Source organism: Neobacillus niacini (assembly GCF_031456445.1).
Lineage (GTDB): Bacteria > Bacillota > Bacilli > Bacillales > Cytobacillaceae > Neobacillus > Neobacillus niacini_I.
Genome location: NZ_JAVDUQ010000006.1, coordinates 115,344 through 161,009 on the forward strand (window position 1 = coordinate 115,344; position 45,666 = coordinate 161,009).

General features: G+C 41.4%; 40 protein-coding genes, 6 pseudogenes and 1 riboswitch. Of the genes and pseudogenes, 15 read left to right on the forward strand and 31 right to left on the reverse strand.

From position 1 onward, the window contains the following. Positions 1-48: 48 nt before the first annotated feature. Positions 49-150, forward strand: a riboswitch (purine riboswitch). Positions 151-231: 81 nt separating this feature from the next. After that, positions 232-1,965 carry an adenine deaminase gene (gene ade / locus J2Y67_RS08300; protein ID WP_310172757.1) on the forward strand — a complete coding sequence of 578 codons (1,734 nt, stop codon included), beginning with the start codon at positions 232-234 and terminating at the stop codon, positions 1,963-1,965. A 41-nt stretch (positions 1,966-2,006) separates the two neighbouring features. Here the strand turns inward: ade and J2Y67_RS08305 are convergent, their stop codons facing one another. Both J2Y67_RS08305 and J2Y67_RS08310 read right to left on the reverse strand, forming a co-directional pair. Further along, complete coding sequence (locus J2Y67_RS08305; RefSeq protein WP_310172758.1) at positions 2,007-2,990, reverse strand: proline dehydrogenase family protein; 984 nt, start codon at positions 2,988-2,990, stop codon at positions 2,007-2,009. A 243-nt stretch (positions 2,991-3,233) separates the two neighbouring features. Beyond that, positions 3,234-4,325 (reverse strand): CotH kinase family protein, encoded by a 1,092-nt coding sequence (locus J2Y67_RS08310; protein WP_310172761.1) that lies wholly within the window; start codon positions 4,323-4,325, stop codon positions 3,234-3,236. A 186-nt stretch (positions 4,326-4,511) separates the two neighbouring features. Between J2Y67_RS08310 and J2Y67_RS08315 the strand changes: the two genes are divergently transcribed. Next, positions 4,512-4,847 (forward strand): CotG/ExsB N-terminal domain-containing protein, encoded by a 336-nt coding sequence (locus J2Y67_RS08315; RefSeq protein WP_310172763.1) that lies wholly within the window; start codon positions 4,512-4,514, stop codon positions 4,845-4,847. A 119-nt stretch (positions 4,848-4,966) separates the two neighbouring features. On the opposite strand, the gene J2Y67_RS08320 is transcribed toward J2Y67_RS08315, so the two are convergent. The 19 genes and pseudogenes from J2Y67_RS08320 to J2Y67_RS08410 form a co-directional block, all read right to left on the reverse strand. Continuing rightward, positions 4,967-5,698 carry a DsbA family oxidoreductase gene (locus tag J2Y67_RS08320; protein ID WP_310172765.1) on the reverse strand — a complete coding sequence of 244 codons (732 nt, stop codon included), beginning with the start codon at positions 5,696-5,698 and terminating at the stop codon, positions 4,967-4,969. Between the two features lie 103 nt (positions 5,699-5,801). Then, on the reverse strand, positions 5,802-7,163 hold the full coding sequence (locus tag J2Y67_RS08325; RefSeq protein WP_310172767.1) for an FAD-binding oxidoreductase: 1,362 nt from the start codon (positions 7,161-7,163) through the stop codon (positions 5,802-5,804). 136 nt (positions 7,164-7,299) lie between these two features. Continuing rightward, complete coding sequence (locus J2Y67_RS08330) at positions 7,300-8,835, reverse strand: amino acid permease (RefSeq protein ID WP_310172768.1); 1,536 nt, start codon at positions 8,833-8,835, stop codon at positions 7,300-7,302. A 21-nt stretch (positions 8,836-8,856) separates the two neighbouring features. Further along, complete coding sequence (locus J2Y67_RS08335; protein ID WP_310172770.1) at positions 8,857-8,997, reverse strand: hypothetical protein; 141 nt, start codon at positions 8,995-8,997, stop codon at positions 8,857-8,859. Between the two features lie 509 nt (positions 8,998-9,506). Continuing rightward, the gene (gene eat, locus J2Y67_RS08340; protein WP_310172774.1) at positions 9,507-10,910 is read right to left on the reverse strand and encodes an ethanolamine permease; all 1,404 of its coding nucleotides are present in this window, start codon (positions 10,908-10,910) and stop codon (positions 9,507-9,509) included. A 141-nt stretch (positions 10,911-11,051) separates the two neighbouring features. Further along, entirely contained in the window at positions 11,052-11,996 is a 945-nt protein-coding gene (gene mdh, locus J2Y67_RS08345) for a malate dehydrogenase (RefSeq protein ID WP_310172776.1), read from the reverse strand. Positions 11,997-12,021: 25 nt separating this feature from the next. Beyond that, the gene (locus J2Y67_RS08350; protein ID WP_310172778.1) at positions 12,022-12,375 is read right to left on the reverse strand and encodes a BMC domain-containing protein; all 354 of its coding nucleotides are present in this window, start codon (positions 12,373-12,375) and stop codon (positions 12,022-12,024) included. Positions 12,376-12,379: 4 nt separating this feature from the next. Then, positions 12,380-12,655, reverse strand: a complete 276-nt coding sequence (locus tag J2Y67_RS08355; protein ID WP_198313376.1) for a EutN/CcmL family microcompartment protein — start codon at positions 12,653-12,655, stop codon at positions 12,380-12,382. Positions 12,656-12,893: 238 nt separating this feature from the next. Beyond that, a pseudogene (locus J2Y67_RS08360) lies at positions 12,894-13,523 on the reverse strand (phosphate propanoyltransferase); the annotation flags it as partial. Between the two features lie 19 nt (positions 13,524-13,542). Continuing rightward, entirely contained in the window at positions 13,543-13,836 is a 294-nt protein-coding gene (locus J2Y67_RS08365; protein WP_310172782.1) for a BMC domain-containing protein, read from the reverse strand. Between the two features lie 20 nt (positions 13,837-13,856). After that, positions 13,857-15,371 (reverse strand): aldehyde dehydrogenase family protein, encoded by a 1,515-nt coding sequence (locus tag J2Y67_RS08370; RefSeq protein WP_310172784.1) that lies wholly within the window; start codon positions 15,369-15,371, stop codon positions 13,857-13,859. Between the two features lie 156 nt (positions 15,372-15,527). Then, positions 15,528-16,181 (reverse strand): ethanolamine utilization microcompartment protein EutL, encoded by a 654-nt coding sequence (gene eutL / locus J2Y67_RS08375; protein ID WP_310172786.1) that lies wholly within the window; start codon positions 16,179-16,181, stop codon positions 15,528-15,530. Positions 16,182-16,196: 15 nt separating this feature from the next. Next, positions 16,197-17,165 carry an ethanolamine ammonia-lyase subunit EutC gene (eutC, locus tag J2Y67_RS08380; RefSeq protein ID WP_310172789.1) on the reverse strand — a complete coding sequence of 323 codons (969 nt, stop codon included), beginning with the start codon at positions 17,163-17,165 and terminating at the stop codon, positions 16,197-16,199. Positions 17,166-17,178: 13 nt separating this feature from the next. Beyond that, positions 17,179-18,543 (reverse strand): ethanolamine ammonia-lyase subunit EutB, encoded by a 1,365-nt coding sequence (locus J2Y67_RS08385; RefSeq protein ID WP_310172791.1) that lies wholly within the window; start codon positions 18,541-18,543, stop codon positions 17,179-17,181. An 18-nt stretch (positions 18,544-18,561) separates the two neighbouring features. Continuing rightward, a complete protein-coding gene (locus J2Y67_RS08390; protein ID WP_310172848.1) occupies positions 18,562-19,998 on the reverse strand; it encodes an ethanolamine ammonia-lyase reactivating factor EutA in 1,437 nt (478 codons plus the stop codon). Between the two features lie 136 nt (positions 19,999-20,134). Next, complete coding sequence (locus tag J2Y67_RS08395) at positions 20,135-20,635, reverse strand: EutP/PduV family microcompartment system protein (RefSeq protein WP_310172792.1); 501 nt, start codon at positions 20,633-20,635, stop codon at positions 20,135-20,137. 200 nt (positions 20,636-20,835) lie between these two features. Then, the gene (locus tag J2Y67_RS08400; RefSeq protein WP_310172796.1) at positions 20,836-21,177 is read right to left on the reverse strand and encodes a BMC domain-containing protein; all 342 of its coding nucleotides are present in this window, start codon (positions 21,175-21,177) and stop codon (positions 20,836-20,838) included. Positions 21,178-21,288: 111 nt separating this feature from the next. After that, complete coding sequence (locus J2Y67_RS08405) at positions 21,289-21,861, reverse strand: ANTAR domain-containing response regulator (RefSeq protein WP_310172798.1); 573 nt, start codon at positions 21,859-21,861, stop codon at positions 21,289-21,291. Between the two features lie 3 nt (positions 21,862-21,864). Beyond that, positions 21,865-23,298 carry a sensor histidine kinase gene (locus J2Y67_RS08410; RefSeq protein ID WP_310172801.1) on the reverse strand — a complete coding sequence of 478 codons (1,434 nt, stop codon included), beginning with the start codon at positions 23,296-23,298 and terminating at the stop codon, positions 21,865-21,867. Positions 23,299-23,439: 141 nt separating this feature from the next. Here J2Y67_RS08410 and J2Y67_RS08415 point away from each other — a divergent pair. After that, positions 23,440-23,679: pseudogene (locus J2Y67_RS08415) on the forward strand (GNAT family N-acetyltransferase); the annotation flags it as partial. A 42-nt stretch (positions 23,680-23,721) separates the two neighbouring features. On the opposite strand, the gene J2Y67_RS08420 reads toward J2Y67_RS08415, so the two are convergent. Together J2Y67_RS08420 and J2Y67_RS08425 are read right to left on the reverse strand one after the other, a co-directional pair. Continuing rightward, on the reverse strand, positions 23,722-24,612 hold the full coding sequence (locus J2Y67_RS08420; protein WP_310172803.1) for a GNAT family N-acetyltransferase: 891 nt from the start codon (positions 24,610-24,612) through the stop codon (positions 23,722-23,724). Between the two features lie 27 nt (positions 24,613-24,639). After that, entirely contained in the window at positions 24,640-25,362 is a 723-nt protein-coding gene (locus tag J2Y67_RS08425) for an NAD-dependent protein deacylase (RefSeq protein WP_310172806.1), read from the reverse strand. Positions 25,363-25,504: 142 nt separating this feature from the next. On the opposite strand from J2Y67_RS08425, the pseudogene J2Y67_RS08430 reads away from it, so the two are divergent. The 5 genes and pseudogenes from J2Y67_RS08430 to J2Y67_RS08450 all read left to right on the forward strand — a co-directional run. Beyond that, positions 25,505-25,702 (forward strand): annotated as a pseudogene (locus tag J2Y67_RS08430) (GNAT family N-acetyltransferase); the annotation flags it as partial. A gap of 928 nt (positions 25,703-26,630) precedes the next feature. Further along, entirely contained in the window at positions 26,631-26,993 is a 363-nt protein-coding gene (locus J2Y67_RS08435; protein ID WP_310172808.1) for a hypothetical protein, read from the forward strand. A 112-nt stretch (positions 26,994-27,105) separates the two neighbouring features. Next, positions 27,106-27,423 (forward strand): spermine/spermidine synthase domain-containing protein, encoded by a 318-nt coding sequence (locus tag J2Y67_RS08440; protein WP_310172810.1) that lies wholly within the window; start codon positions 27,106-27,108, stop codon positions 27,421-27,423. Positions 27,424-27,759: 336 nt separating this feature from the next. Further along, complete coding sequence (locus tag J2Y67_RS08445) at positions 27,760-28,068, forward strand: hypothetical protein (protein ID WP_310172812.1); 309 nt, start codon at positions 27,760-27,762, stop codon at positions 28,066-28,068. 248 nt (positions 28,069-28,316) lie between these two features. After that, positions 28,317-28,583: a hypothetical protein gene (locus J2Y67_RS08450; protein ID WP_310172815.1), complete on the forward strand. Its 267-nt coding sequence runs from the start codon at positions 28,317-28,319 to the stop codon at positions 28,581-28,583. Between the two features lie 232 nt (positions 28,584-28,815). Here J2Y67_RS08450 and J2Y67_RS08455 read toward each other — a convergent pair. From J2Y67_RS08455 to J2Y67_RS08470, 4 genes and pseudogenes are all read right to left on the reverse strand, one after another. Then, positions 28,816-28,987: pseudogene (locus J2Y67_RS08455) on the reverse strand (IS256 family transposase); the annotation flags it as partial. A 1,387-nt stretch (positions 28,988-30,374) separates the two neighbouring features. Continuing rightward, entirely contained in the window at positions 30,375-32,450 is a 2,076-nt protein-coding gene (locus tag J2Y67_RS08460; RefSeq protein ID WP_310172816.1) for a BMQ_0737 family morphogenetic spore coat protein, read from the reverse strand. A gap of 359 nt (positions 32,451-32,809) precedes the next feature. Further along, positions 32,810-33,418: pseudogene (wecB, locus tag J2Y67_RS08465) on the reverse strand (non-hydrolyzing UDP-N-acetylglucosamine 2-epimerase); the annotation flags it as partial. Positions 33,419-33,751: 333 nt separating this feature from the next. Next, positions 33,752-34,381 carry a hypothetical protein gene (locus J2Y67_RS08470; RefSeq protein ID WP_310172819.1) on the reverse strand — a complete coding sequence of 210 codons (630 nt, stop codon included), beginning with the start codon at positions 34,379-34,381 and terminating at the stop codon, positions 33,752-33,754. Between J2Y67_RS08470 and J2Y67_RS08475 the strand changes: the two genes are divergently transcribed. The 4 genes from J2Y67_RS08475 (at position 34,365) to J2Y67_RS08490 (ending at position 40,323) form a co-directional block, all read left to right on the forward strand. Then, positions 34,365-34,745: a DUF6385 domain-containing protein gene (locus tag J2Y67_RS08475; RefSeq protein WP_310172821.1), complete on the forward strand. Its 381-nt coding sequence runs from the start codon at positions 34,365-34,367 to the stop codon at positions 34,743-34,745. The genes J2Y67_RS08470 and J2Y67_RS08475 overlap by 17 nt on opposite strands. A 76-nt stretch (positions 34,746-34,821) precedes the next feature. After that, entirely contained in the window at positions 34,822-36,852 is a 2,031-nt protein-coding gene (locus J2Y67_RS08480; protein ID WP_310172823.1) for a glycosyltransferase, read from the forward strand. Next, a complete protein-coding gene (locus J2Y67_RS08485) occupies positions 36,815-38,377 on the forward strand; it encodes a glycosyltransferase family 2 protein (protein WP_310172825.1) in 1,563 nt (520 codons plus the stop codon). Before J2Y67_RS08480 ends, J2Y67_RS08485 begins: the two co-directional genes overlap by 38 nt. An 11-nt stretch (positions 38,378-38,388) precedes the next feature. Then, entirely contained in the window at positions 38,389-40,323 is a 1,935-nt protein-coding gene (locus tag J2Y67_RS08490) for a glycosyltransferase (RefSeq protein ID WP_310172827.1), read from the forward strand. Here the strand turns inward: J2Y67_RS08490 and J2Y67_RS08495 are convergent. From J2Y67_RS08495 to J2Y67_RS08505, 3 genes are read right to left on the reverse strand one after another with little or no spacing between them, the layout of a single operon-like run. Next, the gene (locus tag J2Y67_RS08495) at positions 40,320-41,435 is read right to left on the reverse strand and encodes a glycosyltransferase family 4 protein (protein ID WP_310172829.1); all 1,116 of its coding nucleotides are present in this window, start codon (positions 41,433-41,435) and stop codon (positions 40,320-40,322) included. The genes J2Y67_RS08490 and J2Y67_RS08495 overlap by 4 nt on opposite strands. Positions 41,436-41,439: 4 nt before the next feature. Then, the gene (locus J2Y67_RS08500; RefSeq protein ID WP_310172831.1) at positions 41,440-42,168 is read right to left on the reverse strand and encodes a glycosyltransferase; all 729 of its coding nucleotides are present in this window, start codon (positions 42,166-42,168) and stop codon (positions 41,440-41,442) included. Beyond that, the gene (locus tag J2Y67_RS08505) at positions 42,158-42,997 is read right to left on the reverse strand and encodes a hypothetical protein (RefSeq protein WP_310172833.1); all 840 of its coding nucleotides are present in this window, start codon (positions 42,995-42,997) and stop codon (positions 42,158-42,160) included. Before J2Y67_RS08505 ends, J2Y67_RS08500 begins: the two co-directional genes overlap by 11 nt. Positions 42,998-43,661: 664 nt before the next feature. Between J2Y67_RS08505 and J2Y67_RS08510 the strand changes: the two genes are divergently transcribed. Both J2Y67_RS08510 and J2Y67_RS08515 read left to right on the forward strand, forming a co-directional pair. Continuing rightward, positions 43,662-44,414 (forward strand): FkbM family methyltransferase, encoded by a 753-nt coding sequence (locus tag J2Y67_RS08510; protein ID WP_310172836.1) that lies wholly within the window; start codon positions 43,662-43,664, stop codon positions 44,412-44,414. Between the two features lie 236 nt (positions 44,415-44,650). Continuing rightward, positions 44,651-44,809, forward strand: a pseudogene (locus J2Y67_RS08515) (transposase); the annotation flags it as partial. On the opposite strand, the gene J2Y67_RS08520 reads toward J2Y67_RS08515, so the two are convergent. Further along, the gene (locus tag J2Y67_RS08520; protein WP_310172838.1) at positions 44,807-45,067 is read right to left on the reverse strand and encodes a hypothetical protein; all 261 of its coding nucleotides are present in this window, start codon (positions 45,065-45,067) and stop codon (positions 44,807-44,809) included. The pseudogene J2Y67_RS08515 and the gene J2Y67_RS08520 sit on opposite strands and share 3 nt — an antisense overlap. A gap of 183 nt (positions 45,068-45,250) precedes the next feature. Between J2Y67_RS08520 and J2Y67_RS08525 the strand changes: the two genes are divergently transcribed. Beyond that, the gene (locus tag J2Y67_RS08525; protein ID WP_310172840.1) at positions 45,251-45,505 is read left to right on the forward strand and encodes a GNAT family N-acetyltransferase; all 255 of its coding nucleotides are present in this window, start codon (positions 45,251-45,253) and stop codon (positions 45,503-45,505) included. Positions 45,506-45,666 lie beyond the last annotated feature (161 nt).

Consider the following 45,666-nt stretch of genomic DNA (forward strand, 5'->3'; position numbering starts at 1 on the left):
TTGACACCTTCAGTTTCTTAACGGTAAAATTTGTCCTATTATTTAAGAGAATTTAATACTACGTCCACTCGTATAATATTGGAGATAGGGTCCAAAAGTTTCTACCAAACCGCCGTAAATAGTTTGACTACGAGAGGGATAGGGGTTTTTGGACCCTATATATCTCTCTTAGTCAGCCTCCAGAATTTTCTGGAGGTTTTTTTCAAATATAACTGAGAGGGTCTGAGAACCATGAATAAAACAATATTAAAAAATAAAATCGCAGCTGCAGGCGGCAAACTCCCCGCCGATCTCGTTATCAAAAATGGAAAAATTGTGGATGTGTTTAACCAGGAAATCCTATCTGGTGATATCGCGATAAAAGACGGAATGTTTGTCGGAATCGGCGATTATGAAGGAAATGAAGTCATCGATGCTAAAAACCGTTTCGTTTGTCCCGGGTTTATTGATGCCCATGTTCATATCGAGTCCTCAATGGTCACCCCAACAGAATTCGCAAAAGCAGTCCTTCCACATGGAGTTACCACGGTCATCGCGGACCCTCACGAAATTGCCAATGTTTCGGGCGCCAAAGGAATTCAGTTTATGCTGGATGATTCTAATCATCTTCCTCTAGATGTAAAAATCATGCTTCCTTCCTGTGTACCGGCAACACCGTTTGAAAATAGTGGAGCGAGGCTGTTGGCCCATGACCTGAAGGAGTTTTATCAACAAGAACGGGTACTTGGACTGGCTGAGGTGATGGATTACCCGTCCTTACAAAATGCCGATGATCCTATTATTGACAAAATCCTGTTAACAGATGAACATAACCTACCGATTGACGGGCACTTAGCTGGTCTGGATACAACTGCAATCAATATCTATCGAACTGCAGGAATTCGTACTGATCATGAATGTACGACAGCATCGGAAGCGATGGAACGGGTGCGCCGGGGGATGTATGTGATGATTCGTGAAGGGTCTGCGGCTAAAAACCTCAACGCCCTAATTCCGGCTGTAAACTCCAATAATGCACGCCGTTTCTTGTTTTGCACGGATGATAAGCACCTTGATGAAATTGTCGAGGAAGGCACGATCGACCAAAATATCCGAATGGCCATTCGTGAAGGACTGTCCCCTTTATTAGCCATTCAAATCGCTACCTTAAATGCGGCAGAATGCTATGATCTTCATCAAAAAGGGGCGATTGCACCAGGATATAAGGCTGACTTTATTCTGGTAGACGACCTAGCAACGATGAGGATTTCTGAGGTTTACGTATCAGGTAAACTTACTGCAAAGGATGGAATTTATGTTGGAGAACCGCTTCAAGCTAAAGAACCGGGAGAAACTTTGACCAAAACGGTACACATTCCTGACATTTTGGAAAAAGATTTGCAGATTTCAATCCGTGAAACGGAATGTGCGAATGTAATTGGAATCATCCCGAATAGCATTGTGACAAAAAGGCTTGAAGAAAAGGTTCAAACAGCAGAAGGCTTTTTCGTCCCATCACTTGAACAGGACCAATTAAAGATCACCGTTCTTGAACGTCACAAAAACACTGGAAATATCGGGCTTGGAATTGTAAAGGGGTTTGGCTTTAAAACTGGCGCCATCGCGACAACGATTGCTCATGATTCCCATAATATCGTCGCAGCCGGGACAAATGATCGGGATTTATTAGCTGCAATCCAAGCCATCAAAAAATTGAACGGAGGCTGTGTGGTAATGAAAGATGGAGAAATTTTAGCAGCCCTTTCCCTGCCAATCGGTGGTTTAATGTCAGAGAAAAGCTTCCTGGCCATTCACCAGGAATTGAAAAAAATCAATGAAGCACTCGTGCAAATTGGTTTTAGCGGTAACTTTAATCCCTTTTTGACTTTGTCCTTTTTAACCCTGCCGGTTATCCCTGAACTAAAACTAACCGATTTGGGACTTTTTGATGTAGGAAAATTTCAGCATATCAAGGTAGGGATCTAGTAAAAAGACCTGTACATCCGTGATGTACAGGTCTTTTTCAATTATTTACGTTTTTTCTTGCCGTTTTTGGTCATTCTTCCTAATACGAATGCACCAGCTGCCAACCCAAGCATGGTGTTGGTTTTCTTATTAAATACTTGTTTGGCGACAAGATTTAAGTTTTGTGGTCTTTCCGCCAAACGGCGCATGAAATAGCCGTACCAGTCACTTCCGAATGGAACATACGTACAGAAATTGTAGCCTTCGCTAGCAAGCTTTAATTGAAGGTCTTTTCTGAACCCGTATAACATTTGGAATTCAAATTTATCATTTGGAATGTCATTCTTTTTCACAAATTCCTTCACATGGTTAATGACACGGTGGTCATGTGTCGCAATCGAAGTGAATTTTCCATTTAATAAATGCCATTCAATTAGCTTGATGTAATTTTTATCGATATCTGTTTTATCTTGGTACGCGTATTCTTCCGGCTCTTTGTAAGCACCTTTTACGATACGCAGACGATAATTTTTATATTTTTCAAGGTTTTCTTGAGCATTATAGAAATAAGCTTGGATTACGGTTCCAACATTATCATATTCCCTTGAAAGCTCATCTAAAAGATCAAAAGAAGGCTGTAAATGGCCATAATCTTCCATATCAAAATTGATAAAGATTCCATATTCATTTGCTCTGTGTACGATTTCTCTCAAATTGCTTAAGCAGAAATCATATTCAATGTCCAAACCAAGTTGTGTCGGCTTTAAAGAAATGTGTGCATCCACTTTATTCTCATGAATCGCTTCGATTACTTGAAGAATTTGCTCCTTCGCTTCCGTAGCTTCTTCTTTTTTAAAAACAAATTCTCCTAAGTTGTCAACCGTACAAGAAATCCCATGAGCATTTAATTCTTTAATGCTTTTGATTACTTCTGGAATATTTGTACCGGCAACGACGCTTTGAGCACCCATTTTTAAGCCATACTTTTTAGCTGCACTATTCAAGAATTGATTTTGGGATAAGCCGATAAAAAAGTCTCTTAACATAGCAATTACTCCTTGCGCTTTTGGATTTGATTATAGCATTGTTTTTTAATACAAATTATTATACAAATTTTCGTAAAATAATTTTTTTACTGCAAATTGGTAGCGTTTTAGTTTTTTTGCGTATCAAACATACTTATCTTAATACATAAAAATTCGAACATCAACCTCCGGTTTAACAGAAAGAATTTTCAATCAATTATTATTAGGAAAATAAGTACAGGTACTTCAAATTAGTTGAAGTACCTAATCAAACATCGTTAATTTCTTTTTCAAATAGTTTTTTCTTTCTTCCATATATAAAGTGATTACGGCCAATTCTTGATCAAATTGATCCAATTGTTGTTTTTTATAGGGGTCAAGTAAGACAGAGGGGCGTAGAGACTGGAGAAGCTTCTCCACTTTTGGTGCCATATATTCTACCGTAAATTGGTGATTCATGATCTCCTCCAGCAGCTTGCGATATTGCTTGCGAAAATGGTTTTCGTCTAAGATTCGGGCTGTTAATGTATTAAATCCGTGGATAGGGACATAATCGGATTCCATTCTCTTTCCATTCACATCCCTTCCCCAGGTCGCGTCGTAATCCCATGGTATTACCTCAAACAAACCGGTAGCCCCATTGCGGTAGAGGGCGTAATTATGAACAAACCCGTCATAATTCGAGGTGAAGATCACTCCTGCAACCCAGCGAAGATAGCTTTCTACATTCACATATCTTTGGATTTCTTTTTGGAATTCAGCCTTGGGCAGGGTATTAATTTGATAGATCAATTCCTGTAAATAGAGCTCCTCCTTGGCACTTCCCCATTTCCGCTCATATCCTAACTTTAACGATTTTTTCGTTTCCTTATCCAAATCACTCATGAGTGAAAAATTGGCATCGCCATCAACCGCATAAAAGATGGAACCGTTGGGAAGGTCCCTTCGGTTGATAAAATTTTCATCAACCGACTCTATTTCCAGATAAACACCTTCTGCTTTACCATTGATCGTCAGAAATACATGGCGGGACTGGGGAGCAAGACAGCCGATTTCTTTAAAAAAATCAAAGGATAATTTATTGCGAATGAAGGAAGGGTCTTTAAATTCAGCATTAAGATGGACCAATGAGGAGCCTTTAAATTTCTTTGGTTTGTAGTACACAATTTGATAGGATTTTTTTTCAAAATCACGAATATGGGATCCCCGGTAACTGAGATCAATTTCGAGTTTCTTCCCATCGATAGCAAGCTGAGCCGGGACGGGATCATCTATCCAGATGTCCCTTTTTAATTCCCGGAAATCAATTGGGTTAATGAAGATTTTGTACTGAGGTAATTTGAAAGTCTCGTCCATGATTCCTCCTCCTATTTTATTCGTATTCATGAAAAAATTTTAGGTCACCAGCGGACAACAATTTACGCGTGATTGGGCGGATGCCCCAAACAAATACAAGCCGAATTACGTAAATTGATAAAAGAAGAGAGAGGTTATGGCTTTTTCGTTTTAAATCCCTCTTTCGTGAAATAAGGAGGTGCAATTATGAACGAATATTCATCAGAAGATATTCAGAGAGCAGCAGAGGAAGTACAAAGAGGCGGATTTGGTGATTTCATGTTCAGGGATCCTGGATTTGGCCGTACTTCACGGAGACAAACTTCTTCGAGACGCAATACTTCCAGGAAGCGAACGACAACCAGAAGAAAAACTTCACGTAAACAAACTTCTAGAAAAGTAACTTCTAGAAGACATACAACCAGACATCGCAATCATTGCGGACACCGTTCCAACTGGCGGACCATGGTTCGCGGCAACCAAGAAATCAGTACCTGCTGGGACGACGGCAACATGTGGGAACTAAGAATCCGAAACCGTTAACCGTTATAGGTTGATAGGCACGCCCAAGGACCTCTTTACTATTTTGTCCGTCCTGGGTGGACAGTTTAAATATAAAACAGGCACCTTCTCAAATCGGGCGGTGCCTGTTGTTTTTTAGGTTATTTTTTTTCCGGGATTCCGCAGCTGCCATCTGTGCAGGTTGCGTCCTCTGAGCTTTCAGTTGATAGATCTTTTAACACTACGGGTGCGTAAGATTCCTCTTGCCATACTTGCTGGAGTGCTCCTGAGAAGGTTGCCGTTGGTTGTGCACCGGAAATAGCGTATTTCTGGTTAATGACAAAATACGGTACGCCGCTGATTCCGTATTGCTGGGCAATGGCTTCATCGATGCGGACATCATTGGTGTAGGGCGTTTGGTCTTGGAGCGCATTTAATGCTCCTTGACGGTCCAGACCTGCTGCTTCAGCAATATCAGCCAAAGTTTCGTAATCCCCAATATTCTTTCCTTCTGTAAAGTAAGCATGAAGTAGCTTTTCGGTTACCTCTGCTTCTTTTCCATGTTCTTTCGCATATTTTGCAAGGCGGTGTGCGTCAAAGGTGTTGGTTGGCTTCATTGTATCAAAATGATACGTTAGACCTACACCTGCAGCCTGCTGACCGACCCCTTGATTGGCTTGCTTTGCTTGTTCAAGGCTCATGCGATATTTGGCAGCGAGTACCTCATGAATGGATTCACCACTGTATTTTGGCGAGTTTGGATCAAGTTCAAAACTTTTAAATTCAACCTCTATCTGATCCCGATGCGGGAATTGAGACAACGCCTCTTCCAATCTGCGCTTTCCTATATAACAAAATGGGCAAACAAAATCTGACCATACCTCTATTTTCATGTGAACACCTCATTTTTTTTGATGATTAAAGATAGTGTATCACAAGAAGAGACAATGCCCATGCAAGTTGCTCATTCTCATTGGGAAAGGAAGGACAAGTTTTTTAACCAAATATTTTCCCCGGATTAAAAATCCCCTTCGGATCAAGCGCAAATTTAATGGCTTTCATTACTTCCAATGACTCCCCATGTTCCTTGCGCTGGTATTTCACCTTTCCAACCCCTACCCCATGCTCTCCAGTACAGGAACCGCCACGGCTAAGGGCATATCCGACCAAATGAGCATTCAGTTCAGCCGCTTTTTTCATTTCTTCCGGATCATCGACATCAATCATAATGATGGAATGATAGTTCCCATCTCCTACATGTCCTAATAGAGCACCATCCAAGCCAATCCGATCAATCGCCTCCCGGGCATCGTGAATGGCACCGCCCAATTCAGACATCGGAACGCACACATCAGTAACCATCATTTTTTTTCCGGGAGACTTATGTACAAAAGCATAGGCCAAATTATGGCGCACCTCCCAAAGCTGTGCACGCGCCTTAGAATCTGTCTCAAACAAGAACTCCTCACAGCCATGATCCAGGGCGATTTTTTCAGCAAAATCCGCATCATATTCGAGGCCTGCCTCATTGCCATGGAATTCCATAAATAGTGTTGGTTTAACTGGATATTCAGTTCTGTTGTAAATATTTACCTGTTGAATCGAGCGGGCGTCGACTAGTTCAATCCTTGCCATTTGAATCCCCGCAGACAGGATTTCTGTAACCGTAGCGACCGCCTCCTCTACACTTGGAAAAATAGCCCTTGCAGCACTAATCACTTCCGGTATCCCATAAACCCTTAAGGTTAACTCTGTAAATGCCCCCAGAGTGCCCTCAGAGCCGACAAACAATCCTGTTATATGATAGCCAGATGACGATTTCGCCGTCATGCTGCCAGTATGAATGATACGGCCGTCTGCTAAAACCACCTCTAAATCACGTACCTGATCCCGCATCACCCCATAGCGGACAGAGGTCGTTCCGCTCGCATTCGTCGCCGCCATACCGCCAACCGTGGCATCTGCACCTGGATCAACTGGAAAAAATAAACCATATTTTTTTAATTCTTTATTTAATTGCGTCCGGGTAACTCCAGGCTGTACTTGCACTAAAAAATCGTTCGGTCGAACCTCAAGGACTCGATTCATCAGCTGAAAATCAAGAGAAATCCCCCCATGGTAAGGAATCACATGCCCCTCCAAGCTAGAACCAAATCCGAAGGGAGTTACCGGAATTTCGTGATCATTCGCAAACTTGAGGACCTTGCTGACTTCTTCTTTATTTTTCGGAAAAACCACTACATCCGGTAAATGCGGTGTATGATAGGACTCATCTCTACTATGTTGTTCCAGAACCGTCGGGTTTACCGTAACCTGTTCTTCAGGAAGAATTTTTCTTAACTCGTCTAATAATGCCATTTTCAGCCAGCCCTCTCTCGAATATTCGGAAAAGTAATACTAATATAGTAATTATAGAACAACACAGAATGATTTCAAACTTTGAAGATTAATAGAATGCTAAAAAGGTGCCAAAAAACGGCACCTTTTTACCTATTTATTCTTTCTTATGCTCAAATTCATCTTCCAGCCTTCTGATTTCATCCACTGATTTTTCAAGAGCCGCCTGCGGACCTTTGAAACGCTTCTTGTAATAGGCAAGATCCATGATGACCAACACCACAAACATCCCAATCAGGGCGTATGCTGCCATTTGATTTGGCGGTATGACCATGATGATGCAGATGAATACAATCCAGATTAAGCTGATCACATTGATGGGTTTGCTCCATTTTCCGAGTGCCCAAGGACCGTAATGCTTTGGTAAAAATAAACCTTTTGATTCGGCTCTTAATTTTAGGTAAATCGGGATCCCATATGCCACATACAAGCCTACAACACTTACCGCGGTTAAAAAAGCAATGGTCGAATAGCCTGCATTGGGATTGACCAGTTTCGTAATGTAATCGATCAACGCCAAAATAAAGGAAAGAATAACCGCAAGCCAGATCGCTTTTGCTGGTGTCCTGTATTTTCGGCTGATTTCTGCCCAATGACGGCTGAGCGGCATTCCATTATCTCTTGAAAACGCATACATCATTCGAGAAAATGAAGTAATCGATGAAAGACCGCAGAAGAACATGGCAAAGGTTACAAGCCATAAAACAATGTTTCCAAATGTACCGCCTAATGCCTTACTGATAACAAAGATAAAGGCATTATCAGAATTCACCGCACCGTTGGCATCATGAATGGAAAGCGTGACAAACGCGAGCATGATAAAGCCAAATACAAACGAGAAAGCGACCGAGTTGAAAATCCCCCATGGGGCGCGCACACGTGGATGAACCGTTTCTTCAATGGTATGGGCCGAGGCATCGTATCCGGTAAAGGTCCATTGTGCCTGTAATAATCCAATTAAAAAGGCTAGAAAATACGGTTTATCGGAAAAGGTTTGACCGACATGGAACAAGTAATCAATTGGCTGCAAGCCATGCTTTGTGAAAAAGGCTAGACTGACGACTAAAATTGCCACAACGACCATATGATACCAGGCTGAAAAATCATTTAATTTTGCGACAATTTTGATACCAATATGATTGAGAATTCCGTGTAATAGGAGGACGACGCCAAAGACGATTAAGGTGGTTGTATCAGTAGATTGATAGTTGAAGATTCCTGCTAGAAGTGGGTCGGCGAATAGGGCAACAGAGTAATCAATTCCGGCAACGATTCCAATTTGGCCAATTAGGTTAATCCAAGCGGTGTACCAGCCGATACGTGTTCCTTTTAAAGCAGCAGCCCAGTGATAAAGCGCCCCGGCTGTTGGGATGGCTGAAGCCAATTCCGAAAGTGAGGCTGCGATTAGCATGACAAAAAAGGCTACAACGGTCCAGCCAAATCCCATCATTCCCGGACCGCCGTAGGTTAATCCATGACCATAAAGGGAAACAGCACCGGTTAAAATAGAAATAATTGAAAATGAGATCGCAAAGTTCGAAAAGCCGCCCATGTCACGCAAGAGTTCCTGGGCATAGCCATAACGATTGAGGTGTTTTTTATCCTCGAGCAATTGTTGGTCCCTGCTCTTCATTCGTTTCTCCCCTTTCCTCCATTACTTTTCAGCTTCATTGCCGACAAAAATTTCATGTTCTTCATCATTAAAGGATCTTACATTTTTATTTGCCTTCATCCCAATGGCTGTACCGACAACAAGCGTAATGATAATCATCGCAAAACCGATTACAACCCCCATTCGCTTCCCTCCCTTCGGTTTCACTAAATAGACCTAAATTGGTCAAGTTATCATTATATTATTCTCGCAAATCATTAAATATACATTGTGAAATTTTCACATGGTGTCACCTTTGTTCATTGTTTTACAAGTTGATGAGGTTCCTTTTACCCTTGAAAAGAAAAATGGAGCTTATTTGGGTAATAAGAGGGTTTTCCTTTTCCCTTTTGTAAGGGAATCAGCCCTTCTTGGGCAATGAAACACCTTTTCTTTTACCTTTTGCATGATAATCTACCTTCTTCAGGAAATGAAACACCTTTTCTTTTACCTTTTGCATGATAATCTACCTCCCTCGGGCAATGAAACGCCTTTTCTTTTACCCTCCACACGAAATTCTACCTCCCATGAGCAATGAAACGCCTTTTCTTTTACCCCCCACTTGAAATTCTCCCTCCTTCGGGCAATGCAAATTCATGACATCCCCCAAAATAGAAAAAGATGCCCCCAAAGGACATCTTTTTCTAAATCTATTAACCAATCTTTTCCTCATTCGCTGTATCCCCAGAATTTACATCCTCAATCGACACAAACTCTTCTGACATCGGACGCAAATTCTTTGAGCCTACTAAGAAATAGTAGACAATCGCTACGGCAAAAATCGTCAGAATCACACCCGCCAATGGAAGCTGAACCCCAAACAATGGCAGAGTTGTCGTTAACACACTATATTTGACTACACAGAAGAAGGAGAATACACCCAACACCAACGCAATCGCCGGCACCACTGGATAACTTACTTTAAACGGTCTTTCCAAGTTTGGTTCCTTTTTCCTTAAAACAAACAGCGAAATCATGCTTAGGCAGTACATCGTGATCGCACCAAACACTGAAAGAATAATCAAGGCATTCGCAAAGTTTGCTGAACCCGCCGCAATCACTCCAATCGCTCCTGGAACTATCAATCCCCAGTGCGGAACGCCGCGCTTCGATAGATTGGATAAGAACTTAGGAAGGTATCCTGCACGAGCTAACGCAAACGTTTGACGAGAATACCCAATGATAATTCCGTGTAAGCTGGCGATGAGACCAAAGAGACCGATAATCGCAACCGATTTTGGAATAAAGCTGCCTTCACCATAAATACTTGCCAATGCCTGCGGAAGAGGATAATCCGCAGGTTTCCCGGTACCGCCGCCAAGTCCTGCCGTTACCACTAAGGTTAAAATCGTTGCCACTCCAAGTGTTAAAATCCCGGAAATAAACCCTTTTGGGATATCCTTCTTCGGGTCGCGCACCTCTTCCGCCGCCATCGCTCCCCCTTCAATAGCCAGGAAGAACCAAATCGCAAATGGAATCGCTGCCAAAACGCCGGACCAGCCATGACTAAAAGCCATATCATTAAAGATATTTGACGCTTGAACGTGAGGCAAACCGGCAACATAATAAATTGCGAGGCCAATCAATGCCATAACTGTTGCCACTAACTCAATCACTGCCGCGCCTTTTACACCAATGAGGTTGACCAAAATAAATAAGATAAACATTCCGACGGTTGCATAAACAGCATTAATACTTGGAATCAAGAAGTTAATATACGCCCCTACTGAAACAGCAATCGCAGGGGGTGCAAACACGAACTCGAGTAAACAGGCTAACCCTGTAACATAGCCCATAAATGGCCCCATCGCTTTTCTGGCATAGGCAGAAGGGCCGCCCGCATGAGGGATGGAAGTTGAAAGTTCAGAGTAACTGAAAATAAAGGTCGTATAAAAAACAATAATAATCAGTGCTGCAATGCCGAGGCCAATGGTGCCGCCTGATTCAAAACCATAGTTCCAGCCAAAGTATTGGCCGGAAATAACCATGCCGACCGCAATACCCCATAGATGAATCGGCTTAAGTGCTTTTTGCAAATGGTTGTTTCCCTGCTCCATAAACCCTTCCCCTTTCAAAAATGAATCTACAGGTAAAATTAAACTACAAACATTTCCCAAACCCGACTATGTAATTAAACTAGATTGCTCCTAGTTTAATATAAAATAGTAGAAGGATTACACAGGATAATTTTTCTAAAATTAAAGCGTCTTCAAAATCGACATCACCTTCTGAACCGATTGGGCAGATTGATCAAGGGCTGCTTTTTCATCCGACGTCAACGCAATTTCAATCACCGTTTCAATTCCATCTCCGCCAAGGATGGTAGGAACCCCCAAGTATAAATCCTGATAACCATATTCCCCTTCTAAATAAGCAATACATGGTAAAATTCTCTTTTTGTCCTTTAAAATCGCTTCTGTCATTTGCACCATCGAAGCTGCAGGTGCATAGTAGGCACTTCCTTGACCTAGCAAGCTGACAATCTCGCCCCCGCCTTTACGCGTTCTTTCCACAATCGCTTCGATGCGGTGCGGCGGTAGAATTTTATCCAGCGGAATTCCGCCGGCATAAGAGAACCGGACCAATGGGACCATGTCATCGCCATGCCCGCCCAAAACAAATCCGGAAATATCTTCCACCGACACATTCAATTCCTGGGCCACAAAGGTGTTAAAACGGGCAGTATCTAAGACGCCAGACTGACCAATGACACGATTTTTCGGAAAACCGGTCGTTTTATAACAAATATAAGTCATGGCATCGACCGGATTACTTAAGACGATAATATAGCTATTTGGCGCATATTTTTTAATATTTTCCGAGACTTCCTCGATAATTTTTGCATTTGTGGAAACCAAATCATCGCGGCTCATCCCCGGCTTCCTCGGCAGACCGGCCGTGATTAAAACCAAATCAGCATCCTGAATATCACCATAGTCCGAGGTCCCCGTGATGTTTGCATTAAATCCTTGAATCGGGCTGGCTTCGAGCATATCAAGGGCTTTCCCTTTAGTAGGATCGCTTTGGGCTGGAATATCAACGATCACAACATCCCCTAATTCTTTTTGCGCAATCATCAACGCCGCTGTTGCACCGGTAAATCCGGCACCTATCACGGCGATTTTTTTACGTTTGAATGCCATACCTTCTCCTCCATTCTTTTAAAAACTATTCCGTTGTTGCTGGAGGCTCTTCCTGTTTTACTTTTGGTCCCCTTTTTGCAGGCTTTGGTTTTTCCTCCACCTTTTTCGGCGCCTTCACCAACATTTGCCCTACACCGTCATCGGGACGTGGGATAACATGCGCGGTTACCAGCACCCCGACACTTTGTGCCGCATACTTGCCGGCATCGACCGCCGCCTGAACAGCCCCGACATCCCCTTCTACTAAAATCGAAACGAGTCCGGCGTCTACTTTTTCCTTTTTAATTAAACGTACATCCGCTGCTTTAACCATCGCATCAGCCGCAACAATCGAGGCAATCAGTCCTCTAGTTTCAATCATTCCTAATGCTTTTGACATTAGTCTACGCACCTCCTTCAACATCAATTGAATCGATAATTCCGATAATGACCGCATCAATCGGAAGCTTTTGATCCCCGATAATATTTGCAGCCGCACTTCCTGTTGTGACCATTACTTTATCCCCGACACCGGCACCAATCCGGTCCACCGCAATAAACGGTGAAAGGATTGGCACCCCTGTTGGAAGCTCCGGCTGGACAAATAAATATTTTAATCCCGTCAGGTTGTCTTCCTTCCTTGTCGCCCAAACATTTCCAATCACCGTTCCTACCTGCAAAAAATCATCCCCTAACTTAGTCCATAACCCGGATGGTTTTTTTCAACTCTCTTGCGGCATCCCGTGCCAACGGGGTAACAATCGTTCCTTTTCGAACGGAAATCGAGTCGCCCTTACAGGCTTGCACATCTCTCTTGGTTAAGAGATTTTTTTGAAAAATAACGACCTCTGGTTCCGTCGGTTGGACTGGCTCCTTCAAAAAGGGTTCGGGTCTAACTGCCATCTCCCCATCCCTAACAAGAATACCCGACTGACCGCTTGTAATCAGTCCCGCATTCGCTTCATCGGTATCAATATGCATTTCTAGCCGATATCTCGGCGAAACCCGAATAAGTACTTTTTCAAACGAAACCGGCCGCTCGCCCTCTGTTCGGATTCGAACATATTCCCCATTTTCCACCCTAAAATGCGCAGCATCATCTGGATGCATGTGGATATGGGCCTGGGCAATGATCAGTCCTTTATTTTTAAAAATACTTCCTTTCGGTCCTACCAGCGTGATCGGAGCGGAATCTTCAATATTGCCCGATTCCCTTATCGGCGGATTCACTCCGAGCTTCACCGCATCCGTTTTGCTGACCTCTACTTGCGTTAAGGAACGAGCCGGGCCAAGGATACGTACTTTTTCAATGCTTCCCCTTAGTCCGACAATGACCACCGTTTCATTCGCCGCAAATTGACCAGGCTGTGACAAATCCGCTTTTTTCGTTAATTCATACCCTTTTCCAAAAAGCGTTTCCAAATCAGCTTGACTTAAATGACAGTGGCGGGCCGAAACAGCCATCGGGATTGTACTTGGCCTTGTGTCCTTTTTTAACAATTGCTGAATCACCTCTTCAACAACCGTTCGAATGGCTTGTTCATTCATCGAATTGGCTCCTTACTTTTTACACTTCCACATCTAATTTTGGTAAAATGCTTTCCAATTCATTGTGTGGACGTGGGATAACATGAACGGATAATAATTCGCCGACACGTTCTGCTGCCGCCGCACCTGCTTCAGTTGCCGCTTTAACTGCACCTACATCCCCGCGTACAAGAACCGTTACAAGTCCTCCACCTACATGCACCTTTCCTACTAAATGAACGTTTGCTGCCTTTACCATTGCGTCCGCTGCTTCCACTGATGCTACCAAACCTTTTGTCTCCACCATACCTAATGCTGTTAATTCTCTAGCCATTGTAAATTCCTCCTATTAGTTCATTTGATATTTTTTAATAATTCGTTTACCATTTCAGAAATTACTTTTGGATCGACTGGACCCGATAGCGTCGCTTGGCTTAAAACCTGATTCACAATCTCTTCGATACTGTAGGAATCTGATTTTGCAGCTATACTTTGGTTCGATGGCTTCGGAACTGAAACTTCTTTTGTTCCATAAGCCATTCTTTTGATATTGATTAAATGGCGGGCCGATAAATTATCGGAAGTAATATTCCCTCCAAACGAACCGCAGCCAAGTGTGAGTGATGGCATTAATTCAGTCGTGGCTCCGACTGCTCCAATCGAAGAAAGTGTATTCACCATTAAACGTGAAACCGGCATTTCTATCGCAAATTCCCGTGCCACCTTGTCATCATGGGTGTGGAGAGATAAGCTATGCCCCATGCCGCCTAAATTCAAGATTTTCACACAAAGCTCTTTCGCGTTTTCATAGCTTTCTGCCGTAAAAATCGGGAAAATCGGCGACAATTTTTCGATGGAAAAAGGTACGTCCTTCCCAATTCGAGTTTCCTCCGCAATTAAGATAGTTGTATCGGTTGGAACCAATATTCCCGCCAATTCCGCAATCTTGACTGCGCTTTGACCAACAATGGCCGGATTGAGCTTTCCCGGAAACGGCGAGATCACTTTTTCTAATTGGGCTTTTTCCTGCTCATTTAAGAAGTAGGCTCCGTTATTTTTGAACTCCCTCACGGCTATTTCTTTTACATTTCGGTCAACGACAATCGCCTGCTCTGTTGCGCAAATCGTGCCATAGTCAAAGGTTTTACTCTCGACAATCATTTTGACGGCTTTTTGAATATTAGCTGTTTTTTCAATATAGACCGGCACGTTTCCAGGTCCAACACCATAGGCAGGTTTTCCAGAGCTATACGCCGCACGGACTAAATCCTTTCCACCCGTCGCTAAAATTAAATCAATATCGCGATGGTGCATTAATTCGGTGGTTGCCGCCATCGTTGGCTTCGAGATCCAGCCGATAATTCCCTCCGGAGCCCCCGCTTGCACCGCAGCATCCAAGCAAATTTTTAATGCAGCGACTGAACATTTAACAGCCCTGGGATGCGGGCTAAAAACAATTCCATTTCTTGTTTTTAAAGCAATTAATGCTTTAAAAATCGCACTCGACGTCGGATTCGTCGTAGGGATGATCCCGGCGATGACCCCAAAAGGATAGGCAACCTCCATGATTTTTTTTGTACGGTCCTCTTTGATGATTCCGACAGTTTTTTCATTTTTAATGGATTCATAGACTGACAGCGAACCCACGTCGTTTTTCATTTTTTTATGTTCGACAACACCCATTCCGGTTTCTTCCACCGCCATCCGGGCCAATTCAAGTGATTTTGCGGCAGCAGCTTCTGCGACCCTTTTGACGATTTTATCGACTTGTTCCTGGGAATACGCCAAGTATTTTTGCTGCGCTTCTTTTGCTTTCTGAACTGCATCCCGCATTTCCTGGATGGATTGAAGATCTAAATCAAATTGCAACAGGGACACTCCTTTCTCTTTTCATTGAAAAATCATATTTTCGGTGTAAAATTACACTTTTTTTAGGATAATTTGCATTTTTTTTGCGAATTCGAGCCATTTATTTGCGAATCAACGAGTTTTATTTGCGAATCTGCGCAGTTTATTTGCGAATCATCAGTAATGCCTCGGATTTCTCGCAATCTCGCTAATCACATCGCGAAAAGCATCCGCCGCCGCTTGGCATGCTGATTGTGACCCAGTCAACAACCCTCCGCCAAAGTTTGTTTCTGAAGGCGGTCCAAAAAACTTGACCAGTTCCACATCCGCTGCCTTCAACGCCGCATCAATTCCATATACTGCTTCAAGTGGAGGTGCAATCAAATAGGCAAGTGCCTCTCCTTGATTAATCCCTGCCTCAGACGATAAATAGGAACCAGTCCTTGCCACGACATGGGCGTACAAAGCGTGACTCTTTTCATCATCTAAAGCTTCAAAATACGCATCATTTTCCGCAGTTTGAATGACCGCATCCATACCGCTCTTTACTTCATCCGGACTCGGACCGGCTAATACGCCAATCATCTCCCCTGACAAAGGTCCTGAGGCATGGGCGGAACCCGCGTAGAAGGAACGTGCATAGACAACATCAACATCCGCTCGTTTGGTTGCTTCATCGAGAGCCGTATAGCCGACATCATCAATCGTCGAAGTAAAAATCGCTAAACTCCGTTGATGGGGTTTTAACTCAAACTGTGCAGCTAAGGCAGGGTCAACATTTGGGATAATCCGAACAGCTAAAATTTCTGCATGAATTCGTTCTAAAGCCACTTTTCAACCCTCCCCCTATTGCTCTTTTTGAACCAGCGAAACGCCGCTAGCTTCATATTTTAAGATTTTTTGAACAACCGTTCCGATATAGGCACCAGCTTCAACCGGCGGAATGCCGCCCTTATGAATATTAGAAATGACCATCCGATCGGCTTCAATCGTGCCGTGACGTGGTTCATAGCATAAATACGCACTTAACGACTCCGCACTTACTAGACCAGGGCGTTCACCGATTAAATACACAATTACTTTTGGCGCAAGCAGCTCCCCGACATCATCCATCGCCGCAACCCGGCCTTTTTCGATAAAGAATGGTGTGCCCGTATCGAGCCCTAAACTTTGAAGCGATTGATTCAGAGATAAGTACACATCCTCTACATTTTCCTCAACCGCTTTTGAACTTAAGCCGTCTGAAACAATAATTTGGACCGTCGGTGACTTTTTACATTTCTGACTAATTAATTGCTTGGCTTCATCCGAAAGCTTTCTCCCAAAGTCAGGGCGGCGGACATATACCTCTTTGTCTGCAACCTTTGTGCTGACCTTAAATAAGGACAAGCTTTCCAAAATCTTCGGATCGACATTACCATAGACCGCATCGACCGCGGCCGCATGGTCAAAGCGAAATTTCAACCACGTGTCCGTTTTGGGTCTTAAGCCCGAACGGCCGACACCAATTCTTGCCGGTGTCTTGCTAATGAGAAGATCGAGTTCTTCTTGGTTAAACGGATTTTCGAGACCAACCGTCAGTCTTGGTTCCACTGCTATTTCCTTTTCCGGCTCAGACTCGGTACAAACAGGATTGCAATTCCCTTCAACCTTATTTCCACGGTGATTCCAAAACTTCACTTCCACTTTTTCCGAAGTTTTGTCACTCACCTTTGGAGGAACCTCTTCCACCGCCGACTCATCGCCAACCGCGGCCTTTGTTTGTAATTTTTCAACTACCATTTTCGTGATTTGTTCCACTAATTCAGGATTCATTCCTTCACACCTCCTATCGCGAAAAAATCGTTGGATCACCAGCATATTTGCTTAATTTACCGTTCTCAAAAATGCCCATTTTTTCAAGCCATGCTTCAAATAATGGCGCCGGCCGTTTATTAAGGGTCTGTCTTAATGTCGCAACATCGTGATAGCTTAAGGACTGGTAATTCAACATACAATCATCCCCCATTGGAGCAGCGATGATAAAATTCACGCCAGCCGCTGTCAAGAGCACCCCAAGATCCTCAATGTCATTTTGGTCCGCTTTAATATGGTTTGTGTAGCAAATATCGACACCCATTGGGATTCCATGCATTTTTCCCATAAAATGATCCTCAAGTCCGGCACGAATGACCTGCTTGTTATTGTACAAATACTCGGGACCGATAAAGCCGACTACCGTATTGACGATATACGGATCATAGTAGCGGGCAAAGCCGTAATTCCGCGATTCCAAGGTCATTTGATCGATATCAAAATGAGCTTCAGCCGATAATTCAGAGCCTTGACCGGTCTCAAAATACAAACGCTGCGGACCGGTTCCAGTCCCATAAACTTTCGCCATTTCATTTGCTTCCTCTAACAGCGAAGCGGTGATCCCGAAGGAGCGATTGGCTGCCTCGGTTCCGGCAATACTTTGAAAAATCATATCAGCAGGGGCCCCCTGCTGAACCGCTTTCATTTGCGCCGTCACATGGGCGAGTACACAGTTCTGCGTTGGAATTTCCCATTTCTGAATGAAATCGTGAGTAGCATGCAGTAAGCGTTTTACACTTTCAACAGAATCATCCACCGGGTTGATCCCGATAACCGCATCGCCGATTCCATAGGCAAGACCCTCTTTCATGGATGCCATCATCCCCTCCACACTATCCGTCGGATGATTGGGCTGGAGCCTCGAAGCTAGGACACCCTTTTGACCAATGGTTATATTACACTTGGATAAAACTTCAATTTTATTCGCGGCATGGACTAAATCGAGGTTTGACATGATTTTCGCCGCCGCCGCAATCATTTCACTGTTTAACCCTCTGCTGAGGCGCTTCAAATCTTCCCCCGTAGTCGTATCATTCAGGATATATTCACGTAGCTCAGAAACGGACCAATTTTTTATAGATTGATAGATTGGCTCGTTGATTTGCCCTTCAATAATCCTTGAAACCTCATCCTCTTCAGGGGATAACAATGGATTTCCCCTAATATCCTGAAGCGTCAAATAGCTCAATACTTGCTTGGCCGCAATTCTTTCTTGGACTGTTTCAGCAGCAATGCCGGCTAAGCGGTCGCCCGATTTTTCTTCATTTGCTTTTGCAAATAAATCCTTCAGTGAGGAAAATTGATAGACTGTACCTAAATAGGTGGTCTTTAATCTCACAAGAAAATCCCCCTTTCGTCATTTCTGGAATGTTAACGTTTTTATAATGACAGGAACAACATCGGTTTCAAGCACTTGGCCTATATCCAAATAGTCCCCATTTTCAACTTTAATTTGATCAATGCAAATGACGGATTGTGATGAGTCCTTCCGCTTGAGCGTTTGCCCGAGAACTTTTGCATAGTCGCGGTCGAGCACAAGGACCAACGGCTGCGTTCGATTTGGTTTTTGTTTCATTGCGGTCAGAATGGAGTCAGCAAACACATCAATTTCACGAAACCTTAAGTAAGGCAGTTCTGAAAAATAAACAGCAAAATTTTGCCCTTCCCGTTGCGGATCATAGAGTTCAATCGCTTCCTCAATCAATTTGAAAAATTGACTCATCACTATTTTAAAATCAGCCTCGAACCGGACTTGGAAAACTGGCAAGTTTTTTATTGGTAATTTTCCATTATCAGCCTCAATGGTCGCTCCGCTAATCTCCGTCGTTTGCATTCCGGCCCCTAGCACCGTGGCCCGGACAGTTTCCTGTGGCTTTACCCAAGTCCAATGCGCTAAACTTGTGCTCTCCTTTATGGAGTCCGCTAGCATCAGACCAATATCATCGTATTGAGAAGAACCTTTTTCATATTGATACAGGCATTCACTGATCCCGCCAGAAAACATGATGGCTTCAATGTGATCTACCCAATTTGGTTCATGACCCAGCAACAGTGCGTGGTCCTCAAGGCTGAGTTCTCTTTTTAACATTTTTGCAATGACTTCGGCCATGAAATCGGTGATCTTTTTTATTTCTTTTGAATTAGGGCTTTGACCTTCCTCCAATTGGGATCCCCAATGTTGCAGTAAGTCCTTAACAGGTGGAGAAATACTCTGGATTCTATTATCCTTAAATTCAATCAATCTGCCGCCGATATGGAGCGTACAGGTTCCACAAAGCCTTCCTGATTTATAGACCGCCACATTAGCCGTGCCGCCGCCGATATCGATATTGGCAATGGTCTTCCCTGTTTCTTTTGAAAATTCATAAGCACCAGAGCCCTTTGCCGCAATAATTCCTTCTAAGTCCGGACCTGCAGTAGCCACTAGAAACTCTCCGGCATGGTCAGACAGCTGATGGAGCATCACTTCTGCATTGGTTTTTGTGGCTGTTTCTCCTGTAATAATCACAGCCCCAGTTTGGATATCCTTTGGTTCAATGCCAGCTTTCTGATATTCCTTCCTGACAAGGTTTTCAATTTTTTCGATATCAATGGTTGTTGGCGTAGTCAGCGGTGTCAGGTAAATTGGACTTCGATGAATGACCTGTTTATCAATTATTTCAATTCGCGGAACATGAGCCCCGCCCGCCATATTCATCAAGGTGAATCGGCTGATTACCAGCTTAGTGGTACTCGTGCCAATATCGATTCCGGCACTGATCATTTCTTCCTTTTGTGGGCCTCTGAAATTCATCACAACTCCCCCAAAAACAAAAAGCGCCCCTTGTAAACTATCCATTTTTAGATAGTTTAAAAGAGGCGCCATTGCCGTTAACTTCATTTGTTATTCATAATATAAAATATTTTCTGTATATTGTAAAGGCTTTCAATTAAAAAATAACAAACGGGGATGGATGTTTTTTGAAATACTGCTTCATTTCCAGAACTGTGCGGAAGTTTACTAGATTTCGAATCTCTTCGATCCCCTCATTTTTAACGGATGAGGTAATTACAATTGGTCCCTTATTTACGATTACCTTTTTTAATAAAGAAATAGCGAGCTCCACATCCGCATGCTCTGAATCACTTTTTGTGACAACCCCGATAGGCAGTTTATTGATTCCGGTACTAAATCCAGGCGGGAAAATCATTTTTTTCTTGGTCGCATCCTGCAAATACAGGACATGGGTTACCTCGAGTGCTGTTGACATAATATTTTTATAGTAGAATGGGTTTTCACTATATTCTCCCGGGGTATCAACAATCCAATCATTATAAATCAACGACTGGGTTTTGACAGCTGGCACTTCCCGACCGAGTAATGCGTTGGTTAACGTTGATTTCCCCGCACCAATGGAGCCAATCAGCATGGCTCGGTTCTTTTTTGCCATTGGATGTCCTCCTTTCTTGAAAGGTTTTAACAATATCTACAAATTAGGCCCCCTGTAAAAATATATCAACATAATTTCTTCGGATATCAACACAAAACTACCCGATATCGACACACTTTTAAATTATATCAACACATTTCGAACGGATATCGACACAAATTTACAGGATATCAACACATTTTACGAATATATCAACAAATCTACGACTTGGTTATCTTCGCCGGCGTATACATCAGCGTATCCGCCAAAAACCGATTGATTTCATGCATCGCCATTGCCACCTCGGAAACATTTCCGACGATCACCAAGCTCCCAGTAAAGCGATCCAAAAATCCTAACTTTACATTAGCTGATTTCGTCGCTAAATCCCCGGCAATGATCACCGTCTCACTTGGCGTCAGCGTTAATATCCCTAGAGCCCCTGCCTCCTGAATCCCTAATTTTTCAAACATATCCGGGTCTGGATTGGCAATAATGTGGCTTAAAGTTACCTGCTTCCCTGGTACAAACTCCTGTATAAACCGCTTTTTCTCTTCACTCACGATAAACCCACCTCACCATTTCGTATAAAAACAAGAAAATGCTTAATAGACTTTATTTTTATCAAAAATAAAACCTACTAAGCACCATTGCTCCACCTATTCACTTGTAAACTAGCTTGGATACTTCAAAATAATATATTTTGCCACCTTTTCCATTGGCAGCTGTTTTTTCATACTCAGATCTCTCATCTTATTGTAAGCGGTATCTTCCGATAAATTCAATTGTTTCATTAAAATTCCTTTTGCTTTTTCCACAAGTTTGCGGTTTTTAAGCTCCCGATTCATTTCTTCTACTTTTTCTTTGTAAAGAATTGCATTTTCCGCCTGCTTCAGGGCAATTTCTACCGCTGGAATCAGGTTAGCCTCTGAAATCGGCTTTACCAAATACCCTAAAATATTCGCTTTTTTCGCTTTTTCAATATATTCCTTTTGACTGTAAGCCGTTAAAAGCAAAATCGGGATATTGAATTTATTGGAAATAATCTCGCTCGCCTTCAAACCATTCAGCTTCGGCATTTTAATATCCATGATGATTAAGTCGGGCTTTAGTGAATAAGCTAATTCGATAGCTTTTTCCCCATCAGCCGCTTCCGCAACAACCTCATAGCCGGCATCCCTTAACATCAGCGAAACATCCAATCGAACGATAGACTCATCTTCTACCAACATTATTCGCTTTTTCATTCATTAAACCTCCCTCGAAAAGGGAAATTCGACGGTCGCAACCGTGCCTTCACTATTTCCTTCGATCCCAAAATGACCGGATAAATCATGTTCAATCATCATCTTGACAATATCAAGACCTAAAGATGGTTTAATGGTAGAGGTATATCCAATTCCATTATCTTTCACCAGAACCCGTATGGCGGAAGCCTCTTCCTCGATGACCACATGAATTTGTCCCTCATTCATCTCCGTAAAAGCATGCTTCACACAATTTTGGATTAATTCATTAATGACAAGAGCAACCGAAACAGCTAGATTCGATTTAATAAAAAGCTTCGGACCTGAGTAGTCAATCATAATCGTTTTCCCTTCATGATCCTCGCTAAACACCAGCATATTGCCGATTTTTTCTATTAAACTGACAATCTCCACATCATCCTGATTTTGCGAATTGGATAAAATGATTTCATAGACAGAGGCAATACTTAAGATTCGGTTCAAGCTTTCAACGAAATGGACCTTGCTTTCCTCTGGAATCCCTCTTCGCATCTGCAGTCGCAGCAGACTCGCGACCGTTTGGAGGTTATTTTTCACACGATGATGAATTTCACGGATAGCCACGGTCTTGACGGTAAGCTCCCGCTCTTTTTCACGCAGCTCAGTTAAATCTCGAAAAATAATAAACGATCCGCTGTTTTTTTCATTTTGCACTAAAGCAATTTTTTTCATTTGAAAAACTTTATTTTTAATCACGACTTCTTGAATCACAAGTTCATCTGAAAGCCGGCAGATTTCTGCTAAATTAGGGAAATAGGTGATAAAAAGATTTCCACTCTTACATTCCATTGAGCACATTTCTAAAACGAGATTCATTGCCGCAGGATTGGTGTATTGAATCCTTAACTCCTGGTCAATGATAAATAGGGACTCCTCAATCAATTCCGGAATAAACGGCCGGTTTTCAGCCATTCCCAATAAAAGTTCGCTAAGCGTCTCATTCGCTTCTGTTAGCGCTTTCAATTTACTTTGTTTTTGAAGCTTATCACTGATATCCTTCTCCATTATCAACGTGCCAATGACCCGGTTCTGTAATCCCACAATGGGAACCACACTTTGTTCGACTTTTTTTCCTTCCTGGGTTAAGGCGTGATTCAGAAAAAGCGGTTTGCCTGTCCGAAAGGCATAGAAAACGGCAGGTTCAAACGTTTCATAGGCAAACTTTCCAACAACTGGATTTTTATAGACAGATTTGGCTGTTGAAGGGGCAGCCTCCGCCACAACAATCGCATGCTTTTTTTCCCGCGTTTGACAATCAACAAATACATTCGCTTGATTCAAGTCCGCAATTAACTGCAGGTTTTGAACCAATTTTTGAATCTTTTGGATATCTTCCTCTGATAAGTCTGTGTGAAGCTGACATAGAGTTCCAACGCTGTTCACCTCAGTTTTAAGCATGCCTTAGCTCCAATCTTTCTTCTAATATATAAAAATATTGTATATATCATTTCTATTAGTGTCAATCTTCTGTTTTTTCGCAAAATTGGTTCTAAAGACAAACTAGGAACATAACTATAGGATGAGAAAAAAGGGGGCACGGTAGTATCCACTACAACTCTTTTTTATAGTAATGGAATTGCAGGAATCTACAATGTAGCCACTTTGCCTGACCTCCAGGGTAAAGGAATCGGTATGGAAATAATGACTGCATCGCTCTTAAGAGCGAAACTGGAAGGTTATCAAACCGCGATTCTCCATGCCACACCGGCCGGACTGAGGCTCTATGAGAAGCTTGGATTTATTAAGTATGGTGAAATGAGACAATATTTGTTTACCTAAAGAGAAAAGCATTGGTTGCTTGAAAACCAATGCTTTTCCCTATTAAAGGGGCAGATACATCTCATATTGCACCAGGCTCCCTTTTTGAAAACCATGCTTTTTGAAAAAGCCTTCAAGCAAACTATTGTTTGGAAATCCAGCAGCCATTTTTGTTATTTTAATATTTTTATAAGCAGCCTGCAAAAGCTGTGTTGCAATACCTTTATTTCGGGCATTTTTATCGACCATTAAAAAACTGATTCCGCCGTTGGAATTAATCGAAAGGCATCCCACTAATTCCTCGCTTTGATAGGCACCAAAATAATGGTTGTTGGTTAATTTTTCCATAAAATCAATATCATTTTGCCAGTTGATATGATAAGTCCATTTTTGAATTCTCTTTTGGAAATCATGAAAAACTAATCTTTTTATGATGGCCTCTGATTTTGTTTCTGTATTGTTTAACCCCGATAAATCTGGGTTTGTGTAATAAACAATATCATAAATTTTTTCATAACCTAATTTTTTATAAAAATGAATCGCCCGGTCATTACCTACGATGACTTCAAGAAAAAGTTGCTTACATCCTTGTTTTATCGCCTCTTCTTTATGAAGGTTAAATAGTTTTTGGCTGATGCTTTTCCCTCTAAAATCAGGGTGAATCGCTAACGTCCCACATCTCATCGTTTTAATGGTTTCATAATTTTTAATACCGCCCAGTATCACTCCGATAGGCAGCTTTTCATAAATGGCGATAAAGGAGGTCTCTCTCGTATTGCCTTCAGGACCAAAAAAGCGCTGGATAAAATCCTCTTTTGAAATCTCCATCTTTATAATATAGTCCGAAAAACCATCTTGAAAGGCTTGATGAATGAAGTGATCCTCTACCTCAGAACATCTTCGATAGCTAATTATTGAATCGTCAATTCGATTTGTTTGTTTTTCATTTATCATTGAAAAATGCCTCCTTTATAACAAAACCTATTGACTCAATTCCTGTAATACCTCGCCAATTTTTCGCTGGGGAATGACTAAGTCAGCCAAATCATCCATTTCTGTTGGCTCCATATTTATGATCACAAGTTTTGCTTCATTTTCCTTTGCTTCAATTGGAAAAAAGTTTGCGGGTGAGACATTTAAAGATGATCCAAGAACAATAAACAACTCGGCTTGTTTTGTCTCCCTAACTGCATGTATTAATGATACCTCCATCAGCCTTTCGCCAAACAGGACAACAGAGGGACGAATGAATCCACCGCATTCACAAGATAATTTTTCTTCCATAAATCTCAAAATCGGAAAAGTTTCTTTGCACTCTGAACAATGACATTTTCTTAGTGTGCCATGTAATTCGACGACATTTTTACTCCCCGCTTCCTGATGAAAGCCATCAATATTTTGGGTAATAATCGCCTTTAGTTTCCCTTCCTGTTCCCATTGAGCAAGAACTTCATGCCCAAAATGGGGCTTATATTTTTCAACCTCTTCAACTCGATTTTGATAGAATTCAATAAACCCATATCGATTATTTTTCATTGCATCTGTACTCGCTAACTTCATAGGATTTTGGTCTTTCCAAATTCCAGTGGAAGCTGAGCGAAAATCGGGCAAGCCGCTTTCCGTAGACATGCCGGCTCCTGTAAAAATGACGGTATACTTCGAATTCTCTATCCACTGTTTTAAAGTATGAATTTGATCTTCCATTTCCGTTTTCCCCCTTTTACAAGTTTCCTATACAATAGAAATAACTAACATTAAGAAGGTGAATTTATGGATTTCGAGTTACCTATTTTAGAAACAGAATGACTTATACTTAGAAAAGTAACCTCGGAAGATTTAGAAAACATTTGGCTTTGAAAAAATGGATTTGGTGCGAATACAAGCAAGATGTTTTGTAGAAAATATTGGGTCAGAGCGAGTCATGGAAAAAGCAGGTATGTCATTTGAAGGCATCATGAAAAAAGTTTTGTTTATTAAAGAAAAACACTGGGACTTAAAGATGTATGCGATTTTAAAGGAAGAATTTCTAAAAATGGCATGGTGAGCACAGGCTTAGTGACCGATATGTTGGATTTTGTGTTGCATCAGGCACTGAGACCACTATATTCTTTGAGTATATCATCCCCATCCATATTTTAACAGAAGTTACTTCTAAATTTCGTTTTCTCTTACCAGCATTCGCAAGCCATATAAGACTGCCCACGGTTGATTTCCTTCTTGAAAAAAGAATCGGAGTGGTTTTTCGTTTTGAATCATCACCAGAGTATCCACATCACTTGCACGCAATGGACATTTCTGCTTGTCAACGACTGCAAAGCTTGCTTGATCCTCTTCTTCTTTAAACAGAGGATTTTTTTATTATCTTACTTCTGCCATCAACATCTCTCCTGTTCTCCTCATGAAACCTAAAGTACAAGTGGATACCTCATCATGATAATAATTTGTTTGGAAGAACAGACTTGGAAAATACTAAAAGGCGGTATCACTCCTTTAATCTCTATAGATGTTCTTTACTGAAGTCATCTATTTTTTATATCTGGATACTTTAACGACAAAAAGTCCTATAGAAACTTGTCTAGGAAAGTATGAGATTTTGTATCCCCGCTAACACCTAAGAAATTGCTAATAGACAAGCGCCGTTACGGTCAAAAGTATAGGTACATAAAATGAAACCAGTCTAATTACTTTAAACTATACTTACGTAAAGGAATGGTTGTATGGCAATTCAAGGAGTTGTAATATCTATTTTGGGCAGTGCAGGTGGAGTATCAAGAGCAGTACAGTCTTTATTAAATAAATCAATAAAGGATCCCCTGAACCACTTTACTCGTTATTGAATCAAAGTAAGTTGCACTTCATTGATTATAAGCAAAAGGATATTCATTAATATAAGCAAATTTGTCCGGATTTAATTAATCGCATTAATCTTTATCAATAACCTTGAGGACTTAAAAAGGATTCGAAAACATTTATTGGAAACCAAAACTTCGCTAATAATTGACCTTTCTTGGGCAGATACGATAGATATTCTGGATATTTGCAACGATTTGGGAATTTCTTACGTAAATTCAGCACTAGAGAATGTAGAAGTTGATAAGGATGAATACCTGGAAGGTTTTACTTTACAAGAACGTTTTGAAAGATTTTCTGAAGCCAGAAATAGACTTACAAATATGAAGGATATTGTTTGCTCCGGTATGAACCCAGGGGTTGTGCAATGGATGGCGCATTCTTTAATGAACAAACACCCTGATGAAAAACCACTCGCTTGTTTTATTGTTGAAAAGGATACTACGTTTTTTAAGGAGGTGAGAACGCACATTCAGATGGACTAATTTTAAATAGAATGAGAGAGTTTAAATTAAGAAAGATGCCGACGGTGTTCTTTGGGTATCCACTTACATTGAGAATGCCAAGCTAAAAACGAATATAAAAGTAAAATCATTATTGCATTATGAGGACTTTGACAGTCTTACTGATGAGGGCGTTGTTTGCTTTCAGTCCGGTTCCCCATTTTATGATGCCTCTACGTTGAGAAAAACAGTCCAGAATCTCCGCGAACTATTTACAATTGTCCGTACTTATTTGTTCTCGATTCCACTTTATCCATGTGGAATTTGGAGTTTTACAATAGGTTCTAAAGTGCATGACCCACTACAGGCAGATCTTAGTAAATTGAAGGACAAGGACACTAAATATATTAACCCTGAGGTGTATATGGCTGCTTTTTCTTTACCTAATTATGTAAAGGATATAATCGGTTAGCAGTTCAAGTAGTAAGAACTTAAAATATGGGACGAGTATTCGTCCCTCTTTGGTGTTTTCGGTCCTTTACCTAATCCCGTTTTATCATTCCTGCGATTAAGCTTTTCGATTCCTTATTTCATAATTCTAGAAAATTACTAAGAGTTCCTTCGTCCATGCTTCCTGCACGCATTATTTTTAAGCAAAATAAAGGGCGTATCCCAAATACGGGATACAACCTTTAAATATTGGCTAAAAAAGAGTCCATACTCCTCCGGGCTGTATTGAGCTATTGGGGGATGAGTATAAACATTAAATTTTACGCTTGATGTTTATTTAAACCGTGAGAAATTAGAAGTGGAACAGAACAAAAGACCTAGTGTAAATGCCGAGGTCTATAAACAAATATTAAATGGAAAAGTCCAGCCTCCAGGCTTAATAATTCAAGATAAAAGACTAATTAAATTCTTTTTATTCAATTTAGATGACATCGAGCATGAAAACCAGCGAAAGCTAGAGCTAGTTGCAAACTTATTCCACGAAATACGACACCCATGGCAATTTAAAAATAACCTTTTTGAGGATGAAGAAGAAATAAATAATATTGACGAAAACTTGGAAAAATATTTTAATTTGCCTTCAGAAAAAGATGCTTACTTATTCTAAGAAGATCAAATAAATAAGCATAGGGATTCTATTGTAAGAGTTATGGAGATGACTCAACTATTTAAAGATTATCATCTAAAACCAGAAATACGGAACTTAATGAAGGACTAAATACAAAATCGGAAGACATCTTATGGGGGAAAATAAATGTAGACGAAATATTCATTTATGTAGATGAAGCTGGTAATCCAAATATTAAGAATTTTAAAGGAAATGATAATAATAGATATTTACAGGTAGGAGCGGCAGTGTTATCTCATGAAGTAACACATGAGGTAATTGATCGTGCAATGTCTGAGCTGAGGAAAGTGGATCCCTCAATATTAACCCCTTCAGATATAAAAAACCTTGAACGTGGATATTTTCATGCTTCTTTTGCTAAATCTAAACTAATGGATGAAGCAAACAATTTTGATATAGAGTTTTATCATAATAAATATGATAAACAAAAACACTTTAATTTAGGTTTGCCTCCCCTTAACGAACAAGAGGGGTCTGCGGAAAATCTTGTGTAAGTAAAATATGACAATCTTCGCAAGGCAAGAAGTAATAGGTATAGAAAAAAGATTAACCGTTAAAAATAATAACGGCTTTTACTATAAAATAGGATAGGGCAATGCAGAAGTGCAACCCGAGCGGTTCTATGGTTTTTACCCTAAAACGGACGGACTTGATCTGTCCGTTTTTTGTCCGTTTTAGGGAAAACAAAAGCGATAAACTTCAGGGGTTTGGGGACAGAGTCCCCAATTATGACGTTTGATTCATAATCTCAAGTTGGCTCAAGATCATGTCCCAATTACGATAACGCATTGTCCATTTTTTTTGTAATGTTTTGAGCTGCCAAGTATAGCATTTTTCTTAGGCTATCATCATTAGGAAAAATGGACTTTGTTTTTGTGACTTTTCTAAATTGGCGATGATGCATCCATGCCCAGCGCTGTAAGGTAAATCTTAATTTCTCTCAAACTATCTGTAACTATACTACCGTAGGTAGAAACAAAATTTATCGTTAAATGATCCACTAAATGAAGGAAATACAAATATAGATGAACAAGCACAAAAAATAGAAAAATTAAAACAAATCCTTTCTTCTAATCATCCACTCATTCAAATGATAGAAGGAAATTTGATGCAAGTTGAACAAAAACAAAAGTCAGAAAAACTAAAAAAAATTCTACCCCCAAATTAATTGTGGTCATAAAAAACAAATACTTGTTTTTTACTCTCGGATGCGTTAGTGAAAGAAGAATTAATTGATTTTAAGACTAAGGCCATATTTTAATTATTCCAGAAAAGGGCGCAATTGCAGAACACGGGGCAGTCGCTTTTTTACTAGGCAGACCCGAATTGTTCTATAAATGATTAGATGAAATAATTAAGAAGCCCAGCTAATCTTCTCATGTGAAGGTAGCTGGGTTTTAAAGTTGGATGTGCAGAATAACTCCTAAAGTGACAAATGAAAAAAACTGATATTTTTACAGTGTTTAAAACTTACAACATTTAGATATATTGATTTTTAGAAAAAAGCTCTAGATCTGTCCAGAAAACTAATTTTCGTATTTTATCCTTGGCCAAAGTAATTTCAAAAAAACATTACCATTTTGTACATTTTATCACTCCACTATGGGCATCAGCCCCACCTAAGGTGAATACCATGTTGGCCACCTTTGCCATCCGACCTAATTAAATAATAATTGTAACCGCTTATATTTTTTCAAATGATATGCTTTTAAGGATTTAAAAAAGAGCCAGTAATTATCAAGACCTAAATAATAAAAAGCCATAAAAATTAAAGGAGAAAACATATTAAACATGATTATATGTTTTCTCCTTTAATTGGAAAAGTGCATGGTTAAAGAAAGAAATAGAGCTTTTATAGTAATCTTTAAAAATTCAGAAAATTTATAACGTTGTACATTTGAAAAAAAATAAGTGAATCACTCGTATTATATGTTCCTCCTTAACTTCCCTAAACACTTTTAGTAATGTAAAAGCAAATATGTTGTATATGTCGCAAATGATGTCAAATTCTATTACTCTTAAGGGTCTTATAAGAAGATTCTGTTAAATTTCTGTATTAGTTTTAAGCCAGTGTTTCTCGAAGAACTTCAACGGTTAAATCGAATTTGATTTAGTATAAATTATGTCTTATGCTTCTTCTACCACTATGTGATCCCCTAAAGCTTTCAATATTTTCGTATCAACCACCACTAGACACGTCTGTTGTTTCCCTATTAACAATAGCTCTTAAGCCGTATAAAACGGTAGGATGTTTTTACATAAAAATCTTTTTTCCTTTTGGTTCATCAACAAATAAAATTCACTTGATTAATGTCGAGTCTGAGCGTGATGTCTATTGGACGGATCACCCAGTCATATACTTTTGACGTACGAATACAAATCTTTTCTTGTTGCCTTCCTTTCATCAATGGAACAGGTTTTTCAAGATAAGAAATTGACTTGGCAAAGGAACTGGTTGCAGGCGGGAAGACTTCCGAACATTGGGGAGGAATATCAGGGAAAGGACAAGATGTCGATATTTCCTTACGCGGTTCACAGAGTTTTCCTTCGATTTCCACTATAATCTCTGCTTCCGTTTGCACGGATTGACACATGGAAATGAAAAGATCAAGTTGCTGAAAATTCTGATTTGCGTCGCAAATGATAGTCGCCTCACACTCAAAATCCGTAATTTCACAATGTACGCTTGTTCCAGCGTGAGCACAGAGAAAGAATGTCTCAACAGCCTGAAAAGGAATGGGTAAAGTTTTCATTGTTATATTCCCTCCGCTTACTTCCACCACGACAAATCCCTTTTTCAAAACTTTTACTTTTTGCAGCCTTTTCGTCTGCCCATTTGGTAAAGACATTGTTACATTCTTACGGCCTCCCATTTGTGGAATTTCCCTGCACAAAATGGAGCCTTCCGCTAGTGGATCCAGTTGATTTCCGTTCTCATCGGTTAAGAAACAAGCGACCCTCGGAGTTCCACCAACAAGACAAGGATTGGGGATTACCGTGACATCAAACAAGCAGGAGGCTGATCCTCCACAGGGATCCGTAACTGTACACGTTACCGTCATGGTTCCCACGGGGAAGAAAGATCCTGACGACGGGTGGCAAGAAACAGTGAAACCCTCGGGACATTGATCAGATACCATTGGCGGCGGATAGTTGACAATCGCTCCGCACTGTCCCGGGTCGTTTAATTGGAAAATGTCAGCAGTACAGGTAATAACCGGAAGCGGGGGAACAGGGAGCTGCTGAATATCTAAGCTATGATCCCCTCCCCCGGCAATAGTAATGGAATTCGTTAATCCACTAACAGGTACAGGAAAATCACTATCTGTGTTGTTGCCATCTCCCAATTGGCCAGACTCATTATTTCCCCAACCGACAACCGTTCCGTCATTCAGGAGGGCAAGGCTATGGAATCCCCCTGCTGCAATCGCAACAACATTGTTAAGAAAACCTGACCCGCCGGTTCCCAATACCTGCACGGGAACATTGCTGCTAGTGTTCGTTCCATCCCCTAGCTGTCCATACTCGTTATTCCCCCAAGTAAGAACCGTTCCATCATTCAAAAGTGCGAGATTATGAAATTCTCCTGCTGCAATCGCGATGACATTGTTGAGGAATCCCGACCCACCGGTTCCAACCACCTGCACAGGAATACTTCTGTCAGTGGTGCTCCCGTCCCCAAGCTCCCCATTACTGTTTTCACCCCATGAACGAACCGTTCCTTCATCGAGGAGAGCGAGACTATGCCCCCCTCCTGCAGCAATAGCGATGACATTGCTAAGCCCTATTACAGTCACTGGAACATTACTGGTAGTATCGGTACCATTTCCGAGTTGCCCAAAGAAGTTACCACCCCAAGCGCGGACTGTTCCGTCGTTCAGGAGAGCGAGACTATGATTCAACCCGGCGCTTATTGCGATGGCATCGGTCAGGCCGATTACGGATACAGGGACAGTACTGCTGTTGAACGTACCGTCTCCCAGCTGACCGGAAAAGTTATCGCCCCATGCTCTTACCGTACTGTCCGAGAGAAGGGCTAGACTATGAAATACTCCTGCAGCGACTTCGATTGCATTCATCAGAGCCATTACTGTTTCTGGGATATTACTATCGTTTAAGGTCCCGTCACCCAGCTGTCCAGAATAGTTAGCACCCCAAGCACGCACTAATCCATCTGAAAGAATGCTAAGACTATGAAATATCCCGCCGGTAATAGCGATAAAATTGACTGATCCACTTACAGTAACGGGAACATTGCTGTCGATATTGGTCCCGTCACCCAGCTGTCCAAACTCGTTATTCCCCCAACTGAAAGTAGTCATGTAATATCGGCTTTCCTTTCCATAATGATCTGTGCTCATATATGTGTATGTATATAGCGGATAAACGATACAGGCATATATCCCTTAGGAACAATATAAATCTAGTAATCAAGCCCTTATAAGGGAGTAAAGTTTCAGTTGATAGACTTTGTCCACCCTCACTTGAAGGTTTGTTTTTGGACGTCTTTTAGAAGGACTAGCTGTTGCAATGAAAATAACGAGCATAATAGGTAGTGGACAAAGTCGGACAAAAACATAGTCTTGCGGGAGATTACGATCCATAAAAAGCAGATCCTGGACTTGATGTCGATGCATATTATCATTTCTAAAGCCTTTATTTTAGGAACCTTTCAGAATTGGATAAACATGAAATATTAACTTTTTTTGTCTCTTTACCACTACTTTAAGTTTGTAAAATTATCTGGTTTTTCTTTACGAAATCCATAATAATATAGAATTGCTTCAGTAATACGACGAGAAGCTTCTCCATCACCAAAAGGATTAGTGGCTTGAGACATCTGAGTATAGAAATTTTTATCTGTTAATAACTCATCAGCTAATTGGAATATGACATCTTCATCCGTTCCCGCCAATTTCATTGTTCCTGCTGCTAAACCTTCCGGACGCTCAGTTGTATTGCGTAATACTAACACCGGAACACCTAAAGCCGGAGCTTCTTCCTGCACACCGCCTGAATCAGTTAGAATGAGATAGGATCGAGACATGAAATTATGGAAATCTATCACATTCAGAGGCTCAATTAAATGGATTCGGGAATGATCACCTAATATATCCTGTGCTGATTCTCTAACTGCTAGATTCAAGTGTACAGGATATACCACCGCAATATCTTCATGTTTTTCCACTAACCGACGAATTGCCTTAAATATCCTCCCCATTGGCTCTCCAAGATTTTCACGACGGTGTGCAGTCATTAATATTAGACGTAGGCTTTTTAATTCACCTTTAGATACATGTTTACTCTCCATATGTTTATAGGTGAATTTTTTGGAACGACTAACTTAAGTATTTGTGACTACAATCATGTTTACTTATTCCTGAACTAATTGACTTCCTATTGACTATATGTTGTCACTATTTTTAAGACTTTTCGGAATAGACTGGGCAAGTGCCGTGTTTCTTAAATATTTAATGAATAAATTATTCTGCCGGCATTCAAGGCTGAACAGAGATTCGGGAAATGGAAGTAAAATATAAACAATAGATAGAAAAAATTGTTCAGAATTTCGGCTACTAAAGAAGATATAGAAAAACCATTTTTTTGAATGCGTGGTTTCTAAAAAGAAAGGATGAGTTTATTTGGCAAATGAAACTGTCTTTCAATCGGATCCCAATAACCTGCGAAGTCTCGTTTTTGGTCGAGATTCAACCGCTACCGCTCGTGCTTTAGCCACAGATACAAGCGGAAATGTAAAAAATCTTGTCTTGGATGGAACAATTGGCAGCATGCTCGGGGCTACTATCACCGCTGGTACACTAACCTCCGCCGGTACGGTCTCTAACATTCTTGACGGTACAATCACCAATGTGCTAGGAGCCACCATCTCAGCTGGTACATTAACTTCCGCTGGTACGGTCTCTAACATTCTTGACGGTACGATCACCAATGTGCTTGGAGCCACCATCTCAGCTGGTACATTAACTTCCGCTGGTACGGTCTCCAACATCCTCGGCGGGACCATCACAAGCGTGCTAGGAGCCACCATCTCAGCTGGTACACTGACCTCCGCCGGTACGGTCTCTAACATTCTTGACGGTACGATCACCAATGTGCTTGGAGCCACCATCTCAGCTGGTACTTTGACTTCCGCTGGTACGGTCTCTAACATTCTTGGCGGGACCATTACCAATGTGCTTGGAGCCACTATCTCAGCTGGTACTTTGACGTCTGCTGGTACGGTCTCCAACATTCTTGGCGGGACCATCACCAGCGTGCTCGGGGCCACCATTACCGACGGTACTTTAAGTAGCGTTACGGCCATTTCCCAAAAAAGCTTTTTTGAACAAGAAACAATCGGTATCGCAACGGCAGACGCGTTAACGCCATTGGCTGCGGTTACAACGAGCGTGTTAGGAACTTACTCTTTCTTTGTTTACAACAGCGGTACGAATCCCGTGAATACACAAGTAGAGATCAGTGCTGACGGCGTCCACTATTTTGTGGACACAATATCAATTGATCCTTTGGCTTCCGGATCCGTTGATGTTCTTGTTCCTGCCCGTTTCTTGAAATATACCCGCTTGTCCTACAGCTCCACTGTACCGGGAAGTCCTTCCACCATTGATGTTATTGTGAACTCCCAAGGAACCTAATTTAACCCAAATAATATAATAAGATATACCCAAAGAGTACATGGGCCTCCATGTACTCTTTCTTCAGGAGGAAAAGATGAGAGAAAGTCTATTTGGAATCCATATCATCGTCAAAGACGAAGCGGAAATGCTTCCGCAATGCCTAGAGAGCATACAAGGAGCAGACGAGATCATTGTGGTAGATACCGGATCAACGGATGACTCACCCATTTTAGCAGGGTCCTATGGAGCCAAAGTAGTTAAAACGTTGTGGCAGGACAGCTTCTCGGAACCAAGAAACGAAGCATTACGACATGCAAATACTGAATGGATTCTTTACCTGGATGCCGATGAGCGCCTAGTTTCTAACTTAAATGCAGTTAGAGAGCTTTTACAAACAACAAATGCTGAAGCGTTTACGGTCTTGATAGACAATAAACTTGGTCCGAATCCAGAGGATTGTCTTAAGCACAGAGCGATACGCATCTTCCGAAATGGGAGGGGGTATCAATTCACCGGTAGAATCCATGAGGATATTGGTCAATCGATTGTTGATAAGTGCGGCTCATCCTTTATTAAAGATTCCCCCATTCGAATTGACCATTACGGCTATCTGCCTCAAATAATAACCCCCAAAAACAAAGTAGTACGAAACAAAGAGCTTTTAAAAAAAGAGTTAGCAGAAGAGCCGAATCATCCATTTTATTTGTATAATATGGGAATTACTTACTGTCAGGAAGGCCATTTGGAGGACGCCAAAGCTTTTATGAACAAAGCTCTGATTCATACTCCTGATGTTGCTCCGTACCGGGCTACACTCATTCGAGATCTTAGTAAAATCATGCTTGAACTTCACGAAGTCCAACAAGCTGAAACAATACTTAGAAAAGAACTACTCATTTACCCTGATTATTCTGACCTCTCCTATTTGCTGGGCGAATCATTGAAAATGCAAGGACTTTTTGAAGCATCATTGGAGGCCTATCAACGTGCCACTGAGCATCATAATGATGGTTATGTCATGGAAGTGGGTATAAACAGCTATCGCGCCTTCAACAAAATGGCTCAGACAGCCTTACTATTAGGTCATCTGGAAGATGCGGCAAGATGGTTTCACAAAGCACTGCTAGTACACAACACTTACGTTCCCGCCTTACATGGTATTGCGGAAGCTTTTCGGCAATTAAATGTTCCAGACAAAGAAATTTCTATATTGTTACAAGGAATTGTCCGACCGCAAAGTTCGGACGATTATGCAATTTTGACCGAAGCTTTATTTGACGTTGGAGCATTTCAAGAAGTCGTTGATTCGATCCCAGAAGCTCAGCTTACAGTTCCAAGACTTTTGTTCCGATATGCAACTGCATTAATGCAATGTGGAAATTATGCTGATGCCGATCAAATTTTATACCGGTTTGCGAGTATCACCGAAACAGAGGATATCGAGAGGCTATTCTATCTTCGAAGCATTTGCCAATGGGAGCAAGAAGGGCGTTTGCGCGAAGAATTTGTGGCAGAAATACCAGACTTCATTCGAGGTCCGCTCACTGACCTTGATCGATGTCTTCTAGAAGATACACAAAGCACAGAGAAATCTGTAAAATTCCGTCATTTATCTGAATGTATTCAGAAGGTGATACGTGAAGCTGTTTCCCTGCATTGCTTGTATACAGCAAGTCGACTAGCTAAGCTGAAGCCAGAATACCTGGTACTCTATGCAAAAGAGCTTTATTATTTGGGAAAGACATTGCAATCCGCCGATATTTTACTCGATATTTTTCATCAAAATCGCAATGACGAGGAAATCATGTTTATGATTGGCGAGCTTTTATTCGATAAAGGACACTACATGCAGGCCGCTGAGATCTTTGAAACGTCAATTGAGAACGGCGACGAAAATCCGAAGACAAGAACAGGCGTTGCTCTTTGCTACCTTCATCTTGCTGCAGCCAACATCACAGAAGCCATATCACTAGAGCCCGACACTCAAACGTTATTAAACGATTTGAAGAAAATTGCTGAATCTATTCGACTATTAAACCGCTCATCATGGCATACCGCATGGGTAGGATTCCGAAGGAGGATACATGATGAAGAAACCAGTCATCTCCATGTGCATGATTGTTAAAAATGAAGCCGACTGTCTTCCACGCTGTCTGAAGAGCGTCAAAGATATTGTAGATGAAATTATTATCGTGGATACCGGATCCACAGATGAAACGGTTCAAGTGGCAAAAAATTTTGGGGCACAAGTAATCTTGATTCCATGGAAAGGTGACTTTTCCCACGCACGTAATGCTGGATTAAATCGGGCGCGGGGAACATGGATTTTGTTTCTTGATGCTGACGAAGAACTGGATGCTGATGACTTGGAGCAGCTACGAATCTGTGCTGAACACCAAGAATTTGAAGCCTTTTTTTTACAAATTCATAATCATTCCGGGGAAACAATCAATTCTCCGACAGCGACCGTGAATCCTATTATACGGATGTTTCGCAATCGTCCTGAATACCGTTTTCGTGGATGCATACACGAACAGATTGTATCTTCTATTCTCGATCGACAGCCAGATGCCGCCTTGCATATTTCTTCAGTAAAAATTCACCATTACGGCTACGCGGGAACCGTTGTTGCCGATAAAGATAAAATTCGCAGAAATCTCCAACTGCTGGAAAAAGCATTGGGAGAACACCCCAACGATCCTTTTCATCATTACAATATCGGTGTTGAATTTATGCGCATGAACGATTGGTTATCCGCATTAGGGCATCTTCATGAGTCTTTATCTCTAGCCCCGCCGGAGACTAGTTACATTCACTTGCTATACAAATATATTACTCGCTGTCACTTCCATCTAGGAAATAACCCCGAGGCGATTGAAGCGTGCGATCAGGGAATCACTATGTTTCCGGATTATACCGATTTGTATCACTTGAAAGGAACAGTGCTGCTTGCTTCAAACCGGGAACAAGAAGCAAAAGAGATGTATTTACTTGCATTGCAGAAGGGACCTGCACCATTACTCTACCATACAGATGCCGGAACCGGAACCTATTTATCTGCTTTCGCACTAGGGCAATTCTACGAAGAATTGGGAGACGAACACTCTGCCATCCATTGGTACATCGAGGCGATTGGATTCCAATCAAGCTGGGTAGCTCCACTCTTAAAACTAATTCGCATCATGAAATGTACCCATCAAGAAAATGAGCTGGCAGAACTGATCATAAAACGTTTTCTTCCACTCTGGAAAAATGCCACACTATTGGTCGTTAAAGCTCTGATTGAGGAAAACTGCTTCTTGGCTGCTTCCTTAGTAGAAAAATCACTGCCAAAGCAAGGCATTTCAACCACAGAAAAAGATAACACCTTAGATGATACTGGTACTATGTTTCCTGTAGTCGGAACAGACCTAGCAAGCAAAGATGCTTTAGTAAACAGAGAAACAGGGAAGGCTTTGCAACTATTGCGCCCATGGTTATCGAAACATACATCCTCTCCAGATACCTTGACTAAAGAGGCTTATTCGAAAAGTAGAGCATTGCTTTCCTTGGCCGACGCCCATCTGCATCATATAACACTCTCCTCTCCCCGATTCTCTGTTCATTGGCGGGCTAGGTACACATTACCTTTTCCCAAGATTGAATTTTAGGAGGACTATATATGCATCCATTGGATATATCCTTATGCATGATCGTAAAAAATGAAGTGGAACATTTGGAAAACTGTCTTAATTCCGTTCGTAGCCTTGTTAGTGAAATTATTGTAGGAGATACGGGTTCTGAAGACGGAAGCATTGACATTGCCCACCGATTTGGAGCCCGGGTCGTACCTGTAAAATGGGAGCAAGACTTTGCAAAAGCCCGGAATGCGGTACTAGAGAAAGCCTCTTGCTCTTGGATCCTTGTGCTAGATGCTGATGAGAACGCAGCCGATTGGGATATCGCAGAAGTAGAGAAGTTGCTGTCTGACACAAGTGTCTATGGGTACTATATACAAATGATCAGCTACGTCGGCGAGTCTGAAAGCCGAGAGTTCATAACGGACAGCGTCTGCCGCTTATTCCGAAATGACCCGCAAATTCGATTTTGCGGGAGAATTCATGAAGAGGTCTCCCAAAGCATCTTGAAGCTGCCCGGCTCCCCGCTTTTATTCTCTAAGTTGAAGATTGATCATTATGGCTATTTAAAATCGGAAATAGACCGAAAGGATAAAGCTCATCGAAACCAATCGATTATCAAGGAAGCATTAAGGGAAGCACCGCAGGATGTTATGCTACAATATGCACTTGCGACAGAATACTTTCAGATTGAAGAATACGAAGAAGCAGCAGATATTCTATTGTCATTACTTGATACTATAGATGTAGGTCCAGGTTATGTATCGGACATATACCTAAAAACAGCATTTAGCCTTTATATGCTTGGTAAGGATGACCATGCTAGCGAAGTGATCAAAAAAGGTCTTAGCCATTACGCCGACTTTAGCGATCTATATGAGCTTCAAGCTTCATTGCTACTGCGGCAAGGCAGGACCTTGGATGCTTATAAAACGTTGCAGACATCATTACGTTTAGGGGATGTTTCCACCATTTATTCATCCTCCTCTGGCTGCGGAACATATAGGACCCATTATTTAGCAGGACGAATATGCGAAAGTCTACTTAATTTTGAGGAGGCCTCTGAACATTATGAACGTGCTCTTTCATTTCGGCCAGATTATTTGCCGGCATGGGGGGAATTTGTTGCACTCGAGTTATTAATGGGTCGGTCCTTTCGGCTGACCAATTTTCTCGCAAAGCATTTGAATTCCATGAATCAGAAGCAAATTTCGATTTTAGTCCCATCGGTATTGAATTCGAGAGCGAAGGAATTGCTGAAGTTCCTTTTGTTCGAGTCCGAGTGTGGAAGATTACCTCTTCCTCCCTTACTAAACATATTATATCTCTTTCAAAATGATGAAGACGAGCATGCTTGCCATAAGCTTCGGGCGCTGATGCGGGAATCCTCCGCTGACCAGAAACTTGTCGGTTACCTGTGGGCTGCCGCATGGAAAAGGCTCGATATGATGGATGCCAGGAACTTGGCTGGACTTCATGCTCGAGGACCTCTTGCTTCCATCCAACAAAAGTTGGAGGGAGAGAATAAACAGATACCATCTTCATCAGACATATTGCTTGTGTTACAAATGTTTATTCAAGTTGGAGCGTGGAAAGCTATTGTTGAACTGTACCGGCATTTGGGCAGCAAGCTTCGCTGGACGAACATACCATTACCACTTTTATCTGGCCTGTCCCAAGCTCCCATCAATATAAAAAAAGAACTGTGCGGCGTTTATGAAAACCTTCGGAGTGAAACCCCGTCGAAAAACAAGATGGTGGACTTCACCGAACTATTGGTCTTCACTTGGCTGGCACAGTCCTGTGGCATAATCCTCAACGTACCTGACTCGATTACTACTTTTTCTGATCACTTTACAGCTTACGTTGGAAACGCCTACCGCCAGATTGCCCAGGCATCTTTTTATCATCCGTTGCCTTTTAAAGTCCCGGAATTACGGTTGATCTTAAGAGCCTTTTACTCTTCTGGCAGTACCTAAGAGATATATTCGCTTAAAATCCGGGTCCACTTCTCTTTCCATATCCTTTTATCAAAAGCCTTTGCTGTTGCACGAGCGTTCGCACCGATCTGACGACGCAGCTTTAAATCCTCAATCAGGGTGCGAATCGCTTCGAACAGACGATCTTCAGTCGGGGTAACAAGAAGGCCATTAAACCTGTCAATGATCAAGTCATTGAGCCCCCCTACATTTGCACTAACGATCGGTACACCGCAGCTCAATGCCTCTAGGCAAGAATACGCAGTTCCTTCGGAAAAAATTGTCGGGATAACAGCGATATCAGCGCGTTGATATGCTTGAACCATCTGCCCGAAAGTATATACTTGGTAATGGATTCTATCCCTATGGGGATGTGCATCCAGCCATAATCGAAACGTTTTGGTAAGCAGGCTGTCTTCAATTAATTCCCCAACAAATTCAATCGTGACTTGTGGATAGGTAGCAAGGAGCCGATCCGTTGCAAGCATCATCGGAATAATCCCCCGCTCTATGCTGATACGCCTCGGGTATAGGATGTGTATCCGATTTGAATCCTTCTGGATCTTTTCCTCAGGAGTAAATTTTTGTGTATCTACAGCGTTAGGGAGTAAAACGATTTGTTCGGGATCCTGGAAGGTACATACGGACCGGCAAAATGTAAGGAAATGAGAATCAACCGAAACGATTCGCTTAAGCTGCCTTATTGCGCCCTGGATATTTTGCGCCACATCTGCTTTATGTTCCGAGGGAATCGATGGATTATCCCAATTGATTCCATGGCAAATTCCGATACTATCATTCTTATATTGGATTGGATGCCATATAAAACTAGCATAGATCAGCTTCCCTTCGGCTTCGGAACCCATCCGATTGAAAACTGTCACCATATCCTGAGCCCCGTAATCATATCCAATAACCTCAATCTCCTCAATCTGTTTGCGAAACGATCCACATTGGGATAGCTGATGCACGACCGGCCTCCATCCCAACTCCAGAATCGTTTCAGCTAAATCGTACAAATAGCGTTCCAGGCCGCCTCCGTAAATTTTGTCCGTCTGGCCGTTATAAGCATCCACAAAACTATGCGTCAAAATGCCAATTTCTCGTGTCATTCTCCTATTCCCTCCAAGGAACCAGATTAGGGTTTTCGTCAAGAATCGATCGATATTGCTCCAAACTCCCCCATTGTCCCTCTGGATCTCGTTCCATATAGCGTAAGTATTTACGGTAGCGCTCCTCTTTAGAAATGGCCCACCCGTAATGCTTGACTCTTAATTCTGATAAGCATCCAGGCAAAGCTGCATATGAAAGAGGCAAACGTGGAACATGATGATCCATCTTTGGATAAAAATAGTAGTACCCTGGAAGATACCGTATCAGCGTACATGTATGCCGGCTGTGAATTTGCCAAAGTTTATCGTCTCGATAGTGGGTGGTACCACCCCAAAAATCGAAGAAACGGAAACCGACCCAATCGTATCGATCCTGATCCATTAACATACGCATAGACATTTTCGCTTTATCTTCATAAAATTCATCGGCATCAACTGCCAGCAACCAGTCAGGGTTCTTGGAACAGGCAACGTTCCATAAAAACGACCTAAGTTCCCATTCCTTATGAAATTTGGATTGTTCCAACGTTATGAGCGTGCTGACTTTAGCAAAAGAGCGACAGATGCTCGCAGTACTGTCCGTACTCGCATCATCGACAATGATGATATCGTCAACAAATTCGCTTAAATCTTGAAGGCATGCTTCTAAAAACCTGTCCGCTTCATTCCGCACTTGCATGATTGCCGTAAGCCGATTTCCCTCCGTTTTCCTAATCCCATCCTTACTTAACATCATTCAATCTCCTAATCGTTTTCTTCATCGCTTGTTCCCATTGATCAATTTCGGCAATACTGGATAAGACTTTCCAATCCTGGACTGATGCACGAAGCAATAGATGAATGGCCTCATGCCGCTTGCCTCGTATCCGCTGCAGTATGCCACGAATGCCATCAACAAAATACTGTTCCGTTATCAGCAGTTCCTTTTTTTCTAAAAGGTTTAACGCTTCATCCCAGCGGTAAGTGTTGAGATAATTAGGGAGAAGATGGCGGTCAGCTTCCGGATCGTCAGAATCCATTAACACGCGAATAGCAGACAAATAATCTTGATTCAACTTAAAGATATTGGCTTTAACCAGATCGCTTCTACCTTCCTTTAGTAATCTGTAAAAGGTTTTAACGTTTAGCTTTTCCTCTTCGGTTATCGCGGTTATCGCATACTTGCGCACCGCAAGATCCAGATTTCCGGCTTTCGCCTCGATTGCCGAGAGTAACCGATAATGCGTAGAGAGACAGTCTCTATTATTCTTCAAAATCATTTGCTCAAAAGATGCGATCAGATATTGTTTAGCCATCGACCGTTCCAACAAATAGAGATAGAAGGCGAGCCAATAGGACACTTTTTCATGATCACCGATTTGATCGTGTAAACCGGTGTAATATGCTACGCGCGATTCCCACAGGCGCCGGTTCCATGAATTTAAGGACTCGCCTCGGTCCAAAGCCAAAACGACGTCAGCCCATATCGTCTGACATTCCTTATTTTCATTTTCAAGAAACATTACGTTCTCGTGACGCAGGCATTGCTCCATATAAATTTCCTCATTACCACTACCAACCAATTGTGCTTGTGCTGCAAGTAACCCGTTGAATTTTTGCCACAAGCCCGCTTCTTCATCGACCGGAACAGGATCTAACAACGCGATTATGTTCCTAGGTTCAATTTGGAATACAAGTGGAAACAAATACGGGGATGCAACTATAGCTGTATATTCACCCTTCTCTAAACGATCAACCTCTTCAAAGGATAAGGATTGGAGTCCATAGATCTTTTCATCGTCATTGCTAACCTTTCCGAAGAAAAGTGTACAATCACGTTCTGGTAATAATTCAATATAACGCCTATAAGGAAAAGAAGACCAACCTGAATGGCTAAAGATAACGTATTTCAGACAAATAACCCCCTATCAGTACAAACTCTGCTGTTAAATTACCTTTTTTAAAAAGCTATACATCATTACATTGAGTTGAATTTTAAAGGATTTGTAGAATTATACGCGAAAAATGATCTTATAATGAAGAATATTTTAAAAAACTAAACACGGATTCTTACAAAGTATTATAAAGAAAAAACCGGCCTAAAAGAGTTGTTAAATTAGAAAAAGCGGGAAGAAGAATAAGTACAACTAGTAAAATCATACATATCTAAAAACTGTTGTGTAATCCAAAGAATCTTACTCAAGGACAGGTGAGGGCATGCACGGTACGTACATTGGACGGGGAAAAATGCTGGTTTCAACAGCTTGGGGTGGGAAACTAATCGTTCCCTCGGAGGATTTAAGTTTGACCCCTGAACTAATGACCAAGGGGCAAATTGAAGTTCCTTTGACCAATTTTTTTATTAAATCTGTGAAACCAGGTGATCGAGTTATTGATGTCGGCGCAAACGTAGGTTACTACTCTGTACTACTTGGTTTTCTTGCAGGATCAACGGGAAAATTATTTGCGTATGAGGCAAACCCGTATCTATACGGGTACCTCATGGACAATCTTTCACTCAATTATTTACATGACCGGACCACTACATTAAATCTAGCAGTACACTCCCAAACAAGTACCATCTCTTTTTTTCAATGCAAGAAATACCTTGGAAATAGTTCTATATATCAACACGCCGCTACATACAAGAAACACTATGTTGATGAAATAGAAAAAATCGAAGTATCTACAGCAGTTTTAGACAAGGATTTTAAGAACGTGGATCAGATTGATTACTTGAAGATTGATATTGAAGGTGGAGAATTTCATGCATTTAAAGGCATGAGTGAACTTATTGTAAGTGGGAGGTTGAAAACGATTGTTTTTGAGTTAAACCCAACCATGCTTCAGGCAGATTGGGAGCCGTTTTGTGCATTACTTCTGGAGTACAAAAATATAGGGAAGCAGTTCTTTATATTAAACGAAATGGGAGATCCGCTGTTAATAAATCTGGAAACATTACTTCAAGAAAATGGTCATCCTCACATCCTGATGAAGTAGGACAATGTTATATAAGTGTTACACAGTGATAAATAATCTTTGCTCTTGTTGAGTAAGGTTACTTTTTTTGGAGGGTTGGGGCGAATCGTTTCCGTACCCCTTCATGCTTTCATACGGATTCCATAGCCACCCCTCAAACTCCGCCAAGTCTCTTATATGTGAATAGGTTACACTTAACTGGACAGAAAACTTAAGGTCAAGTAGACTACAGTTACTAATTCTGAGGAGAATCTATTATGACTAAAAGAGAACGAAGAAAGTTTACTGATGAATTTAAACATCAGATGGTCCAGCTATATTTGAACGGTAAACCAAGACAAGAAATTTTTCGTGAATATGACCTAACCCCGTCTTCACTTGATAAGTGGGTGAATCAAAATCAGACAAGCGGATCAACAGAATCCAGAGTAAACCATTCTCCATACATTCCAGTTTAATGCAAAGGAACCTGCTCCGGTTATTACACTTACTGTGAGAAGGGTAATAAGAATCACTAAAGTAAACTTATTAGTTGATGATGAATCAATTTCGGAATTGAGTGCTTGCCCCAAGGATTTACCAAGAAAAAACATAAAGCCATATCCTAACATTGCAATGATCGTTAAGGTTCCTAAAACAATCCCGAATGTTTTCGATAATACATATTTTCTCATTAACTCACCTGCTACAGCGTAAACTTTCATGCTTTATACTAAGCGCGACTGTTATATTATTTATTGTTTTAAACTGTAAGTTCGTTCGACGAAAAGGACATTTCTGGTAGTACAGGGATTCTCGTTTTTACTGTTTTATTAGAATTTAAAGTCTAGAATCATGTTACTGTCTTTGTTAGCCGCATGGATTTATGGCCTTGGATATGTGCTCTTTATATTGAAAAAAGCTATCATGGCAGGTCTTTAGGTAAAGAGTTACTTTTACGTGCTAAAGCCGATGCCGAAAAAGCAGGATTCAATAAAGTTTTCCTTTGTACAGATCACATTGGATACTATGAAAAATATGGATTCACTTATATAGGTGACGGGTATCATCCATGGGGAAGTAGTTCAAGTATTTATAAGAGCAATATCCAAAATAATAATGTTTCAATTTAACGATTTTTTATAACAGGTGCGATTGTATAACAAGATAAATCAAAAAAGCCGATTCACTCAAAAATTTGAACTGCACCCTGTCAAGTAGACAGTATAAAAAAATAAAATTAGGCAATGGCCTTAGCTCGATATTCTATCGGGCTAAGGCCATTAAATTTGGC

Bases quoted from the DNA above. Each gene is read 5' to 3' on its own strand.
- ade (WP_310172757.1), top strand. From the start codon at position 232: ATGAATAAAACAATATTAAAAAATAAAATCGCAGCTGCAGGCGGCAAA.
- J2Y67_RS08305 (WP_310172758.1), bottom strand. From the start codon at position 2,990: ATGTTAAGAGACTTTTTTATCGGCTTATCCCAAAATCAATTCTTGAAT.
- J2Y67_RS08310 (WP_310172761.1), bottom strand. From the start codon at position 4,325: ATGGACGAGACTTTCAAATTACCTCAGTACAAAATCTTCATTAACCCA.
- J2Y67_RS08315 (WP_310172763.1), top strand. From the start codon at position 4,512: ATGAACGAATATTCATCAGAAGATATTCAGAGAGCAGCAGAGGAAGTA.
- J2Y67_RS08320 (WP_310172765.1), bottom strand. From the start codon at position 5,698: ATGAAAATAGAGGTATGGTCAGATTTTGTTTGCCCATTTTGTTATATA.
- J2Y67_RS08325 (WP_310172767.1), bottom strand. From the start codon at position 7,163: ATGGCATTATTAGACGAGTTAAGAAAAATTCTTCCTGAAGAACAGGTT.
- J2Y67_RS08330 (WP_310172768.1), bottom strand. From the start codon at position 8,835: ATGAAGAGCAGGGACCAACAATTGCTCGAGGATAAAAAACACCTCAAT.
- J2Y67_RS08335 (WP_310172770.1), bottom strand. From the start codon at position 8,997: ATGGGGGTTGTAATCGGTTTTGCGATGATTATCATTACGCTTGTTGTC.
- eat (WP_310172774.1), bottom strand. From the start codon at position 10,910: ATGGAGCAGGGAAACAACCATTTGCAAAAAGCACTTAAGCCGATTCAT.
- mdh (WP_310172776.1), bottom strand. From the start codon at position 11,996: ATGGCATTCAAACGTAAAAAAATCGCCGTGATAGGTGCCGGATTTACC.
- J2Y67_RS08350 (WP_310172778.1), bottom strand. From the start codon at position 12,375: ATGTCAAAAGCATTAGGAATGATTGAAACTAGAGGACTGATTGCCTCG.
- J2Y67_RS08365 (WP_310172782.1), bottom strand. From the start codon at position 13,836: ATGGCTAGAGAATTAACAGCATTAGGTATGGTGGAGACAAAAGGTTTG.
- eutC (WP_310172789.1), bottom strand. From the start codon at position 17,165: ATGAATCCTGAATTAGTGGAACAAATCACGAAAATGGTAGTTGAAAAA.
- J2Y67_RS08390 (WP_310172848.1), bottom strand. From the start codon at position 19,998: ATGAATTTCAGAGGCCCACAAAAGGAAGAAATGATCAGTGCCGGAATC.
- J2Y67_RS08395 (WP_310172792.1), bottom strand. From the start codon at position 20,635: ATGGCAAAAAAGAACCGAGCCATGCTGATTGGCTCCATTGGTGCGGGG.
- J2Y67_RS08405 (WP_310172798.1), bottom strand. From the start codon at position 21,861: ATGAAAAAGCGAATAATGTTGGTAGAAGATGAGTCTATCGTTCGATTG.
- J2Y67_RS08410 (WP_310172801.1), bottom strand. From the start codon at position 23,298: ATGCTTAAAACTGAGGTGAACAGCGTTGGAACTCTATGTCAGCTTCAC.
- J2Y67_RS08420 (WP_310172803.1), bottom strand. From the start codon at position 24,612: ATGATAAATGAAAAACAAACAAATCGAATTGACGATTCAATAATTAGC.
- J2Y67_RS08425 (WP_310172806.1), bottom strand. From the start codon at position 25,362: ATGGAAGATCAAATTCATACTTTAAAACAGTGGATAGAGAATTCGAAG.
- J2Y67_RS08460 (WP_310172816.1), bottom strand. From the start codon at position 32,450: ATGAGCACAGATCATTATGGAAAGGAAAGCCGATATTACATGACTACT.
- J2Y67_RS08470 (WP_310172819.1), bottom strand. From the start codon at position 34,381: ATGGTGGCCCCGAGCACGCTGGTGATGGTCCCGCCAAGAATGTTGGAG.
- J2Y67_RS08480 (WP_310172823.1), top strand. From the start codon at position 34,822: ATGAGAGAAAGTCTATTTGGAATCCATATCATCGTCAAAGACGAAGCG.
- J2Y67_RS08485 (WP_310172825.1), top strand. From the start codon at position 36,815: ATGAAGAAACCAGTCATCTCCATGTGCATGATTGTTAAAAATGAAGCC.
- J2Y67_RS08490 (WP_310172827.1), top strand. From the start codon at position 38,389: ATGCATCCATTGGATATATCCTTATGCATGATCGTAAAAAATGAAGTG.
- J2Y67_RS08495 (WP_310172829.1), bottom strand. From the start codon at position 41,435: ATGACACGAGAAATTGGCATTTTGACGCATAGTTTTGTGGATGCTTAT.
- J2Y67_RS08500 (WP_310172831.1), bottom strand. From the start codon at position 42,168: ATGTTAAGTAAGGATGGGATTAGGAAAACGGAGGGAAATCGGCTTACG.
- J2Y67_RS08510 (WP_310172836.1), top strand. From the start codon at position 43,662: ATGCTGGTTTCAACAGCTTGGGGTGGGAAACTAATCGTTCCCTCGGAG.
- J2Y67_RS08520 (WP_310172838.1), bottom strand. From the start codon at position 45,067: ATGAGAAAATATGTATTATCGAAAACATTCGGGATTGTTTTAGGAACC.
- J2Y67_RS08525 (WP_310172840.1), top strand. From the start codon at position 45,251: ATGGATTTATGGCCTTGGATATGTGCTCTTTATATTGAAAAAAGCTAT.